The organism is Escherichia sp. KTE114 (assembly GCF_000407765.1).
Lineage (GTDB): Bacteria > Pseudomonadota > Gammaproteobacteria > Enterobacterales > Enterobacteriaceae > Escherichia > Escherichia ruysiae.
On the sequence record NZ_KE136626.1, the window covers coordinates 1704655 to 1762325 of the forward strand.

A 57671-nucleotide genomic window follows, 5' to 3' on the forward strand; every position below is an offset into this window, starting at 1 on the left:
GTAGCGCGGTGGTCCCACCTGACCCCATGCCGAACTCAGAAGTGAAACGCCGTAGCGCCGATGGTAGTGTGGGGTCTCCCCATGCGAGAGTAGGGAACTGCCAGACATCAAATCAAGCGAAAGGCCATCCGAAAGGATGGCCTTTTTGCATTGTGCGAAAAAAGTTGGATTCACCTTTACAGTCCAGGAAACGCAACTTAATGGATTACCTGCGATAAAAATGCCCTGGTACGCTCTGATTTAGGATGCGCAAAAAACTCATCTGGTGCAGCTTGTTCCACTATCTCTCCGCGATCCATAAAAATCACCCGGTCAGCGACGGTTCGCGCAAATCCCATCTCATGCGTTACGCACAACATCGTCATACCCGATTGCGCCAGCCCAATCATCGTATCCAGCACTTCTTTCACCATCTCCGGATCGAGCGCCGATGTAGGTTCATCAAACAGCATAATCTTAGGCTTCATACAAAGTGAACGTGCTATAGCAACGCGTTGCTGCTGACCACCGGAGATCTGTCCGGGAAACTTCTGTGCATGTTCTGCAATTCTCACCCGCTCAAGGTAATGCATCGCCAGAGCTTCAGCCTCTTTCTTTGGCATCTTGCGTACCCAAATCGGTGCCAGGGTACAGTTCTGTAAAACGGTCAGATGTGGGAAAAGATTAAAATGCTGAAAGACCATTCCCACTTCCTGTCTGACACGCTCAATATTGCGGATATCTTCGTTAAGTTCGATGCCATCCACCACGATCCGTCCCTGTTGATGTTCTTCCAGATGATTAATACAACGAATGGTTGTCGATTTACCGGAACCTGAAGGGCCACACAGAACGATCCGTTCGCCCAGTTGCACGGTTAAATTTATATTTTTCAAAACATGGAATTGTCCAAACCATTTATTGACGTTTTCCAGCGTAATCATCGCGTTAGCAGGTTGCAGTAAACTTTGGCTCATAGTGTCCTCAATGCGGTGTACGCCCGGTGTTAAAACGTTTTTCCAGATGCTGGCTATAGCGCGACATGCTGAAACAGAAGATCCAGTAGATCAGTGCGGCGAAAACATACCCTTCGGTCGACATGCCCAACCAGGCGGGATCGACGGTGGCTTGCTGGACGCTACTGAAAAGATCGAACAACCCGATAATGATCACCAGGCTGGTATCTTTGAAGAGTGCGATGATGGTATTGACCAGCCCAGGAATTACCAGCTTCAACGCCTGTGGCAGAATAACCAGTCCCTGGGTTTTCCAGTAACCCAACGCCAGCGATTCCGCCGCTTCATATTGCCCCTTTGGCAGCGCCTGTAATCCGCCTCGCACGACTTCTGCAACATAGGCTGACTGAAACAGGATCACGCCAACCAGCGCGCGGATCAGTTTGTCGATACTGGTGCCTTCTGCCATAAACAACGGCAGCATGACCGAAGACATAAACAACACGGTGATCAGCGGCACGCCACGCCAGAACTCGATAAAAATGACCGATAAGATACGCACAATCGGCATATGGGAGCGGCGACCTAATGCCAGCAAGATCCCCCACGGTAGCGCCCCCGCGATCCCAACTGATGCAATAATCAAAGTCAGCGTCAGCCCGCCCCATTGCCGGGTTTCAACCCGCGCCAGACCGAGAAAACCGCCATACATTAGCCACCAGACGATGAGTGGGTAGATAACCGCCCATACTGCAATATAGCGCCCGCGATGAGGGAGTATTTTCCAGAACATCGGCGCAATCGAAACCAGGCCAATCAGTAATGCCAGATTAATTCGCCAGCGTTGGTCGTGTGGGTAAAGCCCATACATAAACTGACCAAATCGTTCGTGGATGAAAACCCAACAGGCACCGGCTTTTGTGCAGTCGGCACGCGTTGAGCCAACCCAGTTAGCCTGCAAAAATGCCCAGTTCAGCAACGGCGGAATCAATTCCCACATCAACCACAAGCAGCCAATAGTCAGCAGGCTATTGCCCCAGCTGGAGAACAGGTTTTTGCGCACCCACACCATAGCGCGGCTTGAGTTATGGCTCGCCGGGCGCGGGGGATGAGACAGCAATACTTTTGTCATCATGACTCCTTAGCGTTCAACGATCGCGATACGGCGGTTATAGATATTCATCAGCAGCGAGATAGTCAGACTGATAATCAGATAGACCGACATGGTCATGGCTATAGTCTCGATAGCTTGCCCCGTCTGGTTCAGTACGGTGCCAGCAAACAGCGAAACCATATCCGGGTAGCCAATAGCGGCGGCAAGAGAGGAGTTTTTGACGATATTGAGATACTGGCTGGTTAACGGCGGAATAATCACTCGCAGCGCCTGGGGAATAATGACCTGGCGTAACGTAACCGGGTTGGGTAACCCCAGCGAGCGGGCAGCTTCATGTTGACCATAAGGCACCGCCTGGATCCCGGCGCGGATAATCTCGGCGATAAATGCAGAGGTATAAACGGAAAGCGCCAACGTTAAGGCTGCCAGTTCGGGTATGAGAACCATACCGCCACGGAAGTTAAACCCTTGTAGCGCCGGAATATTCCAGTGCACTGCTGCACCAAAAAGCCAGTGTGCCAGTAAAGGCAAACCAATGATCAACCCAACGGTGACAGGCCATGTACGACGCAGTTGACCGGTCTTTATCTGGTGCGTTTTATTGAAACGGAATAACCCAACAGAAATGGCTATAGCAATAACAACAGCCACTATGAACGCGAGAAATCCATCTCCCAGTTGCGGTGAAGGAATGTAAAGTCCACGATTGCTCAAAAAGATCAGATCTAACGCGCTCACCGCCTGGCGTGGTCCGGGCAAATTGCGCAACACGGCAAAGTACCAGAAGAAGATTTGCAGCAATGGCGGAATATTACGGAAGATCTCAATATAAATTGTGGAAAGCTTTCGTAGCAGCCAGTTATCCGAAAGTCTCGCCAGACCGATAAAGAAGCCCAGAACAGAAGCGAATACAATACACAATGCTGAAACCAGTAGCGTATTGAGTAAGCCGACAATAAAAACGCGTCCGTAAGTATCGCCCTGCTGGTAATCGATCAAATGCTGGACGATACCGAAGCCAGCTCCGCGATCCAGAAAGGCAAACCCCGATGTAATGCCGCGATTGCTTAGATTCGTTACGGTGTTATGGAAGAGCCAGCCTACAATGCCGACGACGGCGACAACGGCAAGGATCTGGAAAAGCCAGGCGCGAACCGTAGGATTGGCAAATGAAAGTGAACCTTTAACGGTTGTGCGGCGATGGGACATAGGAACCTCGGAAACCATAACGCTAAAGAGAGCGCCGCTGTAGCGACGCTCATTACCTCACACCGACTTAACGCACGGGCGGTGCGTACTGGATGCCACCGTTATTCCAGAGATTATTTTGACCACGTTTAATTTTCAGTGGGCTTTCGGAGCCGACGTTGCGCTCAAAAATTTCCGAGTAGTTACCCACCTTTTTGATGATGTTGTATGCCCATTGGTTATCCAGCTTCAGATCTTTGCCGTAATCGCCCTCTTTACCCAGTAGATGCGCCATATCAGGCGTTGCCGGATTCGCCGCTTTCTCATCGACGTTCTGGGAATTGATGCCCATCTCTTCAGCATTCAGCATGGCAAAAAGCGTCCAGCGCACAATAGAGAACCATTCGTCATCGCCACGGCGGACTACCGGACCAAGCGGTTCTTTAGAGATAACTTCTGGCAGCACGATCCACTCGGCTGGGTTGCTTAATTTGATTCGCAATGCATACAGTTGTGATTGATCCGAGGCCAGCGTATCGCAGCGACCAGATTCCAGAGCCTTCGCGGATTCGTCAGAGCGATCGAAGGTCACGGGCGTGTACTTCATATTGTTTGCCTTGAAGTAATCGGCAACGTTGAGTTCGGTGTCTGTTCCTGCCTGAATACAGACCGTTGCGCCGTCCAGCTCTTTCGCGCTTTTTAGCCCCGCTTTATCGTGCGTCAGGAAACCAATGCCATCGTAATAAGTGACACCAGTAAATGCCATTCCCATGCCTGCGTCACGAGATGAAGTCCAGGTTGTATTACGAGAGAGTAAATCCACTTCGCCAGATTGCAATGCAGTGAAACGCTCTTTTGCGGTGAGCGGGGTGTATTTCACTTTTGTGTCATCGCCAAATACAGCGGCGGCGACGCCACGACAAACATCAACATCAATACCAGAAAACTTGCCATCTGCATCGGCATAAGAGAATCCAGGCAATCCGTCACTGATCCCGCATTGCACAAAACCTTTTTTCTTTACAGCATCGAGCGTCGCGCCAGCATGTGCCTGATTTGCAACGGCAAGCAGCACGCTGGCGGCAGCCAGTGTGGCTATCATCATCTTTTTCATAATGCTTCCTGTGAGGCGAAAATTATCGTTATAGGACGTTTGGGAAACGCCTTTTACCTGTCTGTGGCCATCCTCTTATAAGCAAAAGTAGTGCCAGCTTTTGCGCACGATTTCGCGTCGCAATAAGCTGAGTGTAGACAGGAAATAATAAAAACAGCGCCCCGCAATGGTGCGAAAATGAAACATGCGCCACATTTTGGCGCAAAAGATTTACTCGTATTTTGCTAAGCAGAATAATGATTATTGGCGTGAGTATCGGTGGGGAGGATGTGATTAAAAAATAAATTAATGCGTTATTTCGATATTGAGGTAATGCTGCGAGATAAAATGCTTAATTAAAAGGGGATTAGCCAGCGAAATATAGCGGTGTTTAACGTATAGAAAGATTCTGTATCGTTAAACAGAGCGCGGAAGTCCGCGCTCTGTTCAGTTATTTTGACAGAGCAATGATCCCCATCGTAAGGCCAGCGACAGCCGCCGCCCCGCCAGCAATAGCTCCGGCAGTTTCCCAGTTATCCTGTGTTGTACCTTTCATACAGGTATTGGTGTGAACCAGGCGTCCCTGATCGTCATAAACTGGAACGCAGGGGGAATCGTGAGCACAGCCCGCCAGCAATGCGGTGAGCAATGCCACAGGAATTAATCTTTTCATGGTGTTACCTCAGTAATAACGCTATCGCTTAATAAGTTAACTCTCTTATTAGCGAGCTGAATGCCATTTTATCACTGGAGGTTATAAATCTTGCGGAATGAATAATGACAAATTATGTGAATTGTAAAAATAGTGAAGGGAGCATGGGCTATAGAAAGTTATTAAAGAGTGAGTGGAAGATTATCTTATTAATTTTTATGGTGTTCAGTGGAATTAATAAAGGCGCCCGAAAGCGCCTTTATGTTTCTGATTTATCCTTTAAAGCAACGGCGGATCACGACAAAGAACACCGGTACGAAGAAAATCGCCAGCAATGTTGCAGAGACCATTCCGCCCATTACACCGATACCCACTGCGTTCTGCGCGCCACTGCCGGCACCGTTACTGATAGCCAGCGGCAATACGCCGAGAATAAAGGCGAGAGAGGTCATCAGGATAGGACGCAGACGCATACGTACTGCCATCAGCGTCGCTTCGACAACACCTTTCCCCTCTTTCTCCATCAGATCTTTAGCGAACTCAACAATCAATATGGCGTTTTTGGCTGACAAGCCAATTGTCGTTAACAAGCCCACCATAAAGTAAACGTCATTTTTTTGATTAAAGATTGTCGCGGCCAGCAGCACGCCAACAATCCCTAACGGCACGACCAACATAACCGAGACAGGTATTGACCAGCTTTCATAGAGCGCAGCAAGGCACAGGAAAACCACTACGAAGGAGATTGCCACCAAAGCAGGAGCCTGGTTACCCGATAAGCGTTCCTGGTACGACATACCTGTCCAGTCATAACCAATGCCTGCCGGTAATTTTGACGCAAGGTTTTCCATCAACGCCATGGCATCGCCGGAACTGGTTCCTGGCGCGGCTTCCCCCTGAATTTCCATTGACGGCAGACCGTTGTAGCGTTCCAGTCGCGGAGAACCATACACCCAATGTGAAGTGGTAAAGGAAGAGAATGGCACCATTTCGCCGTTGGCGCTGCGAACATAAAGTTTATCGACATCTTCTGGCAGCATACGGAATTTGGCATCCGCCTGAACATAAACTTTTTTCACGCGACCACGATCGATGAAGTCGTTAACGTAAGTCCCGCCCAACGCCGTAGAAATGGTCTGATTGATGTCAGAAAGCGATACGCCTAATGCTTGCGCCTTTTCCTGGTCAACTTCAAGTTTGAATTGCGCGGTATCTTCCAGGCCATTAGGGCGCACACTGACTAAGCTGCCAGGATGTTGCGCCGCCATGCCAAGCAGCTGGTTGCGGGCCTGGGTTAGGGCATCGTGACCCAGCCCTGCCTGATCAATTAACTCAAAGTCGAAACCCGTTGCCGTGCCCAGTTCAACAATAGCAGGCATATTAAACGGAATGACAAAACCGTCGCGGATCTTACCCAATTCCATTTTGGCGCGATGGATAACCGCTTCCGCGCTGTTTTCGTCGCCACTACGCTCTTCCCACGGTTTCAGGCTGACGAAGGCCATCCCGGCGTTTTGCGCCTGGCCGCTGAAGCTAAACCCGTTAACCGTAAAGACACTTTCAACGTTTGCTTTTTCATTGTGCAGATAGTAATCCGTCACCTGATCCAACACTTTTTGCGTCCGCTCTTGCGTCGCGCCAGCGGGTAGCTGAATCATAGTCAGAAAGACACCCTGGTCTTCTTCCGGCAAGAACGAAGAGGGGAGACGTAAAAACAACACCACCATTCCGGCAACTATCAACGCATAGATCAGTAAATATCGTCCTGTGGAACCGAGGATTTTGCCGACGCTGTTGGTGTAGTGATTAACGCTATGATCGAAAGTGGTATTAAACCAGCCGAAGAAACCACCCTTATTTTCGTGATGCTCAGCAGAGACGGGTTTGAGCAGCGTTGCACATAACGCAGGAGTAAGGATCAATGCCACCAGTACGGAAAGCGCCATTGCTGAAACGATGGTGATAGAGAACTGGCGATAAATTGCCCCTGTGGAACCGCCGAAGAATGCCATCGGAATAAATACCGCTGACAGCACCATCGCGATACCCACCAGTGCGCCCTGAATTTGCGACATCGATTTTTCCGTCGCTTCTTTTGGCGGGAGCTTATCCTCCATCATCACGCGCTCGACGTTCTCCACCACCACTATCGCATCATCGACGAGCAGCCCAATGGCAAGCACCATCCCGAACATCGTTAGTGTGTTGATGGAGTAACCAAAAGCGGCGAGGATGGCAAACGTCCCTAACAACACCACGGGCACCGCAATGGTGGGGATCAGCGTTGCTCGCATATTCTGCAAGAACAGATACATCACCAGGAACACCAGCATAATGGCTTCGAACAGCGTTTTTACCACTTCGTGAATAGAAAGCTGGACGAATGGCGTGGTGTCATAAGGGTAGAGAACTTTCATTCCCTGCGGGAAGAATGGCTGTAATTCCGCTAGTTTTTCCTTAATGGCTTTCGCGGTATCGAGAGCGTTCGCACCGGTTGCCAGCTTAATACCCAGACCCGCCGCCGGTTTACCGTTGATGCGAGCGATAACGTTATAGTTTTCACCGCCTAGTTCAACCCGTGCGACATCTTTCAGGCGCACAACCGAACCATCGCTGTTCACACGCAGGGTAACTTTGCCGAACTCTTCCGGATTTTTTAATCGCGTCTGAGCAATAATCGAGGCGTTCAACTGTTGCCCTGGTAACGCTGGCGTTCCGCCCAACTGTCCGGCAGCAATCTGATCGTTTTGCACTTTCAACTGGTTAATTACATCAACCGGTGTCAGCTTATATTTGTTCAGCAGATCGGCGTCCAGCCAGATACGCATCGCATACTGTGCGCCAAAGAGTTGCACGTCACCAACGCCATTCAGGCGGCTAAGCGTATCTTTAACGTTAGAGGCCACATAGTCCGAGATATCGTCCTGTGTGGTGCCTGGGTTATCAGAGACGAAACCCGCCACCATTAAATAGCTGCTACTGGACTTTTCAACGCTGATCCCCTGCTGTTGAACTTCCTGCGGCAGCAACGGCGTGGCGAGCTGGAGTTTGTTCTGCACCTGCACTTGCGCGATATCTGGATCGGTTCCGGACTGGAAGGTGAGGGTAATTGTCACGCTACCGGCGGAATCGCTGGTGGAGGACATATACATCAGGTTATCGATACCATTCATATTCTGTTCGATAACCTGCGTCACCGTATCCTGCACGGTCTGCGCATCAGCGCCCGGATAGTTTGCCGAAACAGAAACCGCAGGCGGCGCAATGGTTGGGTACTGGGCGACGGGCAATTGTAAGATCGCCAGTACGCCCGCCATCATCAGAATAATGGCCAGCACCCATGCAAATATCGGTCGTCGAATAAAAAAGTTTGCCATGTCAGATTGCCTTACTTCGATGCAGTATCTGCGGGGGTATCGGTAGTGGCTTTAACCTGTTCTCCCGGACGCGCTTTTTGCAGGCCGCTGACAATGACTTGATCGCCAGATTTCAGCCCTTCGCTAATCAACCATTTATCGCCAATCGCCTGGCTGGCAACGACAGGGCGCGCTTCAACCTGGCTTTTATCGTTCACAATCAGCACGGTTGCGTCACCACGTGGTGTGCGGCTAACGCCTTGTTGCGGGATAAGAATGGCATCAGGTTGTACGCCTTCATCAATCCGTGCGCGCACAAACATACCCGGCAAAAGCGTATGTTGCGGGTTAGGGAAGACCGCGCGTAGGGTTATGGAGCCGGTGCTTTCATCAACGGTCACATCGGAGAATTGCAGCGTGCCTTTCAGGGGATAGGTTTGACCGTTTTCCATGACCAGTTCTACGTTGCTGGTAGCGTTTTCCTTATGCAAATTCCCTTGCTCTACGGACTGCTTCAGCCTCATGAAATCGTTGCTGGATTGAGTAACGTCGACGTAGATAGGATCAAGTTGCTGGACAGTCGCCAGTTCAGTTGTTTGCCCGTTAGTGACAAGAGCACCTTCGGTCACAGTAGATTTGCCGATACGTCCGCTAATGGGCGCAGTCACTTTGGTATAAGCGAGATTGATGCGGGCGCTTTCGACCGTGGCTTTTGCGGCAATTACGGCGGCATCGGCCTGGCGAGCATCAGCAATGGCCTGGTCGTACTCCTGCTGACTGATGTATTTCGTACCCACGAGCGGAACGTAACGTTTTACCGTCAAATGCGCGATGGAGGCGGCGGCTTCACTTTTCGCCAGTTCGCCTTTCGCGCTGTCATAACTTGCCTGATAGGTCGCTGGATCGATCTGGTACAGGGACTGGCCTGCCTGCACATCGCTGCCTTCAGTGAAATTACGATTCAGTACGATCCCACTAACCTGTGGGCGAACTTCGGCAATACGAAAAGCATTGGTGCGCCCTGGTAATTCAGTTTTTACTTCTAACGGGGCCGTTTTCACAACATGAACGGTAACCTGCGGTTCACCGACGTGAGCTTTCTCTTCTCCCTTATCGTTACAACCCGCGATTAAAGCAGCGGAGATCAGAATAAAGGAGGGCAGGAGGAAAAACCTGGCATGTTTCGTCATTACTATTCCTCAAAAAAACCAAAAGCGCGTTATTTACCCAAAAAGGCAACGCGTTAACTCGCAGAAAGAAAAAATACAGTTCGCTATCCTACAAATTATCATTCGTCGATGTAAGGAATAGTTATGAATACTGGCGTCTCAAGGCACATAAACACAAAAAAAGATTAATATTCTGATGTTTTGTTTTGATGCGAATTGAATGAGGTGGAATTAAATTCACGCAAATGGAAATATATATTGATTGAGTGAATGAATTTTAGATAAACAATACATATGATTTATTTGACGATTTATGGCAACTCAATATTAGCCTCTCGTATAAATACACATCAGGTGATAGATTAACCTGCGCTATTTTCTCACCCTGTGTCTAATATATTTATTTTCTGAATAATTAACTATGGCCAAAAGAACTAAAGCCGAAGCCCTGAAGACCCGGCAAGAACTGATTGAAACCGCCATCGCCCAGTTTGCACTACATGGCGTAAGCAAAACGACGCTCAATGACATCGCCGACGCCGCTAACGTCACGCGTGGCGCTATCTACTGGCACTTCGAAAACAAGACCCAGTTGTTTAATGAAATGTGGCTGCAACAGCCACCATTGCGGGAGTTAATCCAGGAGCGTCTGGCGGCAGGGTCAGACCATAACCCGTACCAGCAATTGCGTGAAAAACTGATTGTTGGCTTGCAATATATTGCCGAAACTCCCCGCCAACAGGCATTACTGCAAATCTTATATCACAAATGTGAATTTAATGATGAGATGCTGGCAGAGGCAGTAATACGCGAGAAGATGGGCTTTAATCCGCAGACTCTCCACGAAGTATTGCAATCATGTCAGCAACAAGGTTGTGTGGCAAATAACCTCGATTTAGATGTCGTGATGATTATTATTGATGGCGCCTTCAGCGGTATTGTTCAAAACTGGTTAATGAATATGGCGGGTTACGATCTTTATAAACAAGCACCCGCATTAGTCGATAACGTATTAAGAATGTTCATGCCAGATGAAAACATAACGAAATTAATTCATCAAACAAATGAATTAAGTGTCATGTAAATTTACATTCTGTCCTGAAAATTCAGCTCATCACAGTTAACCAGTTTAAGTGGATTAACCGAGTTCATATTGCGGCATTTGTCTGTTTCTGTTGCCAGCAGTTCAATCCATTGCATCAGTAAAGTATCAAACAGAAAAACGGAGATAGCGAAAACGACGAGCCACCAATACTTGCGAATCATTACCTGAACCTGTGCATGTTTAACCTGGTCTGGCAGGAAATATACACGAAATGAATAATCTGAAAACCAGGCTTACACTTCCTTTACTTTGCAATGGGATCGGGGTCAACTTCGCTTAACCGGCTTCGTTTTGACAGGTTGCAGGTCTTTCTTTTTTTCACTTTCGCCAGATCTTCCACGGAGTAATGTGACACGACATCCAGCCGTCGAAGTCCCATCTTGATGTACTCGATGTTAATCTCAATACCAATGAATTTTCGCCCGCTGGCGACGGCTACGGCACCGGTAGTAAAGCTACCGGCAAACGGGTCAAGAACGACATCTCCAGGGTTGGAAGAGGCGAGAATAATGCGCTTCAGTAATGCTTCCGGTTTTTGCGTCGGATGGTTTTCATATTCATCCATCAAATAACGCACGCGCGGAAAATCCCAGACATTACCCGGTACTTTTTGATGATTGTAAGGCTGTGGAGGATTTTTACGATAATCGATCAACGCGCGCTGCGATCCGGTTTTAGCTTCTACCAGAATAGCATCACCGTTGAACGTGTAGTTCTTTGCATCTTTCACCATCATCAGGATGGGTTCGTACATGGAGCCGTAGTGTTTCTTTGCCTGCACCCCAGAACTGTCATATGACCAGACGATGCGACTTTTGATGGTAAAGAACTTGCGGCACTGGATATCGATAAAGGGCATGTTTTCCGTGCTGTTCATGATGTACATGCTGCCCTGCTTTTTCAGAACGCGGTGGCACTCTGCAATCACTTCAAACAGCCAGTCGATAAACAACTCTTCTTTCCAGGCTTCGATCAGACCATCAAAATTTTTACCGATGTTATAAGGTGGGTCGGCAAAGATCAGATCGACGCTTTCGGTGGGTAGTTTTTTAAGCTCGGCAAGTGCATCACCGTGAATAATGGTCTTAGCTTCATTACCAAACCGGGTCGGTTCACATCCTGTTCTCATGGTCACTCCCTTTGTGACACCTATAAAAAAGGCGCTTCCCCATGCCGAGTAGCGCCTTTTTAATCAAGCATTTAGCTAACCTGAATTAGTTCATGCCGTACTTTTTCAATTTTTTACGCAGCGTACCACGGTTGATGCCCATCATCAGCGCAGCACGGGTCTGGTTACCACGGGTGTATTGCATCACCATGTCCAACAGGGGCTGTTCTACTTCAGCCAGTACCAGCTCATAGAGGTCATTCACATCCTGACCATTCAGTTGAGCAAAATAGTTCTTCAGTGCCTGTTTAACCGAGTCACGCAGGGGTTTTTGGGTTACCTGATCCTGAGAGTTAACGGTAGAAACGGTCAGTACGTCAGAATTTACGCGTTGTTCGAACATAGTTCTGTCAGCTCTTTATTTCTGTTTACGCAAAATTTTCGAAGTATGCCTCCAACGCCTCCAGCTGTTCGCTGGCATCCTCAATGGCGTTGAATGTGCGCCGAAACTGGTCATTTGGAGCGTGTTCCTGGAGATACCAGGAAACGTGTTTACGTGCAATTCGGTATCCTTTTGCCGGACCATAAAAGTCATGCAGTTCCCGAACGTGCGCGCAAAGCAAGCGCTTAACCTCTGCCAAAGGCAGCGGGGGCAGCAACTCCCCAGTGTCCAGATAATGCTGGATTTCCCGAAAGATCCAGGGTCTTCCCTGAGCTGCACGGCCTATCATCAGAGCATCCGCCCCTGTATAGTCGAGCACAGCTCTGGCTTTAAGCGGGTCAGTAATGTCGCCATTCGCGATAACCGGAATGGAAACTTTCTGCTTAACTGCCCGAATACTGTCGTACTCAGCTTCTCCATTGAACAAACAGGCGCGTGTACGGCCATGAATGGTCAGAGCCTGAATGCCACAGTCTTCAGCCAGTTGGGCAATCTCTTCACAGTTACGGTGTTCCGGCGCCCAGCCGGTGCGAATCTTCAGGGTAACAGGAACGTCCACTGCATTGACGACCTCGGTAAGGATCGATTTAACGACATCCGGGTACTGCAAGAGGGCTGAACCTGCGAGCTTGCGATTCACTTTTTTAGCCGGGCAACCCATATTGATATCAATAATCTGGGCACCGCTTTCCACGTTAATACGTGCTGCATCTGCCATTTCTTTCGGATCGCTACCAGCAATTTGCACGGTGCGAATACCGGGTTCATCAATGTGCACCATCCGTAAACGAGATTTGTCGCTTTCCCAAACCTGAGGGTTAGAAGACATCATCTCGGATACTGTCAATCCGGCTCCCATCTCGTAGCACAACGTCCGAAAAGGTCTGTCTGTAATGCCAGCCATGGGCGCTGCGATCAGGCGATTTCTGAGCTGATATTGTCCGATGCGCATGAGTTAAGAAATGACCATACTGTGACTGCAAGGCGGCGTATATTACGCATTTTTTGCACGAGATGAAAGGCCAAACTTTGACCAATCCTCTGAGATGGATCAAAGAATTGCATTTAAAATGAGCGTAGCGCGATAATTAATCATAAAAATCATCATATTAGAAAATAGTGACTAAAATTTACACTCAAAGAAATTTGAGTAAGTTCTCAATTTTTCTTTATGAATGAAAATTTTGGCACGCAAAATTGCGTAAATAATCAGCAAATTTACGTGCCTTTTGTGACCTTGCTCGCACTTCGCCCTGCATCACCATGTGGTGATGCGAAGGTTAATTCTTACGACCAGTAATGCGACACCACTCTTCTTTTTCCACAACCGGGTCCAGAGCGAAGCTGTCGACATAAGCTTCGCAAACGCTCTCCGCCTGGCTTGCCAGAATACCGGAAAGGCCCAGCAAACCGCCTGAAACCGGCAGGACGCTGATTAACGGTGCCAGTTCACGTAATGGGCCTGCGAGGATATTAGCGACCACCACGTCGGCTTTCATTTCTTCTGGCTGATCTTTCGGGAGATAGAGTTCCAGACGCTCGGAAACGCCATTGCGTTCAGCGTTGTCACGGCTTGCCTGAATAGCCTGCGGGTCGATATCAATACCAATAGCTTTTGCTGCACCAAGTTTCAGCGCCGCGATAGCCAGAATGCCGGAGCCACAACCAAAGTCGATGACCGTTTTACCGGTTAAATCGAGGCTGTCGAGCCATTGCAGGCACAGAGAGGTAGTTGGATGAGTCCCTGTACCAAACGCCAGGCCAGGGTCTAACATCACGTTGACGGCGTTTTCGTCCGGCACATCACGCCAGCTTGGGCAGATCCACAGACGTTCACCAAAGCGCATTGGGTGGAAATTATCCATCCATTCGCGCTCCCAGTCTTTATCTTCCAGTTGTTCGATTTTATGCGCGAAGCCCGCGCCGAGCAGCGGATGGTTTTCCAGAATCGCCACAACTTCATGCATGTCAGCTTCAGCGTCGAACAGACCTATCACATCGGTATCGCCCCACAGGCGAGTTTCGCCAGGCAGCGGCTCAAACACCGGTGTATCGTGGGTGTCCTGAAAAGTGATAGAAACGGCACCCGCTTCCATCAGCGCATCGCTAAGATCTTCTGCGTTCGCGCCGGTGGTGTTCAGTTTCAGTTGGATCCAAGGCATGGCAAAACTCTTTATTTATCAGTAGTCAAAACGGTAGCTTGCGGGACGGATGTACCGAAACGGTTTCCGACCAGGAAAGCCAGCAAACTTAGCAGTAACGAGGGCACGATAGGGTGGAAGCCCAGGTACTGAATATTCAGCGTCGCAAGTACGGCATACAGCACGCCGCCGACGATCATGGCACTTAGCGCGCCTTTGGCGTTGGCGCGTTCCCAGTAAAGACCCAGCACCAGCGGCCACAGGAAAACGGCTTCCAGCCCTCCGAAGGCCAGCAAATTCAGCCAGATGATCATTTCTGGCGGCTTCCAGGCGGCAAGCAGCAGCAACGCGCCGAGAACTAACGTAATTACTGCCGACATCCGCTTCAGACGCGTCTCATTTTGCATTTGATCCGGACGAATATTCAGATAGAGATCTTTAATGATCGTAGCGGAACTTTGCAGCAATTGAGCGTTGATTGTCGACATGATCGCAGCCATTGGTGCAGCAAGGAAGATCCCGGCAGCAAATGGCGGCAGCACTTTTACCATCAACGTTGGGATCACCAGATCCGGTACGGTGAGATCGGGGATCACTGCCCGACCTAACGCTCCGGCAAGGTGCATACCAAACATCAGGATCGCCACCACAACCGTACCGATGATGATCCCACGATGTACTGCTTTACTGTCTTTATAAGAGATGCAGCGCACAGCGGTATGCGGCAGACCAATCACGCCAAAACACACCAGCACCCAGAACGACGTCATAAAGGCTGGCGACAAAATATCGTCAGCACCTTGCGGCGTAACCAGCTGCGGATCGATGGTTTGCAGCGTCTCTACTGCGTTGCTTAAGCCGCCAGCAGCATGGACCACGCCGACCAGCAGCACAATGGTGCCAATCAGCATCACCAGCCCTTGCATAGTGTCGTTCAGCACGCTGGCGCGGAAGCCGCCAAAGGCGGTATACAACGCAATGCTGATACCGAAAATCAGCAAGCCGGTTTCATAAGGAATACCTGCAGCGGTTTCCAGCAGACGCGCACCGCCGATAAACTGCACGGTCATCGCACCAACGAACGCAACCAGCAAACTCAAACTTGCCAGCCATACCAGAAGACGGCTCTGGTAGCGGGCAAACAGCATATCGTTCAGCGTTACTGCATTGTAACGGCGCGCGAGAATCGCGAACTTTTTGCCAAGAATACCGAGTGAAAGCCATACTGCAGGCAACTGGATCATCGCCAGCAACACCCAGCCCAGCCCGTATTTATAAGCAGCACCTGGCCCGCCGATAAACGAACTGGCGCTGATATAGGTTGCGGTGAGCGTCATCGCCAGCACAATACCGCCCATAGAACGGCTGCCGAGGAAATACTCATTAAGGAACGTGCCCGCGCTCCGTTTACGCATCGCGTAGACAGAGATCCCGAACACCACCACCAGATAGGCGACCAGCGGTAGAATTACTTCAAGCTGCATCGTCATCCTCCAGCGGGATATCGCGATAGATAAATTTCACCATCGCCCAGCACAGTCCAATAAACAGCAGCGGCGTCAGGATGCAGGCCATCTCAAACCAGCGTGGAAAGCCGGTAAAACCGGGGGCAACGCCAGGTAAGTAAGCGGCTACTAACCATACAGCCAGATACAAAAGGGTCAGCCCCAGCGCCCAGCGCGCCTCTTTATGGGCCTGAACAAAACGAGTGTCCATTTTTTGTCCCTGATGGGTGAAGAAAGCGGGGATTGTACCTTATGGGGCTTGTCGATCCCCAGAAATAAAACAGGCCGGAAAATCCGGCCTTTTGACGTTTTTGCAGTTTTATTTTTCCTGAAGACCGAGTTTTTTCTCCAGATAGTGGATGTTAGTGCCACCATGCTGGAAGTTCTCGTCGTTCATGATGCGGATCTGCAGATCAACGTTGGTTTTGATACCGTCGATGATCAGCTCCTGCAGCGCATTCTTCATGCGTGCAATCGCCACGTCACGGTTTTCACCGTAGCAAATCAGTTTGCCGATCATTGAGTCATAGTACGGCGGCACGGTGTAGCCAGCGTAGATATGAGACTCCCAACGCACGCCAAAACCGCCAGGTGCGTGGAAACGGGTGATTTTGCCCGGGCTTGGCAGGAAGGTGTTCGGATCTTCGGCGTTGATACGGCATTCCACCGCATGGCCGCGAACGTGAACTTCTTCTTGCTTGATCGACAGCGGTTGACCTGCCGCGATACGCAGCTGTTCTTTGATCAGGTCAACGCCGGTGATCATTTCAGTAACCGGGTGTTCTACCTGAATACGGGTGTTCATTTCGATGAAATAGAACTCGCCGTTTTCGAACAGGAACTCGAAAGTACCTGCACCGCGATAGCCGATATCAACACACGCTTTAGCGCAACGTTCGCCGATGTAACGACGCAGTTCCGGGGTAATGCCCGGTGCTGGCGCTTCTTCGACGACTTTCTGGTGACGACGCTGCATGGAGCAGTCACGTTCTGCCAGATAGATTGCGTTGCCCTGACCGTCCGCCAGTACCTGGATCTCGACGTGGCGAGGATTTTCCAGGTACTTCTCCATATAAACCATATCATTGCTAAAAGCAGCTTTCGCTTCCGCACGGGTCATGGAGATAGACTGCGCCAGTTCAGCGTCGCTGCGCACAACGCGCATACCGCGACCGCCGCCGCCGCCGGAGGCTTTGATAATCACCGGATAACCAATGCGTTTTGCAATGGCGCGGTTTTTATCCATATCGTCGCCCAGCGGGCCGTCAGAACCCGGAACGCAAGGAACGCCAGCTTTTTTCATCGCTGCAATTGCAGACACTTTGTCGCCCATCAGGCGAATAGTGTCTGCTTTCGGGCCGATGAAGATAAAGCCAGAGCGTTCAACCTGCTCGGCAAAATTAGCGTTTTCGGAAAGGAAGCCGTAACCCGGATGGATTGCTACTGCGCCGGTGATTTCAGCGGCGCTGATGATAGCCGGGATGTTCAGATAACTTTTTACTGACGGAGCCGGGCCAATACAGACCGTTTCATCTGCCAGTAATACGTGTTTTAAATCGCGATCCGCGCTGGAGTGCACAGCGACAGTCTTAATGCCCAGTTCTTTACAGGCACGAAGAATACGCAATGCAATCTCGCCACGGTTGGCAATAACAATTTTATCCAGCATGTTCGCCTCGTTACTCGATGACGACCAGCGGCTCGTCAAATTCTACCGGTTGTCCACTTTCGACCAGAATTGCTTTCACAGTACCGGATTTGTCTGCTTCGATCTGGTTCATCATTTTCATGGCTTCAACGATGCACAGGGTATCGCCCACGTTCACTTTCTGACCCACTTCGATGAACGCTTTCGCGTCCGGGCTTGGGGTGCGATAGAAAGTACCAACCATTGGGGAACGTACGATGTGACCACTGATTTCCGCTGCTGCTGGCGCTTCCATGGAAGGAACGGTCGCCGGAGCGGCTGCGTTAGATTGAGCTGGCTGCTGCATCATCGGTGCAGCGTAAGCTTGTTGCATCATCGGGAAACTAGCGGCAGGTGCTGCACGGCTGATGCGTACTGACTCTTCGCCTTCAGAAATTTCCAGTTCAGAGATGCCTGATTCTTCAACCAGCTCGATCAGTTTTTTAATCTTACGAATATCCATGAGTGGGTTCCGTACTCTTTGTTTAGTGTGATTGTGACAGGCGTTTCACCGCCGTCTGTAAAGCGTATGCCCCGACAGCTGTATGCATAGCGATAAATTCCAGCTGACCGGGACGCCGGTCTATTTTGCCCCAGAGCGTCAATGTGAGACTTGACGGACATTGTGCAGCGATCTGCTGCTATCCTCCGGCAAAAAACAAAATATACCTTCGTTGCGCCATTGTCACCTTTTCCGCAGCTTAAAAACCGCGTTAGGGAGAACGAAGTCGCACATTATAACGATTTCGTAGCAATTGGCAGCTAAATACTGGTCTTATCAGGGAAGATAATCAACAGCTAACATGTAAATAACTTTCAACGCCGTGCATTTTGCAACAAGCCGCACAGTTCATGAAATTAGCGCCACCATTGACGGAACTTCTTAAAACGTAAGGCTAAAAGCAGTAAAGCCAGCCCGGCGTAGATAACCGGCTGTGGTGAGATAATCTTCACTGACCACAGATAATGTATGGGAGCCAGGATCGCGACCAGATAGACGAAGTTATGCAACTGTTGCCAGCGTTTACCTAAGTTTCGCTGCATCGCCTGCGTGGAAGTGAATGCTAAAGCCAGTAAAATCAGCCAACTGACAATGCCGAGCGTTAAATAAGGTCTGGTGATTAATTCCTGACCGAATAACGTCAGGTTATTCACGCCCAGTTCCAGTAAGGCATAACTGGTTAAGTGCAGCGTTGCCCAGGCGAAACACCATAAACCTAGCAGGCGGCGGGTGCGTATCAATAAGGGCTGTTTAGCATAGCGCGCTAGTGGCGTAATTAATAAGGTCGCCAGCAAGAATTTCAGCGCAGTCCGACCAGTAAAATGCTGAATATCTTTCACCGGATCGGCGCTTAATCCGCCATGATTGATTGCCCATACCAGCCAGACAAACGGTAAAAATCCGGCAAGATGCAGGCAAACTTTCAGCCATGTCACTTGTTTTGCTGTCAGTCGCACTTAAAAATTCTCCCGTAAATCCAGGCCACGATAAAGCGACGCTACTTGATCGGCATATCCGTTAAACAGCAACGTAGGCTGGCGTTGTACATCCAGAATGCCGCCTGAACCAATAAAACGTTCGGTGGCCTGCGACCAACGGGGATGATCAACATGCGGATTGACGTTGGCGTAAAAGCCATATTCATTGGGCGCAGCCAGATTCCAGGTGGTTGGCGGACGTTCGCGGGTCAGCTTAATGCTGACAATCGATTTAATCCCTTTAAAGCCATATTTCCACGGCACAATCAGCCGCACAGGTGCGCCATTTTGTGGTGGTAGCGCCTTGCCATAGACACCGACGGTCATCAGCGTGAGTGGATGCATCGCTTCGTCGAGACGTAATCCTTCTATATAAGGATATTTCAGGCCGCCGCCAATAAACCGGTCCTGCTGGCCTGGCATCTGTTCCGGCGCATAAATGGTTTCGAAGGCGACGTATTTTGCGTTACTGGTTGGTTCCGCCAGTGCCAGTAATTTGTGCAGCGGGAAACCAATCCACGGTACGACCATCGACCATGCTTCCACGCAGCGCATACGGTAAATCCGCTCTTCCAGCGGGAAACGATGGGTTAAGGCGTCGTGGTCGAGCGTTAATGGTTTGGCGACTTCACCACTGATTTTCAACGTCCACGGATCGGTTTTCAGGCTGCCGGCATTTGCCGCTGGGTCCGCTTTATCCAGCCCGAACTCATAGTAGTTGTTATAGCCGGAAACTTTATCTTCCGGCGTGAGCGGCAGATTATTTTGCCAGGCGGCAGGTTTACTAAACTCCAGCGGCTTCCCGGCAGGTGCGGGCGGGCGATCGTTGCCCTTAAACCAGTTAAGCAGGTCGGCATGTGTAGTGGTTGGCAGAGAAAGTGCAGCTGCGCTGATGCCTAATGTTTTCAGAATCTGCCGACGTTGCATAAAAAAAGCCGATTCGGCAGTGACATCGGCTTCTGTAAATTGACGAATTTTTTTCATAACAGACTCCCGGTATGCTCCTGATTACTATGGCAGGGAGAATGTCAAAGTGCTGCTAAAATTCGTTAGTTATATGTAAATTATTTTGTACGAAATCTTAACTTATTTTTACCAGTGTGCGCCCCTGCACTTGGTTATTAATAATGGCTTCGGCAAACTTCGGTGCCTCTGTCAGTGAGATTTCTTTTGCTGCCTGTGAATAGAATGATTCCGGTAGATCAGCGACCAGACGCTGCCAGGCCTGCGCCCGACGAGCTGGTGGCGTCATGACTGAATCCACTCCTTGCAGACGGACGTTGCGCAGAATAAACGGCATTACCGTGGTTGGCAGAGCAAAGCCACCCGCCAGACCACAAGCCGCCACGCAGCCGCCGTAGTTCATTTGTGCCAGTACTTTCGCCAGTACTTTGTCACCAACGGTGTCAATTGCGCCTGCCCAGAGTTGTTTTTCCAGGGGACGGGATTCAGCAAACTCATCGCGCGGCAGAATACGGCTGGCGCCTAAACTTTTCAGATACTCATGGGTACTTTCGCGACCAGATACAGCAACGACCTGATAACCTAACTTATGCAACAGCGCCACGGCTGTACTGCCGACGCCGCCGCTGGCACCCGTCACCACAATCTCGCCATCCTGCGGACGAATACCGGCATCTTCCAGTGCCATTACGCACAGCATGGCGGTAAACCCGGCAGTACCGATAATCATCGCTTTACGCGCGTCCAGACCTTGCGGCATCGCAACAAGCCAGTCACCTTTTACGCGCGCCTGTTGTGCCAGCCCGCCCCAGTGGTTTTCACCGACGCCCCAACCCGTCAGTAACACTTCCTGACCGGCATGAAAACGAGGATCTTCACTGGCGCGTACCGTTCCGGCGAAGTCAATGCCAGGAATCATCGGAAAATTACGGATGATTTTTCCTTTACCGGTAATCGCCAGTGCATCTTTATAATTCAGACTCGACCACTGGACATTGACCGTCACATCGCCTTCCGGCAGGCGACTTGCGTCCAGAGTCTGTACAGATGCGAGGGTTTTACCGTCCTGCTGTTCTAAAAGTAACGCCTGCATAAGAGATCCTCATGTGCATGATGGATTGGAAAATAATTTCTGAAGACTATACTCGCTAATGGAAAAGCAAAGCCGATGAAGCGCAATAAATTGCGAGATAAATCTGATTTGCTAGTATGCCCGCGTCCTCACTATCGGAGTTAACACAAGGATGAGATTAACGACGAAATTTTCGGCCTTTGTCACGCTGCTCACCGGGTTAACAATTTTTGTGACTCTGTTGGGCTGCTCGCTTAGTTTCTACAACGCCATTCAGTATAAGTTTAGTCATCGTGTTCAGGCAGTGGCGACGGCGATCGATACCCACCTTGTGTCGAATGACTTCAGCACATTGAGGCCACAAATCAGCGAACTGATGATGTCTGCGGATATCGTTCGCGTGGATCTTTTGCACGATAAAAAACAGGTTTATACCCAGTCCCGCAATGGTAGTTACCGTCCGGTGGGAACCAGCGATCTGTTTCGCGAACTGACTGTACCGTTGATTAAACATCCGGGGATGTCGCTGCGTTTGGTTTATCAGGACCCGATGGGCAACTATTTCCACTCGTTGATGACCACCGCACCGCTCACCGGTGCGATTGGATTTATCATTATTATGCTCTTCCTGGCAGTACGCTGGTTACAGCGGCAACTTGCCGGGCAAGAACTGCTGGAAACCCGCGCCACACGTATTTTAAATGGTGAGCGAGGCTCGAATGTGTTGGGAACCATCTATGAATGGCCGCCCAGAACCAGCAGTGCGCTGGATACGCTGCTTTGTGAAATTCAGAACGCACGCGAACAGCACAGTCGTCTTGATACGCTGATCCGCTCCTATGCTGCTCAGGACATCAAAACCGGCCTTAATAACCGACTCTTTTTCGATAATCAGTTAGCAACGTTACTGGAAGATCAGGAGAAAGTGGGGACTCACGGGATCGTGATGATGATCCGCCTGCCGGATTTCAATATGTTGAGCGATACCTGGGGACACAGCCAGGTTGAAGAACAACTCTTCACCCTGACAAATCTGTTATCGACATTTATGATGCGTTATCCCGGGGCGCTATTGGCGCGTTATCACCGTAGCGATTTCGCCGTGCTGTTGCCACATCGGACATTAAAAGAGGCGGAGAGCATTGCCGGGCAATTGATCAAGGCGGTCGATACCTTACCGACGAATAAAATGCTGGATCGTGATGATATGATTCACATCGGCATCTGTGCCTGGCGTAGCGGGCAGGATACCGAGCAGGTGATGGAACATGCGGAATCTGCCACGCGCAATGCGGGATTACAGGGCGGCAATAGCTGGGCTATTTACGATGACTCGCTACCTGAAAAAGGGCGCGGTAACGTTCGTTGGCGTACGCTCATCGAGCAAATGCTGAGTCGCGGCGGCCCGCGTCTTTATCAGAAACCGGCGGTTACCCGTGAAGGGCAGGTTCATCACCGCGAACTGATGTGTCGTATCTTTGATGGTAACGAAGAGGTCAGTTCGGCGGAATATATGCCGATGGTGTTGCAGTTTGGCTTATCGGAAGAGTATGACCGTCTGCAAGTCAGTCGCCTCATCCCGCTGTTACGCTATTGGCCGCAAGAAAATCTGGCGATTCAGGTCACCGTTGAGTCGTTGATTCGCCCGCGTTTCCAGCGTTGGCTACGCGATACACTGATGCAGTGTGAAAAATCACAGCGAAAACGCATAATTATTGAACTTGCAGAGGCTGATGTTGGTCAACATATCGGTCGCTTGCAACCTGTCATTCGTTTGGTGAATGCTTTAGGCGTTCGGGTCGCCGTCAACCAGGCTGGTTTGACGCTGGTAAGTACCCGTTGGATCAAAGAACTTAATGTCGAATTACTCAAGCTCCATCCGGGGCTGGTAAGAAACATTGAGAAGCGAACAGAGAATCAATTGTTGGTGCAGAGCATGGTAGAAGCGTGTTCCGGGACCAACACCCAGGTTTACGCTACTGGCGTACGTTCGCGAAGCGAGTGGCAGACCCTGATTCAGCGTGGGGTTTTGGGTGGGCAGGGGGATTTTTTTGCGTCCTCACAGCCACTTGATACTAACGTGAAAAAATATTCACAAAGATACTCGGTTTAACCTGCCGTTTGATCCGTTTTCACGTAGAATAACGCGCGCTGCGTTTCACGGGAGCGTGCTTGTCTGTTCGCCAGATTGTTGCAGCACATATGCAGATTAATGACCTTACGCAGTTGCAAACAGGCGAGGAATGCATGCTGATGCATTTAGCCTCTCTGGACTCAGGTAGAGATTTGTAACAAAGGAAACAAACTGCACTAATTTTCACCGTAGCAGATGATTTTTGCGCCTTGTCGCTGCTGCGTGTGGTTGGTAAAGTAAGCGGATTTTCTTTTCCGCCCCAGCTTTCAGGATTATCCCTTAGTATGTTGAAAAAATTTCGTGGCATGTTTTCCAATGACTTGTCCATTGACCTGGGTACTGCGAATACCCTCATTTATGTAAAAGGACAAGGCATCGTATTGAATGAGCCTTCTGTGGTGGCTATTCGTCAGGATCGTGCCGGTTCACCGAAAAGCGTAGCTGCAGTAGGTCATGACGCGAAGCAGATGCTGGGCCGTACGCCGGGCAATATTGCTGCCATTCGCCCAATGAAAGATGGCGTTATCGCTGATTTCTTCGTGACTGAAAAGATGCTCCAGCACTTTATCAAACAAGTGCACAGCAACAGCTTTATGCGTCCAAGCCCGCGAGTTCTGGTTTGTGTGCCGGTTGGCGCTACCCAGGTTGAGCGCCGTGCTATTCGTGAATCCGCGCAGGGCGCAGGCGCCCGCGAAGTATTCCTGATTGAAGAGCCGATGGCCGCAGCAATCGGTGCCGGCTTGCCGGTATCTGAAGCAACCGGTTCCATGGTGGTTGATATCGGTGGTGGTACTACTGAAGTTGCCGTTATCTCTCTGAACGGTGTGGTTTACTCCTCTTCTGTACGTATCGGCGGTGACCGCTTCGACGAAGCGATCATCAACTACGTTCGTCGTAACTACGGTTCTCTGATCGGTGAAGCGACTGCAGAACGTATCAAACACGAAATCGGTTCTGCTTATCCGGGCGATGAAGTCCGTGAAATTGAAGTTCGTGGCCGTAACCTGGCAGAAGGCGTGCCACGCGGCTTTACATTGAATTCCAACGAAATCCTCGAAGCGCTGCAAGAGCCGCTGACCGGCATCGTTAGCGCGGTGATGGTTGCGCTGGAGCAGTGCCCGCCGGAACTCGCTTCCGACATTTCCGAGCGCGGAATGGTGCTCACTGGCGGTGGTGCGCTGCTGCGTAACCTTGACCGTTTGTTAATGGAAGAAACCGGCATTCCTGTTGTTGTTGCTGAAGACCCGCTGACCTGTGTGGCGCGCGGTGGCGGCAAAGCACTGGAAATGATCGACATGCACGGCGGCGACCTGTTCAGCGAAGAGTAATCGGATGCAGGCAGGGGAAGCATCTGTTTGCCCTGCCTGGTCTGATACGAGAATACGCATAACTTATGAAGCCAATTTTTAGCCGTGGCCCGTCGCTACAGATTCGCCTTATTCTGGCGGTGCTGGTGGCGCTCGGCGTTATTATTGCCGACAGTCGCCTGGGGATGTTTAGTCAAATCCGTACCTATATGGATACCGCCGTCAGTCCTTTCTACTTTGTTTCCAATGCTCCTCGAGAATTGCTGGATGGCGTATCGCAGACGCTGGCCTCGCGTGATCAACTAGAACTTGAAAACCGGGCGTTACGTCAGGAATTGCTGTTGAAAAACAGCGAACTGCTGATGCTTGGACAATACAAACAGGAGAACGCGCGCCTGCGCGAGCTGCTGGGTTCTCCGTTGCGCCAGGATGAGCAGAAGATGGTGACCCAGGTTATCTCTACGGTTAACGATCCGTATAGCGATCAAGTCGTTATCGACAAAGGCAGCGTTAACGGAGTTTATGAAGGCCAGCCGGTCATCAGCGACAAAGGTGTTGTTGGCCAAGTAGTGGCGGTCGCCAAACTGACCAGCCGCGTGCTGCTAATTTGCGACGCGACCCATGCACTGCCGATTCAGGTACTCCGTAATGATATCCGCGTAATTGCTGCGGGTAACGGTTGTACTGATGATTTACAACTTGAGCACCTGCCAGCGAATACTGATATTCGTGTTGGTGATGTATTGGTGACATCTGGTCTTGGTGGACGCTTCCCGGAAGGTTATCCGGTGGCGGTCGTCTCTTCTGTGAAACTCGATACCCAGCGCGCTTATACCGTGATCCAGGCGCGTCCGACTGCGGGGCTGCAACGTTTGCGTTATCTGCTGCTGCTGTGGGGCGCAGATCGTAACGGTGCTAATCCCATGACGCCGGAAGAGGTGCATCGCGTTGCTAATGAACGTTTGATGCAGATGATGCCGCAGGTATTGCCTTCGCCAGACGCAATGGGACCAAAACTTCCGGAACCGGCAACGGGAATTACCCAGCCAGACCCGCAGCAACCTGCAACAGGTACTGCCACTAACCGCTCTCCACAAAGGGCTACGCCGCCGCAAAGTGGTGCTCAACCGCCTGCACGTGCGCCGGGAGGGCAATAGTGGCGAGATATCGTAGCCAGGGGCGCTGGGTTATCTGGCTCTCTTTCCTCATCGCCTTGTTACTACAAATTATGCCCTGGCCGGATAATCTCATCGTTTTCCGGCCAAACTGGGTATTGCTCATCTTATTGTATTGGATCCTGGCCTTGCCTCATCGCGTAAATGTGGGCACAGGTTTTGTGATGGGTGCCATACTGGATCTGATCAGTGGCTCTACGCTCGGTGTCCGGGCGTTGTCGATGAGTATCATTGCTTATCTGGTAGCACTGAAATTCCAGCTTTTCCGCAACCTGGCATTATGGCAGCAGGCGCTGGTCGTCATGTTGCTTTCGCTGGTAGTGGATATTATTGTTTTCTGGGCAGAGTTTTTAGTGATCAACGTCTCTTTCAGACCCGAAGTGTTCTGGAGTAGTGTAGTCAATGGTGTGCTCTGGCCGTGGATTTTCTTGCTGATGCGCAAAATCCGTCAGCAGTTTGCAGTGCAATAAAGGTTTCTATGACTTCTCTGTATTTAGCTTCCGGTTCTCCGCGTCGTCAGGAGTTACTTGCGCAACTTGGCGTGACCTTTGAACGTATTGTTACGGGCATTGAGGAACAGCGCCATCCGCAGGAGAGCGCGCAGCAGTATGTTATGCGTCTGGCGCGTGAGAAAGCGCAAGCAGGTGTTGCTCATACTGCGCAGGATCTCCCGGTGCTGGGAGCGGATACCATTGTTGTCCTGAATGGGGAAGTGTTAGAGAAACCGCGCGATGCAGAACATGCGGCGCAGATGTTGCGCAAATTATCGGGACAGACTCATCAGGTAATGACGGCGGTGGCGCTGGCAGACAGCCAGTACATTCTCGATTGTCTGGTGGTCACCGATGTGACGTTCAGAACGTTAACAGACGAAGACATCGCGGGCTATGTTGCCAGCGGTGAACCGTTAGATAAAGCAGGTGCATACGGTATTCAGGGGCTGGGTGGTTGTTTTGTCAGGAAGATAAATGGCAGCTATCACGCCGTAGTCGGCTTACCGCTGGTTGAAACGTATGAATTATTAAGTAATTTTAACGCACTGCGTGACAAAAGGGATAAACATGACGGCTGAATTGTTGGTAAACGTAACGCCTTCGGAAACACGAGTGGCGTATATTGATGGCGGTATTCTGCAGGAAATTCATATTGAACGTGAGGCGCGACGCGGAATAGTAGGCAATATCTACAAGGGTCGTGTAAGTCGTGTACTTCCGGGTATGCAGGCGGCTTTTGTAGATATTGGGCTGGATAAAGCCGCGTTTCTTCATGCATCCGACATCATGCCGCACACCGAATGTGTGGCGGGTGAAGAACAAAAGCAGTTCACGGTGCGCGATATTTCAGAGCTGGTGCGTCAGGGACAAGATCTGATGGTGCAGGTGGTGAAAGACCCGCTTGGCACTAAAGGTGCGCGCCTGACCACAGATATCACGCTGCCATCTCGCTATCTGGTGTTTATGCCGGGTGCATCTCACGTTGGGGTTTCCCAACGCATTGAAAGTGAATCTGAACGTGAACGCCTGAAAAAAGTGGTCGCAGAGTATTGCGACGAGCAGGGCGGATTTATCATCCGTACTGCGGCGGAAGGGGTTGGCGAAGCGGAGCTGGCCTCCGATGCAGCCTACCTGAAACGTGTCTGGACCAAAGTGATGGAGCGTAAAAAGCGTCCACAGACCCGTTATCAACTGTACGGCGAACTGGCGCTGGCGCAGCGTGTTCTGCGTGATTTCGCCGACGCTGAGCTGGATCGTATTCGCGTTGACTCGCGCCTGACTTACGAAGCATTGCTTGAGTTCACCTCGGAATATATTCCTGAGATGACCAGCAAGCTGGAGCATTACACTGGACGCCAGCCAATTTTCGATCTCTTTGATGTCGAAAACGAAATCCAGCGGGCGCTGGAACGCAAAGTAGAACTGAAATCCGGCGGCTATCTGATTATCGACCAGACCGAAGCGATGACCACTGTGGACATCAATACCGGGGCGTTTGTCGGTCATCGCAATCTGGACGACACCATCTTCAATACCAATATTGAAGCGACGCAGGCTATCGCTCGCCAGTTACGGTTGCGTAACCTGGGCGGGATTATCATTATTGATTTCATCGACATGAATAATGAAGATCACCGTCGCCGCGTATTGCATTCGCTGGAACAGGCGTTGAGTAAAGACCGGGTGAAAACCAGCGTTAACGGTTTTTCTGCTCTGGGGTTGGTGGAAATGACGCGTAAACGCACCCGCGAAAGCATTGAGCACGTACTGTGTAATGAATGCCCTACCTGCCACGGTCGCGGAACGGTAAAAACCGTGGAAACGGTATGCTATGAAATCATGCGCGAGATCGTTCGCGTGCACCATGCTTACGACTCTGACCGTTTCCTGGTCTATGCTTCTCCGGCAGTAGCGGAAGCCTTGAAAGGCGAAGAATCTCACTCGCTGGCGGAAGTGGAAATTTTCGTAGGCAAGCAGGTTAAAGTACAAATCGAACCGCTCTACAACCAGGAGCAGTTTGACGTCGTAATGATGTAAACAGATGCTGGGCCGCCATCCGGCAAAGGGTTTTTGAGTCACATTTTTAGCAGACAAGGAGTGACGGGTGAGGCGATTGCCGGGGATTTTACTGCTTACTGGAGCCGCGCTCGTTGTGATCGCTGCGCTGCTGGTCAGCGGCCTGCGTATTGCTTTACCGCACCTCGACGCCTGGCGCCCGGAAATCCTTAACAAAATTGAATCCGCGACGGGTATGCCGGTGGCAGCCAGTCAGCTCTCCGCCAGTTGGCAAAATTTTGGCCCAACACTTGAAGCACACGACATCCGCGCTGAGTTGAAAGATGGCGGTGAGTTTTCGGTTAAACGTGTCACCCTGGCGCTGGATGTCTGGCAGAGCCTGCTGCATATGCGCTGGCAGTTTCGCGACCTCACTTTCTGGCAACTGCGCTTTCGCACCAATACTCCCATCACCAGTGGTGGTAGTAATGATAGCCTGGAAGCCAGCCACATCAGCGATCTGTTTCTTCGTCAGTTCGATCACTTCGATCTCCGCGATAGCGAAATCAGCTTCCTGACACCATCCGGTCAGCGCGCTGAACTGGCGATCCCGCAACTCACCTGGCTTAACGATCCACGTAGACACCGCGCGGAAGGTCAGGTAAGTCTCTCCAGTCTGACCGGACAACACGGCGTGATGCAGGTGCGCATGGATCTGCGTGATGATGAGGGACTGTTAAGCAATGGTCGCGTCTGGCTCCAGGCTAATGACATTGACCTGAAGCCGTGGCTCGGTAAATGGATGCAGGACAATATTGCGCTGGAAACGGCACAGTTCTCCCTTGAAGGCTGGATGACGATCGACAAAGGCGATGTGATCGGCGGCGATGTCTGGCTGAAACAGGGCGGTGCAAGCTGGCTGGGCGAGAAAAAAACGCATTCGCTGTCGGTGGATAATCTGACCGCGCACATAACGCGCGAACATTCGGGCTGGCAGTTTTCCATTCCTGATACGCGGATCACCATGGACGGCAAACCCTGGCCGAGTGGAGCTTTGACGCTGGCCTGGATACCGGAACAAGACGTTGGCGGCAAAAACAATAAACGCAGTGACGAACTACGGGTTCGCGCCAGCAATCTGGAGCTGGCGGGGCTGGAAGGCATACGCCCATTAGCAGCGAAACTTTCACCTGCGCTGGGTGATATCTGGCGTTCAACCCAGCCGAGCGGCAAGATCAACACGCTGGCGCTGGATATCCCGCTTCAGGCGGCAGAGAAGACCCGCTTTCAGGCATCGTGGAGCGATCTGGCCTGGAAACAATGGAAATTATTGCCAGGCGCGGAACATTTCTCCGGGACGCTTTCAGGAAGCGTAGAAAATGGTTTGCTGACGGCTTCCATGAAGCAGGCGAAAATGCCTTACGAAACGGTATTTCGCGCACCGCTGGAAATTGCCGACGGTCAGGCAACTATAAGCTGGTTGAATAATGACAAAGGTTTCCAGCTGGATGGTCGTAATATCGACGTCAAAGCTAAAGCCGTCCATGCGCGCGGCGGTTTTCGTTACCTGCAACCTGCTAACGATGAACCCTGGCTGGGGATTCTGGCTGGCATTAGTACCGATGATGGTTCACAAGCCTGGCGCTATTTCCCGGAAAACCTGATGGGGAAAGAGTTAGTCGATTATCTAAGTGGCGCAATTCAGGGCGGTGAAGCGGATAACGCGACCCTGGTTTATGGCGGCAATCCACATCTTTTCCCTTACAAACACAACGAAGGTCAGTTTGAAGTGCTGGTGCCGCTGCGTAACGCGAAGTTTGCTTTCCAGCCAGATTGGCCAGCGTTGACTAATCTCGATATTGAACTGGACTTTATTAACGACGGTTTATGGATGAAAACCGATGGTGTTAATCTGGGCGGTGTGCGCGCCAGTAACCTCACTGCGGTGATCCCTGACTACTCGAAAGAAAAGTTGCTGATTGACGCTGACATTAAAGGTCCGGGTAAAGCCGTTGGTCCTTACTTTGATGAGACGCCGCTGAAGGATTCGCTGGGAGCGACCCTGCAAGAACTCCAGCTCGACGGTGATGTGAATGCTCGCTTACATCTCGATATCCCGCTGAACGGCGAACTGGTTACAGCGAAAGGTGAAGTGACGCTGCGCAACAATAGTCTGTTTATCAAACCCCTCGACAGCACTCTGAAAAATTTGAGCGGAAAATTCAGCTTTATCAATGGTGATCTGCAAAGTGAACCACTGACAGCAAGCTGGTTTAACCAGCCACTGAACGTGGATTTTTCCACCAAAGAAGGGGCGAAAGCCTACCAGGTTGCGGTGAATCTCAACGGCAACTGGCAACCGGCGAAAACCGGCGTTCTGCCTGAAGCGGTGAACGAAGCGTTAAGCGGCAGCGTGGCGTGGGATGGAAAAGTGGGTATTGAGCTGCCTTATCATGCTGGCGCGACCTATAACGTAGAGCTGAACGGCGATCTGAAGAATGTGAGTAGTCACTTACCCTCACCGTTAGCCAAACCTGCGGGCGAACAGCTACCGGTTAACATTAAGGTTGATGGCAATCTCAACAGCTTTGAATTAACCGGACAGGCTGGCACGAATAACCATTTCAATAGCCGCTGGTTGCTCGGTCAAAAGCTGACGCTTGAGCGCGCTATCTGGGCGGCAGACAGTAAAACGCTTCCCCCGTTGCCGGAACAGAGTGGTGTTGAGTTAAATATGCCGCCAATGGACGGCGCCGAGTGGCTGGCGCTATTCCAGAAAGGCGCGACGGAAAAAGTTGGCAGCGCGGCGAGTTTCCCTCAGCACATTACGTTGCGTACACCGGCGTTGTCATTGGGGAATCAGCAGTGGAATAACCTGAGCATCGTCTCGCAGCCGATGGCAAACGGTACGCAGGTTGAGGCGCAAGGGCGTGAAATCAACGCTACGCTGGCGATGCGTAATAACGCGCCGTGGCTGGCGAATATTAAATATCTCTATTACAACCCGAGCGTAGCGAAAACCGCTGGTAAATCAACGAGTTCATCACCTTTCCCGACCACGGAGCGCATCAGCTTCCGTGGCTGGCCGGACGCGCAAATACGTTGCGCAGAGTGCTGGTTCTGGGGGCAAAAATTCGGTCGCATCGACAGCGATATCACCATTTCCGGCGATACGTTAACGCTGACCAATGGACTGATTGATACCGGTTTCTCGCGACTCACTGCCGATGGTGAATGGGTTAACAATCCGGGGAATGAACGCACCTCGCTGAAAGGAAAACTGCGCGGACAGAAAATTGATGCCGCCGCAGAATTTTTTGGTGTCACGACGCCAATACGCCAGTCGTCATTTAATGTGGATTACGATTTACACTGGCGTAAAGCACCGTGGCAGCCAGATGAAGCGACATTGAATGGCATCATTCATACTCAACTGGGCAAAGGCGAAATTACCGAAATTAGCACCGGACATGCCGGGCAATTGCTGCGCTTATTGAGCGTTGATGCCCTGATGCGTAAGCTGCGTTTTGATTTCAGGGATACCTTTGGCGAAGGGTTCTATTTTGACTCCATTCGCAGCACCGCGTGGATTAAAGACGGCGTTATGCACACTGACGATACGCTGGTGGATGGCCTGGAAGCGGATATCGCCATGAAAGGGTCGGTAAATCTGGTACGTCGCGATCTGAATATGGAAGCGGTTGTCGCACCAGAGATTTCTGCGACGGTGGGCGTGGCTGCAGCTTTTGCGGTTAACCCCATTGTCGGCGCGGCAGTGTTTGCCGCCAGTAAAGTGCTGGGGCCGCTGTGGAGCAAAGTTTCCATTTTGCGCTATCACATTTCGGGTCCGCTGGACGATCCGCAAATCAACGAAGTGTTGCGCCAACCGCGTAAAGAAAAAGCGCAATGATTTGACGAGGGCGCGTAATTGCCCCAATCTCATAAGATAATCGTTGCCATACGGCCAACGAGCCGGAACATAACCGTAGGCCGGATAAGGCGTTCACGCCGCATCCGGCAGCCGTAAAAAATCCTCTACCGCAGTAACTAACGAGTAGCAAAAACGATGAGTCTGAACCTGGTAAGTGAACAATTGCTAGCGGCGAACGGCCTGAAACATCAGGACTTGTTCGCGATCCTCGGTCAACTGACCGAACGTCGCCTTGATTATGGCGATCTCTATTTTCAGTCGAGCTATCACGAATCCTGGGTTTTAGAAGACCGCATTATTAAAGATGGTTCTTACAACATCGATCAGGGCGTTGGCGTGCGTGCAATCAGCGGTGAAAAAACCGGATTTGCTTACGCTGACCAAATCAGCCTGCTGGCGCTGGAACAGAGTGCGCAAGCGGCACGTACCATTGTGCGTGACAACGGCGATGGCAAAGTACAGACGCTGGGCGCGGTAGAGCATAGCCCGCTGTATACCTCGGTCGACCCGCTGCAAAGCATGAGCCGTGAAGAGAAGCTGGATATCCTGCGTCGTGTCGATAAGGTTGCTCGCGAAGCGGACAAACGCGTACAGGAAGTGACTGCCAGCCTCAGTGGCGTCTATGAATTAATTCTGGTTGCGGCGACTGACGGCACCCTGGCGGCAGATGTGCGCCCTCTGGTGCGTCTTTCTGTGAGCGTTCTGGTCGAAGAAGGTGGTAAACGCGAACGCGGCGCCAGTGGCGGCGGTGGTCGTTTTGGTTATGAGTTCTTCCTTGCCGATCTTGACGGCGAAGTTCGTGCGGATGCATGGGCAAAAGAAGCCGTGCGTATGGCGCTGGTCAATCTTTCTGCTGTTGCCGCACCTGCGGGCACCATGCCGGTGGTTCTCGGCGCTGGCTGGCCTGGCGTGCTGTTGCATGAAGCGGTCGGTCACGGCCTGGAAGGCGACTTCAACCGCCGTGGTACTTCGGTCTTTAGTGGACAGGTCGGGGAGCTGGTGGCTTCTGAACTGTGTACCGTGGTTGATGACGGCACGATGGTCGATCGTCGTGGTTCGGTAGCGATTGATGACGAAGGTACACCAGGCCAGTACAACGTGCTGATTGAGAACGGCATCCTGAAAGGTTACATGCAGGATAAACTCAACGCGCGCTTAATGGGCATGAAGCCGACCGGCAATGGTCGCCGTGAATCCTACGCTCACCTGCCAATGCCGCGTATGACCAATACCTACATGCTGCCGGGTAAATCGACCCCGCAGGAAATTATTGAATCCGTTGAGTATGGCATCTATGCGCCGAACTTCGGTGGCGGTCAGGTGGATATTACCTCCGGTAAATTTGTCTTCTCCACCTCAGAAGCGTATCTGATTGAAAACGGTAAAGTAACGAAGCCGGTGAAAGGCGCAACGTTGATTGGTTCCGGAATCGAAACCATGCAGCAGATTTCGATGGTGGGCAACGACCTGAAACTGGATAACGGCGTGGGTGTCTGCGGTAAAGAAGGGCAGAGTTTGCCGGTTGGCGTGGGTCAGCCGACGCTTAAAGTCGATAATCTGACCGTTGGCGGTACAGCGTAATAATCCCAGTATTTTCAGAAGGATAACTAATCCTTCCACGTACACGAACGGTTCCCTCGCCCTTTTGAGGAGAGGGTTAGGGTGAGGGGAACCCGTTGGCACAGGTTTGAACAACGTGACAGTACAATATGAATTACTTCTCTTTCCCGCGCCCGTGCATCTCCTGAAACAGCTTACCGACCTCAACAAAATAATCCGTCAGTGAGTTGATCACGACCTGCACCTTCAGTGGCAGCTTATCTTTTTCGGTATACAACGCATAAACCGGGCGTGGATCTGACTGGTAACGCGGCAGCAAGATCTCCAGTTCCCCGCGATTGATCTCGTTGATCACCCACATCAGCGGCACGTAGGCGATGCCGGCGCCTGCCGTCAGCCAGCGCACCAGCGTCATTGGATCATTTGTGACAAATCGCCCTTGAGGGATCAGCCGTGTCGAGATCCCTTCCGGGGCGATCAGTTCAAATTCATTGTCCGGGCGCACGCTGTATTCCAGCCATGAATGGCTACTTAAATCGGCGGGTTTTTCCGGTATGCCGTATTGTGTGAGATAGCTTTTAGCGGCGCACACCACCATTGGCATCGCGCCCAGACGGCGGGAAAACAGGCTGGAATCCTGCAAAGCGCCGACGCGGATCACCACATCCAGACCATCAGCGATCAGGTCGGGCGCAGGTATACCTGTGACCAGATTCACGCTCAGGCCTGGGTACTCTTTCAGCATTTTTGCTGTCAGCCCGGCGAGAACATTTTGTGCCATAGTTGAAGAACAGCCAATGCGCAGCGTCCCGATGGGCGTGTTATTGAAGGCATACAGTTGTTCGTGGACATCCTGCACTTCATGGAGCATCCGACGGCAGCCCTGGTAGTAAATTCTACCGGCCTCGGTCAGACCAATGCTGCGTGTGCTGCGGTTTAGCAGCTTTACCTGCAACTCATCTTCCAGTTTTGACACCGTCTGACTGATGGACGAAACGCTCATCTGTAGCTGTCTGGCGGCGGCGGTAAAAGAGCCAAATTCGACTACTTTGGCAAACACCGACATGCGTTTTAGTCGTTCCATTATTCACTCTGACTTAAAAGTGATTTAGATCACATAATATAGATAACAGCATAACAGTTACGCTAATATATTAAATATCAATCTACAGCAATGTTGCTCTCGCCCGGCTTTCCATGCCCTTCTCTGCGGCGACAGATGCTGAAAATAATAACGCCTGCTCTCTCTATACAACCAAGGTCAACATGAGTCTGTTTCCCGTTATCGTGGTGTTTGGGCTGTCCTTCCCACCGATATTTTTCGAATTGCTTTTATCACTGGCGATTTTCTGGCTGGTGCGCCGGGTACTTGTGCCAACAGGTATCTACGACTTTGTCTGGCATCCGGCGTTGTTCAACACCGCGCTCTATTGCTGCTTGTTTTATTTGATATCGCGACTGTTCGTTTGAGGTTGAAGTGAAAACACTAATAAGAAAATTCTCCCGTACGGCCATCACGGTCGTATTAGTCATTCTGGCCTTCATCGCAATTTTTAATGCCTGGGTCTATTACACCGAATCCCCGTGGACGCGTGACGCGCGCTTTAGCGCCGACGTCGTTGCGATCGCGCCGGACGTATCCGGACTCATTACTCAGGTGAATGTTCATGATAACCAGCTGGTGAAAAAAGGACAGGTACTGTTCACCATCGATCAGCCGCGCTATCAAAAGGCGCTCGAGGAAGCGCAAGCCGATGTTGCTTATTATCAGGTGCTGGCACAGGAGAAACGCCAGGAGGCCGGACGTCGTAACCGTCTCGGCATACAGGCGATGTCTCGCGAAGAGATAGACCAGGCCAACAACGTACTACAAACGGTTCTGCATCAATTAGCGAAAGCGCAGGCGACCCGCGATCTGGCAAAACTGGATCTTGAACGCACGGTGATCCGCGCGCCAGCAGATGGTTGGGTGACCAATCTCAACGTCTATACCGGTGAGTTTATTACCCGTGGCTCAACGGCGGTTGCGCTGGTGAAACAGAACTCCTTCTATGTGCTGGCCTATATGGAAGAAACCAAGCTGGAAGGCGTACGCCCTGGGTATCGCGCAGAGATCACGCCGCTTGGCAGCAACAAAGTTCTGAAAGGTACGGTTGATAGCGTCGCTGCCGGGGTCACCAACGCCAGCAGTACGCGCGATGACAAAGGAATGGCGACTATCGACTCTAACCTGGAGTGGGTGCGTCTGGCGCAACGTGTTCCGGTACGTATTCGTCTCGACAACCAGCAAGAGAACATCTGGCCTGCGGGCACCACCGCTACGGTGGTGGTCACTGGCAAACAGGATCGTGACGAAAGCCAGGATTCGTTCTTCCGTAAAATGGCTCATCGCCTGCGTGAGTTTGGTTAATCACGATGGGTATTTTCTCCATTGCTAACCAACATATTCGCTTCGCGGTAAAACTGGCGACTGCCATTGTGCTGGCGCTGTTTGTTGGCTTTCACTTTCAGCTGGAAACGCCACGTTGGGCGGTACTGACAGCGGCGATTGTTGCCGCCGGCCCGGCCTTTGCTGCCGGTGGCGAACCGTATTCTGGTGCTATTCGCTATCGTGGCTTTTTACGTATCATCGGCACATTTATTGGTTGTATTGCCGGGCTGGTGATCATTATTGCGATGATCCGCGCCCCCTTGCTGATGATTCTGGTGTGCTGTATCTGGGCTGGTTTTTGTACCTGGATTTCTTCACTGGTACGAATAGAAAACTCCTATGCGTGGGGACTGGCTGGTTATACCGCGCTGATCATTGTGATCACTATTCAGCCGGAACCGCTGCTTACGCCGCAGTTTGCCGTCGAACGTTGTAGTGAGATCGTTATTGGTATTGTGTGTGCGATTATGGCGGATCTGCTCTTTTCTCCGCGATCGATCAAACAAGAAGTGGATCGAGAGCTGGAAAGTTTGCTGGTCGCGCAATATCAATTAATGCAACTCTGTATCAAGCATGGCGATGGTGAAGTTGTCGATAAGGCCTGGGGCGACCTGGTTCGACGCACCACGGCGCTACAAGGTATGCGCAGCAACCTGAATATGGAATCTTCCCGCTGGGCGCGAGCCAATCGACGTTTAAAAGCGATCAATACGCTATCGCTGACGCTGATTACCCAGTCCTGCGAAACCTATTTGATTCAGAATTCGCGCCCGGAATTGATCACTGATACTTTCCGCGAATTTTTTGACACGCCGGTAGAAACCGCGCAGGACGTTCACAAGCAGTTAAAACGCCTGCGGAGAGTTATTGCCTGGACCGGGGAACGTGAAACACCTGTCACCATTTATAGCTGGGTCGCGGCAGCAACACGTTATCAATTGCTCAAACGCGGCGTTATCAGTAACACAAAAATCAACACGACCGAAGAAGAGATCCTGCAAGGCGAGCCGGAAGTAAAAGTAGAGTCAGCCGAACGTCATCATGCGATGGTAAACTTCTGGCGAACCACAATTTCCTGCATTCTTGGCACGCTTTTCTGGCTGTGGACGGGGTGGACTTCCGGCAGTGGCGCAATGGTGATGATTGCGGTAGTGACGTCACTGGCAATGCGTTTGCCGAATCCACGTATGGTGGCGATCGACTTTATCTACGGGACGCTGGCGGCGCTGCCGTTAGGGCTGCTCTACTTTTTGGTGATTATCCCTAATACCCAACAGAGTATGTTGCTGCTGTGTATTAGCCTTGCAGTGCTGGGATTCTTCCTCGGCATTGAGGTACAGAAACGGCGACTAGGCTCAATGGGGGCGCTGGCCAGCACCATCAATATTATCGTGCTGGATAACCCGATGACGTTCCATTTCAGCCAGTTTCTCGACAGCGCATTAGGGCAAATCGTCGGCTGTGTGCTCGCGTTCATCGTTATTTTGCTGGTGCGGGATAAATCGCGCGACAGAACCGGACGCGTATTGCTTAATCAATTTGTTTCTGCTGCCGTTTCCGCGATGACCACCAATGTCGCGCGACGTAAAGAGAACCATCTTCCGGCACTTTATCAGCAGTTGTTTTTGCTGATGAATAAATTTCCCGGAGATTTGCCGAAATTTCGCCTGGCGCTGACGATGATTATCGCACACCAGCGCCTGCGTGATGCGCCGATCCCGGTTAACGAGGATTTATCGGCGTTTCACCGACAAATGCGTCGCACAGCAGACCATGTGATATCTGCCCGTAGCGATGATAAACGTCGTCGGTACTTTGGGCAGTTGCTGGAAGAACTGGAAATCTATCAGGAAAAGCTACGCATCTGGCAAGCGCCACCGCAGGTGACGGAACCGGTGCATCGGCTTACTGGTATGCTCCATAAGTATCAACATGCGCTGACCGATAGTTAAGTTAAAACCGACGCCAAAAGCGTCGGTTTTTTCATGTCTATACTTAGCGATGAACGGCAGAACTCGCCGCGAAACGTGACGGTGGCAACAGATGAATATCTATACCTTTGATTTTGATGAGATTGAGAGTCAGGAGGATTTTTATCGCGACTTTAGCCAAACCTTTGGCCTGGCGAAAGATAAGGTACGCGATCTCGACTCTTTATGGGATGTGTTAATGAACGATGTCCTGCCGCTACCGCTGGAGATCGAATTTGTTCATCTGGGAGAGAAAACGCGTCGCCGTTTTGGCGCGTTAATATTGCTGTTTGATGAGGCAGAGGAAGAGCTGGAAGGGCATTTGCGTTTTAATGTTCGTCATTAGCGCAAAAAAAGCCCCCGAACCGGGGGCAATATCGTCGGACAAGACGATGAGGGTTTATTTGTACAGTTCAGCCGTAGCGTGCCAGGTGTCACCGCTACGAGCTTCAGTAATCTGGTAGGCCGTTGCGCCTTTTTCTTCCGCTTTTTTATTCAGCATTTCACGCATATCCATCGGTGAAGACGCCACCCCACTGACGGATACTGTACCGATAGCTTCACGGTTTTGCGCTTGTGCAGCATTAATGGAATCGGCAGCGAACGCACCGAAAGAGAGAACAGAAAGTACGCTTAATGCAGCAACAGTGGTTTTGATTTTCATGATTTTTACCTCGACATAATCTTTTAACTGGGTCTTTGTTTCGTGACCCATATCACAAAATCAAGTATACACTAATTATCTAGCTAATTAATACCACGCTAACCGTTTGTATTGGGTTTAAAGTGTTAAAAATATTAATTTTTATAACAAAGTGGAATTAAAAACATAGTGCACCATGATAAATATCATTAATTTCAATATGATATAGCATTTTGCATAATGTGCGATTATTACCCTATGTATTCAAGATGTGAATGTTTTGTCGCAGTAAAGCGCACTATTCGTTAAGTAGATGGCAGGGGAAAGCAGGGAGATGAGAGGAGAATGCAGCATTTTTCCCGCCGCCAGAAGCGGCGGGGTAGAGATTAAAGCTCCTGGTCGAACAGCTCTAAAATCGCTTCGTACAGGTCTTTGACGGTAAAACCTTTGGCAGGGGTGGTAAAGATGGTGTCATCACCGGCAATAGTGCCAAGAATACCTTCTGCTTTGCCCAGAGAGTCCAGCAGACGCGCAATTAATTGTGCCGCGCCAGGGCTGGTATGAATCACCACAACAGCATCGTTGTAGTCGATATCCAGCACCAGATTTTTCAGCGGACTGGAGGTGGTTGGTACGCCCAGTTCAGCTGGCAGGCAGTAAACCATTTCCATCTTGGCATTGCGGGTTCGTACAGCCCCAAACTTGGTTAACATCCGCGAGACTTTAGACTGGTTAATATTGTCAAAGCCTTGCTCCTGCAATGCGGCGACGATTTCGCCCTGGGAGCTAAATTTCTCTTCTTTAAGTAACGCTTTAAACGCTTTAACTAATTCTTCTTGCTTAGCCGAGCTTCGCATAAGTCACCCGATATGGTGGTTGATACAACATTATTGTGCATACAGATGAATTTTTATGCAAACAGTCTGCCCTGGAGAAGGCTGAAATAATGTTATGAAAGAGCGGGATTTTATCAAATTTCGTTATTGAGAAACATGCCTGCGTCACGGCATGTAAATTTCGCTTAAAAGTAAATTAATTGTTATCAAAATGATGTTGTTTTGGCTGAACGGTAGGGTATATTGTCACCACCTGTTGGAATGTTGCTCTAACGCATAAGCGACTGTTAATTACGTAAGTTAGCTCCCTGATTACGTCAATTAAATGCATAAACGCCAAATTTGCGTGACTACACATTCTTGAGAAGTGGTCATTGTAAACAGGGAATTTGTGGATTAAGGTCGCGGCAGCGGAGCAACATATCTTAGTTTATCAATATAATAAGGAGTTTAGGATGAAAGTCGCAGTCCTCGGCGCTGCTGGTGGTATCGGCCAGGCGCTTGCACTACTGTTAAAAACCCAACTGCCTTCAGGTTCAGAACTCTCCCTGTATGATATCGCTCCAGTCACTCCCGGTGTGGCCGTCGACCTGAGCCATATCCCTACTGCTGTGAAAATCAAAGGTTTTTCTGGTGAAGATGCGACCCCTGCTCTGGAAGGCGCAGATGTCGTTCTTATTTCTGCAGGTGTTGCGCGTAAACCGGGTATGGATCGTTCCGACCTGTTTAACGTTAACGCCGGTATCGTGAAAAACCTGGTACAGCAAGTTGCGAAAACCTGCCCGAAAGCGTGCATTGGTATTATCACTAACCCAGTGAACACCACTGTGGCTATCGCTGCAGAAGTGCTGAAAAAAGCCGGTGTTTATGACAAAAACAAACTGTTCGGCGTTACCACGCTGGATATCATTCGTTCCAACACCTTTGTTGCGGAACTGAAAGGCAAACAGCCGGGCGAAGTTGAAGTGCCGGTTATTGGCGGTCACTCTGGTGTTACCATTCTGCCGCTGCTGTCACAGGTTCCTGGCGTCAGCTTCACCGAACAAGAAGTGGCTGATTTGACCAAACGTATCCAGAACGCGGGTACTGAAGTGGTTGAAGCGAAAGCCGGTGGCGGGTCTGCAACCTTGTCTATGGGTCAGGCAGCTGCACGTTTTGGTCTGTCTCTGGTTCGCGCACTGCAGGGTGAACAAGGCGTTGTAGAATGTGCCTACGTTGAAGGCGACGGTCAGTACGCACGTTTCTTCTCTCAACCGCTGCTGCTGGGTAAAAATGGTGTGGAAGAGCGTAAATCTATCGGCACCCTGAGCGCATTTGAACAGAACGCGCTGGAAGGTATGCTGGATACGCTGAAGAAAGATATCGCCCTGGGCGAAGAGTTCGTTAATAAGTAATTGATTAGCGGATAATAAAAAAAACCGGAGCAACGTCTCCGGTTTTTTGTCTTTCACGCTGGCCTTAATTGGTCGCCGGATATTCCTGAATGGTGACCTGCAACGTTAACTGTTTATCATCACGCATCACTACAACCGGGATCACCGAGCCTGGTCGGATTTCCGCCACCTGATCCATCGTCTCCAGAGCAGAGATGGCCGGTTTGTTATCCACTGAAATAATCAAATCGTTGACCTGAATACCCGCATTCGCCGCCGGGCCGTCAGGTGACACTTCATTAACCACGATCCCTTGCAGTTGATCGATGCCGCCGCCCTGCGCGTGCAAAGGTGCGATCTCTCGTCCACCAATGCCAATGTAGCCACGGATCACGCGACCATCGCGGATCAGCTTATCCATAATTTTGGTTGCTAACTGGAAAGGAATCGCAAAGCCGATACCTTCCGGCGTTTCGCCATCGTTACTCTTATCAAACGACAGCGTGTTAATGCCCATAAGCTCACCTAGCGAGTTAACCAGCGCGCCACCAGAGTTACCATGGTTAATGGAAGCATCGGTTTGCAGGAAGTTTTGCCGCCCGGTCGGGTTCAGGCCGATTCGACCCGTGGCACTGATAATGCCTTGGGTAATGGTCTGCCCGAGGTTGTATGGGTTACCGATCGCCAGCACCACATCGCCAATGTGCGGTACGCGTCGTGAATTGATTGGAATAGTGGGTAAACCGCCAGTGGCATTAATTTTAAGCACTGCCAGATCGGTTAGAGAGTCAGATCCCACCAGTAATGCTTCAAAAACACGACCATCCTGTAAGGCGACGATGATCTGATCGGCGTCGTTGATCACGTGTTTATTGGTGATGATATAACCGCGTTGATCCATGATCACGCCAGATCCCAGTGTACGGATCTCAAGCTGGTTGTGTGAGGAGGTGTTCAAACCACGGTTATAAACGTTGACTACCGCTGGCGCGGCGCGGCGAACCGCCAGATTATAGCTGGCAGGCGTCTCATCGGTACTGTCGAATTGCGGTGTGGAAAGCGGGTTAATGCTGCGCAGCGAAGGCATGGCAACCAGCAGAATAGCGCCGACAATTAATCCAATCGCAACGGAACGTAAGAGCTTCACAAACATGATGGAGGCGTCATTAAAAAAGGGAACGGCAGCAGCATACCACGAGTTAACCGGACATCACACGTCAGCCTGATGCCCGGTTTACGACATTAACGCATTAGCAGGTAAATGCTCTCATTGCCACGTACGATCTGCAGGGCGATGATGGACGGTTTTGTCGCCAGCACTTTGCGCATTTCAGCGATCGAATTCACCCGATCGCGGTTGACGCCAATGATCACATCGTCTTTTTGCAAGCCAGCCTGAGCGGCGGGGCTTCCTTTGACAACCTCATCGATCTTAATACCTTTGCCGCCATCTTTTAGCTGACCATCGCTCAACGTTGCGCCTTCCAGCGCAGGTGTGATCATCTCGGCACTGGCTGACGATGAGGTGCTGGTATCGAGTGTCACTTCTACTTCCAGTGGTTTGCCGTTACGCAGCAGGCCAAGTTTCACTTTCGTGCCCGGCTCGGTGGTCGCGATACGAGAACGCAACTCAGCAAAGCTATTGAGTGGTTTACCGTTGAGACTGGTAATAATATCGCCCGCTTTCACGCCTGCTTTCGCCGAGCCAGAACCTGGCAGCACTTCGCTGACAAACGCGCCGCGCTGAACGTCCAAATTAAATGCTTTGGCGATATCGGCACTCATTTCGGTGCCTTTAATGCCTAACAGGCCGCGTTTGATTTCACCAAAATCAATAAGTTGCTGCGCCAGAGTTCGCGCCATATTACTCGGAATGGCAAAACCAATCCCTACGCTACCGCCGCCCGGGGCAAGGATTGCGGTGTTGATGCCAATTAATTCACCGTTAAGGTTTAACAGCGCACCGCCAGAGTTACCACGGTTAATAGAGGCATCGGTCTGAATAAAGTTTTCCAGACCTTCGAGATTTAACCCACTGCGGCCTAATGCGGAAACAATCCCGGAGGTGGCGGTTTGCCCAAGACCAAACGGGTTGCCGACAGCGACGGCAAAATCACCGACGCGCAGTTTATCGGAGTCGGCAATGGCAATTTGCGTTAATTTGCCTGGATTCTGAATTTGCAACAGGGCGATATCGCTCTGGTCATCACCGCCAATCAGCTTTGCATCAAACTCACGCCCGTCATTGAGTTGAATACTGATTTTCTGTGCCTGATTAATGACGTGATTGTTGGTCAGCACATAACCTTTATTGGCATTGATTATGACGCCGGAACCTAAACCTTCGAAAGGTTGCGCAGGCTGATCCGGTAAATCATCACCAAAAAACTTTTTGAATTCTTCCGGAATTTTCTGCTCCTGGCTGGCTGTTCCTTCGACTCGAACACTGACCACTGCGGGAAGCACTTTTTCCAGCATCGGCGCCAGACTGGGCAGAGGCGCTTGACCGGCAACCTGGCCGGGAATCGATGCGATGGCCTGAAACGGCGCCGAGAGAGTTAACCCGACACTTAACGCTAATGCACTCAACAGCTGGGTTTGCTTTTTCATTATTCCTGCTCTCGTACCTGAATGATAAGAAAAAGAGATTCAAAACAGTTTGATGTTATTGAATTTTCAGATGGCAAACAATGAGACACCAGATTAAATGATAGTCGGGGGAAGAAGAGAAGAGGAGGGCGCAATGGCTGCGCCCGAAAAATAAATTAGTCGCGCTTCGCGCCAGTACGTAACAGGCCGGATGCGCCTTCAGAATAGTCACGCGGCATCTGCACCGGAGCCTGATCGTTGCTGGCTTCAGATTCTGCCAGACGATTGCGGAACGGGTTGGCTTCAGCAGACAGTTCCGGCAGCAGGCTGCTAGAGCTTTTCGCCATGTGTTGATACAGCTGGCGATAGTCGTGCGCCATGGTATCCAGTAATTCCGCGCTGCGGGCAAAGTGGTTAACCAGCTCTTCGCGATACTCGTCCAGTTCAGCTTTATTTTTTTCAAGTTCGTACTGCAACGCCTGTTGCTGGCGCAGTTTACGATTACCAAAACGCATGGCCACAGCACCAATAATGATGCCGACGACTAACCCAATTAGCGCATATTCCCAGGTCATGAACATCTCCCGTTGTCTTTTGTTTCCGTAGGGTGTTGGCTTCAGGCTCCATGCCTGCGGCTGATTATGCCACTATAACCGTTAATTCCACAGAAGTGGAATCCCGACTGCATATCGCGTAGTGTAGAACGGCCTTTTTTTCGTCAACCGTGAACAACGGCACACCGATTATTCAAGGAATAACAAGAACATCATGCAAAGCGTTACCCCGACATCGCAATACCTGAAGGCGCTCAATGAAGGTAGCCATCAATCCGACGACGTACAAAAAGAGGCCGTCAGTCGGCTGGAGATTATCTATCAGGAATTAATCAACAGCACGCCGCCAGTCCCCAGGGCTAGCGGGCTAATGGCACGGGTCGGGAAACTGTGGGGGAAGCGCGAAGATGCAAGCAACGCGCCGGTGCGTGGCTTATATATGTGGGGCGGTGTAGGGCGCGGGAAAACCTGGCTGATGGATCTTTTCTATCAAAGTTTGCCGGGAGAGCGAAAACAGCGGCTGCATTTTCACCGTTTTATGCTGCGGGTGCATGAAGAATTAACCGCATTGCAAGGGCAGAGCGATCCGCTGGAAATTATTGCCGATCGTTTCAAAGCCGAAACTGACGTGCTCTGTTTTGATGAATTTTTTGTTTCTGATATTACCGATGCCATGCTGCTGGGTGGCCTGATGAAAGCATTGTTTGCTCGCGGCATAACGCTGGTAGCAACGTCAAATATTCCGCCGGATGAGCTTTATCGAAATGGCCTGCAACGTGCGCGTTTTCTGCCTGCAATCGATGCCATTAAACAGCATTGTGATGTAATGAACGTGGACGCCGGTGTTGATTATCGACTGCGTACCCTTACTCAGGCGCATCTGTGGCTGTCGCCGCTTAATGATGAAACGCGTGAGCAGATGGATAAGCTGTGGCTGGCGCTGGCAGGTGCAAAACGAGAACAAGCCCCTACGCTGGAAATCAATCATCGACCGCTGGCGACAATGGGCGTAGAAAACCAGACGCTGGCGGTGTCATTTACCACGCTGTGCGTCGATGCCCGCAGCCAGCATGACTATATTGCGCTCTCACGTCTGTTTCACACGGTGATGTTGTTTGATGTGCCTGTCATGACGCGGTTGATGGAGAGTGAAGCGCGGCGTTTCATTGCGCTGGTGGATGAATTTTACGAGCGCCATGTCAAGCTAGTGGTGAGCGCGGAAGTACCTTTGTATGAAATTTATCAGGGCGAGCGGCTGAAGTTTGAGTTCCAGCGTTGCCTGTCACGTCTGCAAGAGATGCAAAGCGAAGAGTATTTGAAGCGCGAGCATTTGGCGGGTTAAAACCTGTCACAAATCACAAAAAGGGGTCGATCTTTGACCCCGACTTCTCTATAATCTTGCGACCCCACGTTACAAGAAAGTTTTTTTCCCAAAACTTTTTGTGTGCTGGCATAGGCTATTCGAAGGGGTAGGTTTGCCGGACTTTGTCGTGTGAACCTCAACAATTGAAGACGTTTGGGTGTTCACCAACGTGTAACTATTTATTGGGTAAGCTTTTAATGAAAACTTTTACAGCTAAACCAGAAACCGTAAAACGCGACTGGTATGTTGTTGACGCGACCGGTAAAACTCTGGGCCGTCTGGCTTCCGAACTGGCTCTGCGCCTGCGCGGTAAGCATAAAGCGGAATACACTCCGCACGTAGATACTGGTGATTACATCATCGTTCTGAACGCTGACAAAGTTGCTGTAACCGGCAACAAGCGTACTGACAAAGTGTACTATCATCACACCGGTCACATCGGTGGTATCAAACAAGCGACCTTTGAAGAGATGATTGCTCGCCGTCCTGAGCGTGTGATTGAAATCGCGGTTAAAGGCATGTTGCCAAAAGGCCCGCTGGGTCGTGCTATGTTCCGTAAACTGAAAGTTTACGCGGGTAACGAGCACAACCACGCGGCACAGCAACCGCAAGTTCTTGACATCTAATCGGGATTATAGGCAATGGCTGAAAATCAATACTACGGCACTGGTCGCCGCAAAAGTTCCGCAGCTCGCGTTTTCATCAAACCGGGCAACGGTAAAATCGTTATCAACCAACGTTCTCTGGAACAGTACTTCGGTCGTGAAACTGCCCGCATGGTAGTTCGTCAGCCGCTGGAACTGGTCGACATGGTTGAGAAACTGGATCTGTACATCACCGTTAAAGGTGGTGGTATCTCTGGTCAGGCTGGTGCGATCCGTCACGGTATCACCCGCGCTCTGATGGAGTACGACGAGTCCCTGCGTTCTGAACTGCGTAAAGCTGGCTTCGTTACTCGTGACGCTCGTCAGGTTGAACGTAAGAAAGTCGGTCTGCGTAAAGCACGTCGTCGTCCGCAGTTCTCCAAACGTTAATTGCTTTCTGCTCTGGCAGAATACAATTTGCGAAAAAACCCGCTTCGGCGGGTTTTTTTATGGATAAAATCTGACAGCGTAAGAATGGAAAGATGCTTTTTGCTACCGTCTGACAGGCAGGTAAAGCAAAAACAACATCGCCGATAAGGGATTAAGTCAACCATTTCAGACTAAAGCGCATCTCTTTTTCCCCATTTCCGGTATCGACTTACCACAAAGGTCGCAAAATCTGGTAAACTATCATCCAATTTTCTGCCCAAATGTCGGGTATTGCTCATTTTTTGTTTGATTTTCGAACAAAGAGAGTCGTTCCTAACTGGGTAACATAACTTCTGACTGGCCACCTGGTGGCTGGTAGCAGTAAAAATTCTGACTATACCTGGAGGTTTTCATGGCTGTCGCTGCCAACAAACGTTCGGTAATGACGCTGTTTTCCGGTCCTACTGACATCTATAGCCATCAGGTCCGCATTGTGCTGGCTGAGAAAGGTGTAAGTTTCGAGATCGAACACGTGGAAAAGGACAATCCGCCTCAGGATCTGATTGACCTCAACCCGAATCAGAGCGTTCCGACCCTGGTGGATCGTGAGCTGACCCTGTGGGAATCTCGCATCATTATGGAATATCTGGATGAGCGTTTCCCGCATCCGCCACTGATGCCTGTTTACCCAGTAGCTCGCGGTGAAAGCCGTCTGTACATGCACCGTATCGAAAAAGACTGGTACACGCTGATGAACACCATCATCAACGGTTCAGCTTCTGAAGCAGATGCCGCACGTAAGCAACTGCGCGAAGAACTGCTGGCGATTGCGCCGGTCTTCGGTCAGAAGCCGTACTTCCTGAGCGATGAGTTCAGCCTGGTTGATTGCTACCTTGCTCCACTGCTGTGGCGTCTGCCGCAACTGGGCATCGAGTTTAGCGGCCCGGGTGCGAAAGAGCTGAAAGGCTATATGACCCGCGTCTTTGAGCGTGACTCTTTCCTTGCTTCCTTAACAGAAGCAGAACGTGAAATGCGTCTGGGCCGGAGTTAATCTGTATGGATTTGTCACAGCTAACACCACGTCGTCCCTATCTGCTGCGTGCATTCTATGAGTGGTTGCTGGATAACCAGCTTACGCCGCACCTGGTGGTGGATGTGACGCTCCCTGGCGTGCAGGTTCCTATGGAATATGCGCGTGACGGGCAAATCGTACTCAACATTGCGCCGCGTGCGGTTGGCAATCTGGAACTGGCGAATGATGAAGTGCGTTTTAACGCGCGCTTTGGTGGCATTCCGCGTCAGGTTTCAGTGCCGCTGGCTGCCGTGCTGGCTATCTACGCCCGCGAAAATGGCGCAGGAACGATGTTCGAGCCTGAAGCTGCCTACGACGAAGATGCCAGTATCATGAATGATGATGAAGCGTCGGCAGATAATGAAACCGTTATGTCGGTCATTGACGGCGATAAGCCCGATCACGGTGATGACCATCATCCTGACGATGAACCGCCACAGCCTCCACGCGGTGGACGCCCGGCATTGCGGGTTGTGAAATAAATGATAAACAGGCCCATGTGGCCTGTTTTGCTATCTACCTTCTTTTCGCCTGATTTTAATACTGTGTTACGATAACTTCGCTATTATCCGTCAACGTATTTTCCCAGAAAGAGCTCTATGAACGCATTTGATCCGCAAGCAGAAGATTCTCCGGCTACTATCGGTCGTAACTTGCGTCGTCGTCCACTGGCGCGCAAAAAACTCTCCGAAATGGTGGAGGAAGAGCTGGAGCAGATGATCCGCCGTCGTGAATTTGGCGAAGGTGAGCAACTGCCGTCTGAACGCGAACTTATGGCGTTCTTTAACGTTGGGCGTCCTTCGGTACGTGAGGCGTTGGCGGCGTTAAAGCGCAAAGGTCTGGTACAAATTAATAATGGTGAACGCGCTCGTGTCTCGCGTCCTTCTGCGGACACCATCATCGGCGAGCTTTCCGGCATGGCAAAAGATTTTCTTTCCCATCCTGGCGGGATAGCCCATTTCGAACAGTTACGCCTGTTCTTTGAGTCCAGCCTGGTGCGCTATGCGGCTGAACATGCCACCGATGAGCAAATTGATTTGCTGGCAAAAGCTCTGGAAATCAACAGTCAGTCGCTGGATAACAACGCCGCGTTTATTCGTTCAGACGTTGATTTCCACCGTGTGCTGGCAGAGATCCCGGGGAACCCGATCTTTATGGCGATCCACGTTGCTCTGCTCGACTGGCTGATCGCCGCCCGTCCGACAGTCGCCGATCAGGCGCTGCACGAGCATAATAACGTTAGTTATCAGCAGCATATTGCGATCGTTGATGCGATCCGTCGTCACGATCCCGATGAAGCCGATCGCGCATTGCAATCGCATCTCAACAGCGTTTCTGCCACCTGGCACGCCTTCGGTCAGACCACCAACAAAAAGAAATAATGCCACTTTAGTGAAGCAGATCGCATTATAAGCGTTCTGTATGATGTGTTGCTTATTTGATCTGGTATAACAGGTATAAAGGTATATCGTTTCTAACAGGCAAGCATCACTTCAGAGGTATTTATGGCAACAAATTTACGTGGCGTAATGGCCGCACTCCTGACTCCTTTTGACCAACAACAAGCACTGGATAAAGCGAGTCTGCGCCGCCTGGTTCAGTTCAATATTCAGCAGGGCATCGACGGCTTATACGTAGGTGGTTCAACCGGCGAAGCCTTTGTACAGAGCCTTTCCGAGCGTGAACAGGTACTGGAAATCGTCGCCGAAGAGGCGAAAGGTAAGATTAAATTAATCGCTCACGTAGGTTGCGTCAGCACTGCTGAAAGCCAACAACTTGCGGCATCCGCTAAACGTTATGGCTTCGATGCCGTCTCTGCCGTTACGCCGTTCTACTATCCTTTCAGCTTTGAAGAACACTGCGATCACTACCGGGCAATCATTGATTCAGCGGATGGTTTACCGATGGTGGTGTACAACATTCCGGCGTTAAGCGGCGTTAAACTGAGCCTGGATCAGATCAACACTCTGGTTACGTTGCCAGGTGTCGGCGCGCTGAAACAGACCTCTGGTGATCTCTATCAGATGGAGCAGATCCGTCGTGAACATCCGGATCTGGTGCTCTACAACGGTTACGACGAAATCTTTGCTTCCGGCCTGCTGGCGGGCGCTGATGGTGGTATCGGTAGTACCTACAACATCATGGGCTGGCGTTATCAGGGCATCGTTAAGGCGTTAAAAGAAGGTGATATCCAGACCGCGCAGAAACTGCAAACCGAGTGCAACAAAGTCATTGATTTGCTGATTAAAACTGGCGTATTCCGTGGCCTGAAAACAGTTCTGCACTATATGGATGTGGTGTCCGTTCCGCTGTGCCGCAAACCGTTTGGTCCGGTAGATGAAAAATATCTGCCAGAACTGAAGGCGCTGGCTCAGCAGTTGATGCAAGAGCGCGGGTGAGTTTTTCCCCTCACTCGCCCCTACCGGGTGAGGGGAAATAAACGCATCTGTACCCTACAACTTTCATACCAAAGCGTGTGGGCAACGCCCATCGCGGGAGACTCACAATGAGTACTACAACCCAGAATATCCCGTGGTATCGCCATCTCAACCGCGCACAATGGCGAGCATTTTCCGCTGCCTGGTTGGGATATCTACTTGATGGTTTTGATTTCGTTTTAATTGCCCTTGTACTCACCGAAGTACAAGGTGAATTTGGGCTGACGACGGTGCAGGCGGCAAGTCTGATCTCCGCAGCCTTTATCTCACGCTGGTTCGGCGGCTTGATGCTTGGGGCTATGGGGGATCGTTACGGGCGTCGTCTGGCAATGGTCACCAGTATCGTTCTCTTCTCGGTCGGGACGCTGGCTTGTGGCTTCGCGCCAGGCTACATCACCATGTTTATCGCTCGTCTGGTGATCGGCATGGGGATGGCAGGAGAATACGGTTCCAGCGCCACCTATGTCATTGAAAGCTGGCCAAAACACCTGCGTAACAAAGCCAGTGGTTTTCTGATTTCCGGCTTCTCTGTAGGTGCCGTCGTTGCAGCTCAGGTCTACAGCCTGGTGGTTCCGATCTGGGGCTGGCGTGCGCTGTTCTTTATCGGCATCTTACCGATCATCTTTGCTCTCTGGCTGCGGAAAAACATCCCGGAAGCAGAAGACTGGAAAGAGAAACACGGAGGTAAAGCACCGGTACGTACAATGGTGGATATTCTTTACCGTGGTGAACATCGCATCGCCAATATCGTGATGACGCTGGCGGCAGCTACTGCGCTGTGGTTCTGCTTCGCCGGCAACCTGCAAAATGCCGCAATCGTCGCTGTTCTTGGGCTGTTATGCGCCGCAATCTTTATCAGCTTTATGGTGCAAAGTACGGGTAAACGCTGGCCAACGGGCGTAATGCTGATGGTGGTTGTGTTGTTTGCCTTCCTCTACTCATGGCCGATTCAGGCGCTGTTGCCGACGTATCTGAAAACTGAGCTGGCTTATAACCCGCATACGGTCGCCAATGTGCTGTTCTTTAGTGGTTTTGGTGCGGCGGTGGGTTGCTGCGTCGGTGGCTTCCTCGGTGACTGGCTGGGAACCCGCAAAGCCTACGTATATAGCCTGTTAGCTTCACAATTGCTGATTATTCCGGTATTTGCGATTGGCGGCGCAAACGTCTGGGTACTCGGTCTGTTACTGTTCTTCCAGCAAATGCTTGGTCAGGGCATCTCCGGGATCTTACCGAAACTGATCGGCGGTTATTTCGATACCGACCAGCGTGCGGCGGGGCTGGGCTTTACCTACAACGTCGGCGCACTTGGCGGCGCACTGGCTCCAATCCTCGGCGCGTTGATCGCTCAACGTCTGGATCTGGGCACTGCGCTGGGATCGCTCTCGTTCAGTCTGACGTTCGTGGTGATCTTGCTGATTGGTCTGGATATGCCATCCCGCGTTCAGCGTTGGCTGCGCCCGGAAGCGTTACGTACTCATGACGCTATCGACGGCAAACCATTTAGCGGTGCCGTGCCGTTTGGCAGCGCCAAAAACGATTTAGTCAAAACCAAAAGTTAATCCTGTAGCCCGGTCTCTGCACCGGGCCTTTCGCTAAGGGAAGAAGTATGTCGTTACTTGCACAACTGGATCAAAAAATCGCTACCAATGGTGGCTTGATTGTCTCCTGCCAGCCGGTTCCGGACAGCCCGCTCGATAAACCCGAAATCGTTGCTGCCATGGCATTAGCGGCAGAGCAGGCGGGTGCGGTCGCTATTCGCATAGAGGGTGTGGCAAACCTGAAAGCCACGCGTGCGGTGGTGAGCGTGCCGATTATCGGGATTGTGAAACGCGATCTGGAGGATTCTCCGGTACGTATCACGGCCTATATTGAAGATGTTGATGCACTGGCGCAGGCGGGCGCGGATATTATCGCGATTGATGGCACCGATCGCCCACGTCCGGTGCCTGTTGAAACGCTGCTTGCGCGTATTCACCACCACGGTTTACTGGCGATGACCGACTGCTCAACGCCGGAAGACGGTCTGGCTTGCCAAAAGCTGGGAGCCGAAATTATTGGTACTACGCTTTCTGGCTATACCACACCTGAAACGCCAGAAGAGCCCGATCTGGCGCTGGTGAAAACGTTGAGTGACGCAGGATGTCGCGTGATTGCCGAAGGGCGATACAACACGCCAGCGCAGGCGGCAGATGCGATGCGCCACGGCGCATGGGCAGTGACGGTCGGTTCTGCCATTACGCGACTTGAGCACATTTGCCAGTGGTACAACACAGCGATGAAAAAGGCGGTGCTATGACCACACTGGCGATTGATATCGGCGGTACTAAACTTGCCGCCGCGCTGATTGGCGCTGACGGGCAGATCCGCGATCGTCGTGAACTTCCTACGCCAGCCAGCCAGACACCAGAAGCCTTGCGTGATGCCTTATCCGCATTAGTCTCTCCGTTGCAAGCTCATGCGCAGCGGGTTGCCATCGCTTCGACCGGAATTATTCGCGACGGCAGTTTGCTGGCGCTTAATCCGCATAATCTTGGTGGATTGCTACACTTTCCGTTAGTCAAAACGCTGGAGCAACTTACCGATTTGCCGACCATTGCCATTAATGACGCGCAGGCCGCAGCATGGGCAGAGTATCAGGCGCTGGAAGGCGATATAACCGATATGGTGTTTATCACCGTTTCCACCGGTGTTGGCGGCGGCGTGGTCAGCGGCGGCAAACTGCTTACCGGCCCTGGCGGTCTGGCGGGGCACATCGGGCATACGCTTGCCGATCCGCACGGCCCAGTCTGCGGCTGTGGACGCACAGGTTGCGTGGAAGCGATTGCTTCTGGTCGCGGCATTGCAGCGGCAGCGCAGGGGGAGTTGGCTGGTGCGGATGCGAAAACTATTTTCACGCGCGCCGGGCAGGGCGACGAGCAGGCACAGCAACTGATTCATCGCTCCGCACATGCGCTGGCAAGACTGATTGCCGATGTTAAAGCCACAACTGATTGCCAGTGTGTGGTGCTCGGCGGCAGTGTCGGGCTGGCGGAAGGGTATCTGGCGCTGGTGGAAACGTATCTGGCTCAGGAGCCAGCGGCATTTCATGTTGAGTTACTGGCGGCGCACTACCGCCATGATGCAGGTTTACTTGGAGCTGCGTTGCTGGCTCAGGGAGAAAAATTATGATGATGGGTGAAGTACAGTCGTTACCATCTGCCGGTTTACATCCAGCACTACTGGACGCGTTAACGCTGGCATTAGCCGCCAGGCCGCAGGAAAAAGCGCCGGGTCGTTACGAATTGCAGGGCGACAATATCTTTATGAATGTCATGACTTTTAACACTCAATCGCCCGTTGAGAAAAAAGCCGAATTGCACGAGCAATATATTGATATCCAGTTATTGTTAAGCGGCGAGGAGCGGATTCTGTTTGGCATGGCAGGCACTGCGCGTGAGTGTGAAGAATTTCACCATGAGGATGATTACCAGCTTTGCAGCGCCATTGAGAACGAGCAAGCTATCATCCTGAAGCCGGGGATGTTCGCCGTGTTTATGCCGGGAGAACCGCATAAACCGGGATGTGTTGTTAGCGAGCCAGGAGAGATTAAAAAGGTGGTAGTGAAGGTTAAGGCCGAGTTAATGGCTTAAAACTTGGTTCGTTTTAAAGATTCTGCAGACACCGTCTGCAGAATTCGAAACCGCTGAAATTAACGGCGTCTATAACCTTCCTCTGGCGCCGCCTGTGTTCGAACGAGTTCATCCGCGAGTCGTTTTTTATCAGGTAACAAGCATAATTTGGCAGACATTGTCTGCACGAATTTCAATTCGTTGAAAAAATATAAAAATTTTTAAACTGCCATAAATTCCTGGTGGAAAAACCACGCTTATACCTAAGACTTAAATCCTTTGATAGCCGCTTGATTAGCTGTGCGCCATACGCAGCCTTGTTCAAATTCGACAATTCGTCGGCCAATTACCCAGTATGTGGCGGTCATTAAGACTACGTATCGTTTCCGTCGGGCACTATCGGCCAGGTGAATAATGCCGTCGTGGATTTGCTGATAGCCTGCTGTGGTTCTCTCTGAGAGAGATTCCATTATCTGTGCCTTTATACGGCGCTGTGTTGAATAATGGAGTCAGCTATATGCCTGGGATGAGCACTGAACAATTAAGAACGGCGTATTACATTCACTTTCCCTAAGATAGGTGAACAGTTTCCAGCAATATTATCAGAGCGTATAAAACGAATGCCAGATAGTACTCCTGCCCGGCATTGTTATTACAAGTAAACCACGCTTATCACTGCTTGACCATCCAGTTCGATTTTCTCTGAGCTGCCTAAATCATTCGCAATAGATGCGCTCACCTGTAGTGGTATAACGGCGTTAGTCACAGGAATGGGGGAAATTTCCCCTGCTTTTACAAAGGTGTAGTAATAACTTTGGTCGACAGCAAGCGGATAAGCGGTGAGCGTTTGCCATGCTCTTTTTTGCCCAGTTATGACCGCATCTGCACCTGCAACTGATGCCGCCAACGTCTGGCTACCATTGCTGGCGCTAATGTTTTGGCTATCAATTAACACAGCATAACTGCCGATATTCTTATTATCTTTTGTTTTTCCTAAGCCGAATAAGCGTGTTGCCTGGTTAATATAACCGCCGCCATTCACGGTATATTTTACACCGCTCTGACCTTCACCATCTTTTCCGGTGATCACGCTGTCCATCCGCGTATCCCGGGCAGTAATCGCGATTCCGGTTGCTGATTCACAAGTGATGGTCAGAGTAATATTACGTGTGCCAATCTGAGTGTAATGCTGCGTTGAAAGTGCATTGATTGAATGGCTGCCGAAGTTCACTACACCGCCGTTGCTTAACAGCGGTGTACAGGCTGCAGCTTCCAAAGACACCTTGACGCCAATGGTGGCTCTGTCAGCGGCTTGTACTGACAAAGTAATAAAGGCGCTGGCGACAATCAGCAATTTTGTGTTGTTCATTTTGCCTCCACCAGGACAGTAAGATTGCCCGTAATATCCGTCATGTCGGTGAGCTCTCCTTCATCCTTAAAAGAAGGCGCCATGGTCAGTGTGAGGCTGATACTTTTACCGCTATCAATTACTGCTTCCTGACCATTTTGCATAAATACCAGCCAATTATTAGGCGAAGGGCTTACAGATGCTGTTCCTGCACTGCCTGCATTGTCACTTTTGCTGTTAGCTAACGCCAAATCAAAGCTGTCACTACCGGAAATTGCATCGCTGGCGACCAGATTTAATGCACCGTCCGGGCCAAAACCAAATCTGTTATTTGTAATATGCGTGGTACTTAACTGAACGCGGACATGACCAGTCTGGTCGCATTGAATAACCAGCGTGGTTGTTTTGTCCGCTAACTGCGTTGTCTTACCTCGGTCGGCCTGGCGCATAGCGGCACTGCGTTTGCCATAGTCGACATTTTGTGTGCTGCTGGTGAGATTACACTCTGCCAGAACGGGCATGGCGCACGTCAATAGCAGGCATACTGCGATTATCCGTTTCATTGGCAGACTCCTGTTGCTGTTTCGTAGAAGATATCGTCAGGTGCTTCTGCGGGTAAGGAGAGCGAGATCCGACAGGAGCGATTGCCATCTACTGCGATGATTGTCATCTCTGGCTTCACGTTGTTGAGGAACACCGTACCCTCGTCAACGGACGTAGTCAGGTAGTTGCCGTCACTGTCCTGGATCGCCATTCCTCGCGGCAGTTTTTTACCATCGGGATAAGCAATAGTGAGCAGTGCCCGCCGTTGTGTGAGGGTGTTAAAGCCCACTTTACCCACAGCCCCACGGCTCTGTTTCAGCATTTTTGTGCCATTACCGACGTCGACATTTTTTGGCAAACTGGTGGTATCAATTTCTATTGTTGCTTTACGCCACGGCTGAAGTGAGGGGATCACCGCCTTGCCGCCGATATCCGTCCAGACTGAGCCTGTTGGGGTTGATATTTTGACCCCTGATACGGCGTTATCGAGTCTGGCAATGGCGTAAGTATCATCAATTGCCCACGGAGAGAGCGTGACACCCTGGCTGTGCAGAGCAATACCGCCAGAAAGCATACCGTTATAGGAACGATTATCTGTGTTGTTCGCACTTGCAGCCAGGCTGAGCTGGGTATAGTGAAGATTGGTATTCAGGCTGCCATTAATCGTGTTCTGCTGTTCGTCCTGGTTACGCTCGGCACTGACATAGTAAGATGTTTCATCTGAGATAACACCAGAGACTCCCCCGCCGTAGTATGTGCGATGGTCATCGTGGCGTGTATACAATGTTGCGCTGCTGGAACGACCAAACGGAATACTGATATTCACGTAGAAAAGGTCGCCATCGTCTTCATTATCTTCAGAGGCATCCAATTGATGCTGCCAGTTAACGGAAACCGTGGCGTGTTTAAAGCTTTTGTTCCAGTTGACGCTGAGGTTAGTCGAATCACTTCTGCCATCGTAACTTTGCGTTTTATAGCCACTGACGTTAACACCGCCAAGTGTCGGATCTGACCAGCTAATTCCCAGCGAAAGGGTGCTTTTTGTCCAGTCGCTTTCACCATCGTTATCGGTGGATTCGGACAGGGTACGATAGTCACGATCCTGGTAGCTGATACTACTGTTTACTCCTAATGCGTAGGGTAAGTTGTAGTTTACATCCAGTTGATATTTTTGCCCGTGCAGCGAATGGTTGTTATCCCAAGCCGAGCTTATTTGGCTTCCCAGCGACAGGTCAGGCAAGGGGATGATATCTGTACGCGCGGCAATAGCCTGGTAGCTATCTGCCACAATTGCTCCTCCGCCGAAATTACTCCAGGTTGTGAGATTCCAGCTATCAGATGCGCTTAATACCCAAGGAGAGTCGTCATAACTACTGTCAACGCGACCCAGTGAAATGCGATAGCCCTGACCGTTAACCATTTGGTTATTAAACAACGTCGCAGGAACGGAGAAGGTGTGTTCCCCTCCGGTAGTTTCAATCACGTTGACCTGAAGGTCGCTGTTCATCGTGCGAACGGGAACATCCGAAATGGTAAACGCACCCGCCGGAACCAGAGTCGAGAGTAGCAGAACGCCCTGTTGGCGTATTTCCACTCGCGCCTGAAATGTATTCGCGATTCCGGTTACTTGTACGCCGCTGCCGGTATGCTGTAAGGCGCTATCTGGCGATAATTCAATACCATAAATTCTTGCACCTTCAAGCAACGTGTTATTCACGTTAACTTCACCCGCACGCATTAACATCTTGCTCCCCACGAATGTGTGCTCAAGGTAGGTCGTGGAGTTCTGGTTGCTGAAGTTACCGTCAGATTGCGTAATAAATTGATGGCTTCTTAACATCCAGTCATTGATGTTGATACCGCCTTCCAGCACCGCCTGGGAAAAATCAGAGCTGTCATTGCCAAACTCAGAACGGCTGGAGAGAAGCGAATAATTTAACAATGCGCCATGTCCACCGGTGGTAGCCGATGTCACATCCTGGCCTAGAGGAATACGCGCCTGTGGAGGCACTGTTATCTGCAACTTATCCTGGTTGGTCAACGGGGTAATTTTCGTACTGGGGTAACTTTGGGGATAGTCATAGCAGCCATTCTCATCGCTACTGGCGGGGATTTTTAACCCGGCAAATTCCAGCACATTTTTATCAAGACAGGCATCGCCGTTGTTATCAATGCGTACGATGATGTTGCCAATTTCGTCCCCATTAACGTTGAGCATGAGCGAATACTCACCCGGCATAAAGCGTGCAGAACGAGAAAAATAGTGCGAAACAGCCGGATCAATC

Annotated in this window: 54 protein-coding genes, 1 rRNA gene and 1 pseudogene (1 of these 56 running past the window's edge); 26 read left to right on the forward strand and 30 right to left on the reverse strand. The window is 50.9% G+C overall.

The features are described from left to right. Position 1 precedes the first annotated feature (1 nt). A 5S ribosomal RNA gene (rrf, locus tag WC5_RS12720) occupies positions 2-96 on the forward strand. 101 nt (positions 97-197) lie between these two features. Here rrf and WC5_RS12715 read toward each other — a convergent pair. From WC5_RS12715 to acrE, 7 genes are all read right to left on the reverse strand, one after another. Next, entirely contained in the window at positions 198-956 is a 759-nt protein-coding gene (locus tag WC5_RS12715; protein WP_000083513.1) for an amino acid ABC transporter ATP-binding protein, read from the reverse strand. 7 nt (positions 957-963) lie between these two features. After that, entirely contained in the window at positions 964-2067 is a 1104-nt protein-coding gene (locus tag WC5_RS12710) for an amino acid ABC transporter permease (protein WP_010349805.1), read from the reverse strand. Between the two features lie 9 nt (positions 2068-2076). Further along, positions 2077-3258 (reverse strand): amino acid ABC transporter permease, encoded by a 1182-nt coding sequence (locus tag WC5_RS12705; protein ID WP_010349802.1) that lies wholly within the window; start codon positions 3256-3258, stop codon positions 2077-2079. Positions 3259-3325: 67 nt separating this feature from the next. Continuing rightward, entirely contained in the window at positions 3326-4351 is a 1026-nt protein-coding gene (locus WC5_RS12700; protein WP_000738561.1) for an amino acid ABC transporter substrate-binding protein, read from the reverse strand. A 430-nt stretch (positions 4352-4781) separates the two neighbouring features. After that, the gene (locus WC5_RS12695; protein WP_000825639.1) at positions 4782-5003 is read right to left on the reverse strand and encodes a putative periplasmic lipoprotein; all 222 of its coding nucleotides are present in this window, start codon (positions 5001-5003) and stop codon (positions 4782-4784) included. Between the two features lie 251 nt (positions 5004-5254). Further along, the gene (gene acrF / locus WC5_RS12690) at positions 5255-8359 is read right to left on the reverse strand and encodes a multidrug efflux RND transporter permease subunit AcrF (RefSeq protein WP_001273311.1); all 3105 of its coding nucleotides are present in this window, start codon (positions 8357-8359) and stop codon (positions 5255-5257) included. A gap of 11 nt (positions 8360-8370) precedes the next feature. Next, positions 8371-9528, reverse strand: a complete 1158-nt coding sequence (gene acrE, locus WC5_RS12685) for a multidrug efflux RND transporter periplasmic adaptor subunit AcrE (protein ID WP_000160371.1) — start codon at positions 9526-9528, stop codon at positions 8371-8373. Positions 9529-9928: 400 nt separating this feature from the next. Here acrE and acrS point away from each other — a divergent pair, with 400 nt between their 5' ends. After that, positions 9929-10591, forward strand: a complete 663-nt coding sequence (gene acrS / locus WC5_RS12680; protein WP_001129493.1) for a multidrug efflux transporter transcriptional repressor AcrS — start codon at positions 9929-9931, stop codon at positions 10589-10591. Positions 10592-10593: 2 nt separating this feature from the next. Here acrS and WC5_RS12675 read toward each other — a convergent pair whose 3' ends face one another. From WC5_RS12675 to acuI, 12 genes are all read right to left on the reverse strand, one after another. Next, complete coding sequence (locus WC5_RS12675; RefSeq protein ID WP_000620011.1) at positions 10594-10773, reverse strand: DUF2556 family protein; 180 nt, start codon at positions 10771-10773, stop codon at positions 10594-10596. Between the two features lie 83 nt (positions 10774-10856). After that, the gene (gene yhdJ, locus WC5_RS12670; protein WP_001258931.1) at positions 10857-11741 is read right to left on the reverse strand and encodes an adenine-specific DNA-methyltransferase; all 885 of its coding nucleotides are present in this window, start codon (positions 11739-11741) and stop codon (positions 10857-10859) included. Positions 11742-11826: 85 nt separating this feature from the next. Then, positions 11827-12123: a DNA-binding transcriptional regulator Fis gene (fis, locus tag WC5_RS12665; RefSeq protein WP_000462905.1), complete on the reverse strand. Its 297-nt coding sequence runs from the start codon at positions 12121-12123 to the stop codon at positions 11827-11829. A gap of 25 nt (positions 12124-12148) precedes the next feature. Beyond that, positions 12149-13114, reverse strand: coding sequence for a tRNA dihydrouridine synthase DusB (gene dusB / locus WC5_RS12660; protein WP_001219652.1), 966 nt, complete (start codon positions 13112-13114; stop codon positions 12149-12151). A gap of 328 nt (positions 13115-13442) precedes the next feature. Further along, entirely contained in the window at positions 13443-14324 is an 882-nt protein-coding gene (gene prmA / locus WC5_RS12655) for a 50S ribosomal protein L11 methyltransferase (protein WP_001145811.1), read from the reverse strand. A gap of 11 nt (positions 14325-14335) precedes the next feature. After that, entirely contained in the window at positions 14336-15787 is a 1452-nt protein-coding gene (gene panF, locus WC5_RS12650) for a sodium/pantothenate symporter (protein WP_001175701.1), read from the reverse strand. Continuing rightward, complete coding sequence (locus WC5_RS12645; protein ID WP_000381170.1) at positions 15777-16019, reverse strand: YhdT family protein; 243 nt, start codon at positions 16017-16019, stop codon at positions 15777-15779. Before WC5_RS12645 ends, panF begins: the two co-directional genes overlap by 11 nt. 108 nt (positions 16020-16127) lie before the next feature. Then, complete coding sequence (gene accC / locus WC5_RS12640; RefSeq protein WP_000884623.1) at positions 16128-17477, reverse strand: acetyl-CoA carboxylase biotin carboxylase subunit; 1350 nt, start codon at positions 17475-17477, stop codon at positions 16128-16130. Between the two features lie 10 nt (positions 17478-17487). Then, positions 17488-17958, reverse strand: a complete 471-nt coding sequence (gene accB, locus WC5_RS12635) for an acetyl-CoA carboxylase biotin carboxyl carrier protein (protein WP_000354618.1) — start codon at positions 17956-17958, stop codon at positions 17488-17490. Positions 17959-18353: 395 nt separating this feature from the next. Next, positions 18354-18953 carry a protein-methionine-sulfoxide reductase heme-binding subunit MsrQ gene (gene msrQ, locus WC5_RS12630; protein ID WP_001240071.1) on the reverse strand — a complete coding sequence of 200 codons (600 nt, stop codon included), beginning with the start codon at positions 18951-18953 and terminating at the stop codon, positions 18354-18356. After that, entirely contained in the window at positions 18954-19958 is a 1005-nt protein-coding gene (gene msrP / locus WC5_RS12625; RefSeq protein ID WP_000723880.1) for a protein-methionine-sulfoxide reductase catalytic subunit MsrP, read from the reverse strand. Positions 19959-20055: 97 nt separating this feature from the next. After that, on the reverse strand, positions 20056-21030 hold the full coding sequence (gene acuI / locus WC5_RS12620) for an acrylyl-CoA reductase (NADPH) (protein ID WP_001148449.1): 975 nt from the start codon (positions 21028-21030) through the stop codon (positions 20056-20058). A gap of 151 nt (positions 21031-21181) precedes the next feature. Between acuI and csrD the strand changes: the two genes are divergently transcribed. Next, complete coding sequence (gene csrD, locus WC5_RS12615) at positions 21182-23122, forward strand: RNase E specificity factor CsrD (RefSeq protein ID WP_016159495.1); 1941 nt, start codon at positions 21182-21184, stop codon at positions 23120-23122. Here csrD and WC5_RS25545 read toward each other — a convergent pair. Then, a complete protein-coding gene (locus WC5_RS25545) occupies positions 23119-23268 on the reverse strand; it encodes a hypothetical protein (protein ID WP_016159494.1) in 150 nt (49 codons plus the stop codon). The two genes, csrD and WC5_RS25545, sit on opposite strands and share 4 nt — an antisense overlap. Positions 23269-23427: 159 nt before the next feature. Between WC5_RS25545 and mreB the strand changes: the two genes are divergently transcribed. The 7 genes from mreB to tldD all read left to right on the forward strand — a co-directional run bounded on the left by mreB (position 23428) and on the right by tldD (position 33626). Next, the gene (mreB, locus tag WC5_RS12610) at positions 23428-24471 is read left to right on the forward strand and encodes a rod shape-determining protein MreB (protein ID WP_000913396.1); all 1044 of its coding nucleotides are present in this window, start codon (positions 23428-23430) and stop codon (positions 24469-24471) included. A gap of 65 nt (positions 24472-24536) precedes the next feature. Next, positions 24537-25607, forward strand: coding sequence for a rod shape-determining protein MreC (mreC, locus tag WC5_RS12605; RefSeq protein ID WP_000802527.1), 1071 nt, complete (start codon positions 24537-24539; stop codon positions 25605-25607). Further along, positions 25607-26095: a rod shape-determining protein MreD gene (gene mreD, locus WC5_RS12600; RefSeq protein WP_000135265.1), complete on the forward strand. Its 489-nt coding sequence runs from the start codon at positions 25607-25609 to the stop codon at positions 26093-26095. The genes mreC and mreD overlap by 1 nt, the downstream gene beginning before the upstream one ends. Before the next feature lie 8 nt (positions 26096-26103). Next, positions 26104-26697, forward strand: a complete 594-nt coding sequence (yhdE, locus tag WC5_RS12595) for a nucleoside triphosphate pyrophosphatase YhdE (RefSeq protein WP_000203083.1) — start codon at positions 26104-26106, stop codon at positions 26695-26697. Next, positions 26687-28156 (forward strand): ribonuclease G, encoded by a 1470-nt coding sequence (rng, locus tag WC5_RS12590; RefSeq protein ID WP_000123197.1) that lies wholly within the window; start codon positions 26687-26689, stop codon positions 28154-28156. The genes yhdE and rng overlap by 11 nt, the downstream gene beginning before the upstream one ends. Positions 28157-28223: 67 nt before the next feature. Beyond that, on the forward strand, positions 28224-32024 hold the full coding sequence (gene yhdP, locus WC5_RS12585; protein WP_001253524.1) for an AsmA2 domain-containing protein YhdP: 3801 nt from the start codon (positions 28224-28226) through the stop codon (positions 32022-32024). A 156-nt stretch (positions 32025-32180) separates the two neighbouring features. Beyond that, positions 32181-33626: a metalloprotease TldD gene (tldD, locus tag WC5_RS12580; RefSeq protein ID WP_000055926.1), complete on the forward strand. Its 1446-nt coding sequence runs from the start codon at positions 32181-32183 to the stop codon at positions 33624-33626. A 133-nt stretch (positions 33627-33759) separates the two neighbouring features. Here the strand turns inward: tldD and aaeR are convergent, their stop codons facing one another. After that, positions 33760-34689 carry an HTH-type transcriptional activator AaeR gene (gene aaeR, locus WC5_RS12575; RefSeq protein ID WP_000440317.1) on the reverse strand — a complete coding sequence of 310 codons (930 nt, stop codon included), beginning with the start codon at positions 34687-34689 and terminating at the stop codon, positions 33760-33762. Positions 34690-34871: 182 nt separating this feature from the next. Here aaeR and aaeX point away from each other — a divergent pair, with 182 nt between their 5' ends. From aaeX to WC5_RS12555, 4 genes are all read left to right on the forward strand, one after another. After that, positions 34872-35075 carry a p-hydroxybenzoic acid efflux pump operon protein AaeX gene (aaeX, locus tag WC5_RS12570; RefSeq protein WP_000051841.1) on the forward strand — a complete coding sequence of 68 codons (204 nt, stop codon included), beginning with the start codon at positions 34872-34874 and terminating at the stop codon, positions 35073-35075. A 7-nt stretch (positions 35076-35082) separates the two neighbouring features. Continuing rightward, positions 35083-36015 (forward strand): p-hydroxybenzoic acid efflux pump subunit AaeA, encoded by a 933-nt coding sequence (gene aaeA, locus WC5_RS12565; protein ID WP_000854026.1) that lies wholly within the window; start codon positions 35083-35085, stop codon positions 36013-36015. Positions 36016-36020: 5 nt separating this feature from the next. Beyond that, on the forward strand, positions 36021-37988 hold the full coding sequence (gene aaeB / locus WC5_RS12560) for a p-hydroxybenzoic acid efflux pump subunit AaeB (RefSeq protein WP_000510935.1): 1968 nt from the start codon (positions 36021-36023) through the stop codon (positions 37986-37988). 91 nt (positions 37989-38079) lie between these two features. Continuing rightward, entirely contained in the window at positions 38080-38352 is a 273-nt protein-coding gene (locus WC5_RS12555; RefSeq protein ID WP_001029013.1) for a barstar family protein, read from the forward strand. Positions 38353-38406: 54 nt separating this feature from the next. On the opposite strand, the gene yhcN is transcribed toward WC5_RS12555, so the two are convergent. Both yhcN and argR read right to left on the reverse strand, forming a co-directional pair. Then, positions 38407-38670 (reverse strand): peroxide/acid stress response protein YhcN, encoded by a 264-nt coding sequence (yhcN, locus tag WC5_RS12550; protein WP_016159490.1) that lies wholly within the window; start codon positions 38668-38670, stop codon positions 38407-38409. Positions 38671-39035: 365 nt separating this feature from the next. After that, on the reverse strand, positions 39036-39506 hold the full coding sequence (gene argR / locus WC5_RS12545; protein ID WP_001257843.1) for a transcriptional regulator ArgR: 471 nt from the start codon (positions 39504-39506) through the stop codon (positions 39036-39038). Between the two features lie 434 nt (positions 39507-39940). Here argR and mdh point away from each other — a divergent pair, with 434 nt between their 5' ends. After that, on the forward strand, positions 39941-40879 hold the full coding sequence (gene mdh, locus WC5_RS12540) for a malate dehydrogenase (protein ID WP_001295272.1): 939 nt from the start codon (positions 39941-39943) through the stop codon (positions 40877-40879). Positions 40880-40943: 64 nt separating this feature from the next. Here the strand turns inward: mdh and degS are convergent, their stop codons facing one another. The 3 genes from degS to zapG form a co-directional block, all read right to left on the reverse strand. Further along, positions 40944-42011 carry an outer membrane-stress sensor serine endopeptidase DegS gene (gene degS / locus WC5_RS12535; protein ID WP_000497717.1) on the reverse strand — a complete coding sequence of 356 codons (1068 nt, stop codon included), beginning with the start codon at positions 42009-42011 and terminating at the stop codon, positions 40944-40946. Positions 42012-42100: 89 nt separating this feature from the next. Next, complete coding sequence (gene degQ, locus WC5_RS12530) at positions 42101-43468, reverse strand: serine endoprotease DegQ (protein WP_000745038.1); 1368 nt, start codon at positions 43466-43468, stop codon at positions 42101-42103. A gap of 155 nt (positions 43469-43623) precedes the next feature. After that, complete coding sequence (zapG, locus tag WC5_RS12525) at positions 43624-44022, reverse strand: Z-ring associated protein ZapG (RefSeq protein ID WP_010345273.1); 399 nt, start codon at positions 44020-44022, stop codon at positions 43624-43626. Positions 44023-44215: 193 nt separating this feature from the next. Here zapG and zapE point away from each other — a divergent pair, with 193 nt between their 5' ends. The 11 genes from zapE to nanQ all read left to right on the forward strand — a co-directional run bounded on the left by zapE (position 44216) and on the right by nanQ (position 53516). Next, entirely contained in the window at positions 44216-45343 is a 1128-nt protein-coding gene (gene zapE / locus WC5_RS12520; RefSeq protein ID WP_001192364.1) for a cell division protein ZapE, read from the forward strand. 218 nt (positions 45344-45561) lie between these two features. Further along, positions 45562-45990, forward strand: coding sequence for a 50S ribosomal protein L13 (gene rplM, locus WC5_RS12515; protein ID WP_001517180.1), 429 nt, complete (start codon positions 45562-45564; stop codon positions 45988-45990). A gap of 15 nt (positions 45991-46005) precedes the next feature. Beyond that, entirely contained in the window at positions 46006-46398 is a 393-nt protein-coding gene (rpsI, locus tag WC5_RS12510; protein ID WP_000829818.1) for a 30S ribosomal protein S9, read from the forward strand. 391 nt (positions 46399-46789) lie between these two features. Continuing rightward, positions 46790-47428 (forward strand): stringent starvation protein SspA, encoded by a 639-nt coding sequence (sspA, locus tag WC5_RS12505; protein ID WP_000257293.1) that lies wholly within the window; start codon positions 46790-46792, stop codon positions 47426-47428. Positions 47429-47433: 5 nt separating this feature from the next. After that, positions 47434-47931 (forward strand): ClpXP protease specificity-enhancing factor, encoded by a 498-nt coding sequence (gene sspB, locus WC5_RS12500; protein ID WP_000366124.1) that lies wholly within the window; start codon positions 47434-47436, stop codon positions 47929-47931. 117 nt (positions 47932-48048) lie between these two features. Then, a complete protein-coding gene (gene nanR, locus WC5_RS12495; protein ID WP_000990910.1) occupies positions 48049-48831 on the forward strand; it encodes a transcriptional regulator NanR in 783 nt (260 codons plus the stop codon). Positions 48832-48954: 123 nt separating this feature from the next. Next, positions 48955-49848, forward strand: coding sequence for an N-acetylneuraminate lyase (gene nanA, locus WC5_RS12490; RefSeq protein ID WP_000224706.1), 894 nt, complete (start codon positions 48955-48957; stop codon positions 49846-49848). A 107-nt stretch (positions 49849-49955) separates the two neighbouring features. Continuing rightward, positions 49956-51446 carry a sialic acid transporter NanT gene (gene nanT, locus WC5_RS12485; protein WP_000108484.1) on the forward strand — a complete coding sequence of 497 codons (1491 nt, stop codon included), beginning with the start codon at positions 49956-49958 and terminating at the stop codon, positions 51444-51446. Between the two features lie 47 nt (positions 51447-51493). Beyond that, on the forward strand, positions 51494-52183 hold the full coding sequence (locus WC5_RS12480) for an N-acetylmannosamine-6-phosphate 2-epimerase (protein ID WP_000054240.1): 690 nt from the start codon (positions 51494-51496) through the stop codon (positions 52181-52183). After that, positions 52180-53055 (forward strand): N-acetylmannosamine kinase, encoded by an 876-nt coding sequence (nanK, locus tag WC5_RS12475; RefSeq protein WP_000208997.1) that lies wholly within the window; start codon positions 52180-52182, stop codon positions 53053-53055. The genes WC5_RS12480 and nanK overlap by 4 nt, the downstream gene beginning before the upstream one ends. Continuing rightward, positions 53052-53516, forward strand: a complete 465-nt coding sequence (gene nanQ / locus WC5_RS12470; protein ID WP_000979864.1) for an N-acetylneuraminate anomerase — start codon at positions 53052-53054, stop codon at positions 53514-53516. The genes nanK and nanQ overlap by 4 nt, the downstream gene beginning before the upstream one ends. Positions 53517-53659: 143 nt before the next feature. Here the strand turns inward: nanQ and WC5_RS12465 are convergent. The 4 genes and pseudogenes from WC5_RS12465 to WC5_RS12450 all read right to left on the reverse strand — a co-directional run. Next, positions 53660-53965 (reverse strand): annotated as a pseudogene (locus WC5_RS12465) (DUF1016 N-terminal domain-containing protein); the annotation flags it as partial. Positions 53966-54147: 182 nt separating this feature from the next. After that, on the reverse strand, positions 54148-54864 hold the full coding sequence (locus WC5_RS12460) for a DUF1120 domain-containing protein (RefSeq protein WP_001066374.1): 717 nt from the start codon (positions 54862-54864) through the stop codon (positions 54148-54150). Beyond that, on the reverse strand, positions 54861-55406 hold the full coding sequence (locus tag WC5_RS12455) for a YhcE family protein (protein WP_000821201.1): 546 nt from the start codon (positions 55404-55406) through the stop codon (positions 54861-54863). The genes WC5_RS12460 and WC5_RS12455 overlap by 4 nt, the downstream gene beginning before the upstream one ends. Next, a protein-coding gene (locus tag WC5_RS12450) for a fimbrial biogenesis usher protein (RefSeq protein ID WP_000914830.1) crosses the window boundary here: on the reverse strand, positions 55403-57671 show its 3' portion. Its footprint extends 119 nt past the window's final position; 2269 of the gene's 2388 nt are visible here — the last part of the coding sequence; its start codon lies off the right edge, out of view; it ends in the stop codon at positions 55403-55405. Before WC5_RS12450 ends, WC5_RS12455 begins: the two co-directional genes overlap by 4 nt.

Coding starts and splice junctions, on each gene's coding strand:
- sspA (WP_000257293.1), top strand. CDS start 46,790: ATGGCTGTCGCTGCCAACAAACGTTCGGTAATGACGCTGTTTTCCGGT.
- nanQ (WP_000979864.1), top strand. CDS start 53,052: ATGATGATGGGTGAAGTACAGTCGTTACCATCTGCCGGTTTACATCCA.
- WC5_RS12645 (WP_000381170.1), bottom strand. CDS start 16,019: ATGGACACTCGTTTTGTTCAGGCCCATAAAGAGGCGCGCTGGGCGCTG.
- acrE (WP_000160371.1), bottom strand. CDS start 9,528: ATGACGAAACATGCCAGGTTTTTCCTCCTGCCCTCCTTTATTCTGATC.
- acrS (WP_001129493.1), top strand. CDS start 9,929: ATGGCCAAAAGAACTAAAGCCGAAGCCCTGAAGACCCGGCAAGAACTG.
- acrF (WP_001273311.1), bottom strand. CDS start 8,359: ATGGCAAACTTTTTTATTCGACGACCGATATTTGCATGGGTGCTGGCC.
- tldD (WP_000055926.1), top strand. CDS start 32,181: ATGAGTCTGAACCTGGTAAGTGAACAATTGCTAGCGGCGAACGGCCTG.
- nanT (WP_000108484.1), top strand. CDS start 49,956: ATGAGTACTACAACCCAGAATATCCCGTGGTATCGCCATCTCAACCGC.
- rpsI (WP_000829818.1), top strand. CDS start 46,006: ATGGCTGAAAATCAATACTACGGCACTGGTCGCCGCAAAAGTTCCGCA.
- WC5_RS12455 (WP_000821201.1), bottom strand. CDS start 55,406: ATGAAACGGATAATCGCAGTATGCCTGCTATTGACGTGCGCCATGCCC.
- nanR (WP_000990910.1), top strand. CDS start 48,049: ATGAACGCATTTGATCCGCAAGCAGAAGATTCTCCGGCTACTATCGGT.
- mdh (WP_001295272.1), top strand. CDS start 39,941: ATGAAAGTCGCAGTCCTCGGCGCTGCTGGTGGTATCGGCCAGGCGCTT.
- accC (WP_000884623.1), bottom strand. CDS start 17,477: ATGCTGGATAAAATTGTTATTGCCAACCGTGGCGAGATTGCATTGCGT.
- WC5_RS25545 (WP_016159494.1), bottom strand. CDS start 23,268: ATGCATCAGCATGCATTCCTCGCCTGTTTGCAACTGCGTAAGGTCATT.
- argR (WP_001257843.1), bottom strand. CDS start 39,506: ATGCGAAGCTCGGCTAAGCAAGAAGAATTAGTTAAAGCGTTTAAAGCG.
- WC5_RS12555 (WP_001029013.1), top strand. CDS start 38,080: ATGAATATCTATACCTTTGATTTTGATGAGATTGAGAGTCAGGAGGAT.
- dusB (WP_001219652.1), bottom strand. CDS start 13,114: ATGCGCATCGGACAATATCAGCTCAGAAATCGCCTGATCGCAGCGCCC.
- mreB (WP_000913396.1), top strand. CDS start 23,428: ATGTTGAAAAAATTTCGTGGCATGTTTTCCAATGACTTGTCCATTGAC.
- WC5_RS12460 (WP_001066374.1), bottom strand. CDS start 54,864: ATGAACAACACAAAATTGCTGATTGTCGCCAGCGCCTTTATTACTTTG.
- aaeR (WP_000440317.1), bottom strand. CDS start 34,689: ATGGAACGACTAAAACGCATGTCGGTGTTTGCCAAAGTAGTCGAATTT.
- rplM (WP_001517180.1), top strand. CDS start 45,562: ATGAAAACTTTTACAGCTAAACCAGAAACCGTAAAACGCGACTGGTAT.
- aaeX (WP_000051841.1), top strand. CDS start 34,872: ATGAGTCTGTTTCCCGTTATCGTGGTGTTTGGGCTGTCCTTCCCACCG.
- WC5_RS12705 (WP_010349802.1), bottom strand. CDS start 3,258: ATGTCCCATCGCCGCACAACCGTTAAAGGTTCACTTTCATTTGCCAAT.
- msrP (WP_000723880.1), bottom strand. CDS start 19,958: ATGAAAAAAATTCGTCAATTTACAGAAGCCGATGTCACTGCCGAATCG.
- panF (WP_001175701.1), bottom strand. CDS start 15,787: ATGCAGCTTGAAGTAATTCTACCGCTGGTCGCCTATCTGGTGGTGGTG.
- yhdJ (WP_001258931.1), bottom strand. CDS start 11,741: ATGAGAACAGGATGTGAACCGACCCGGTTTGGTAATGAAGCTAAGACC.
- nanK (WP_000208997.1), top strand. CDS start 52,180: ATGACCACACTGGCGATTGATATCGGCGGTACTAAACTTGCCGCCGCG.
- zapE (WP_001192364.1), top strand. CDS start 44,216: ATGCAAAGCGTTACCCCGACATCGCAATACCTGAAGGCGCTCAATGAA.
- nanA (WP_000224706.1), top strand. CDS start 48,955: ATGGCAACAAATTTACGTGGCGTAATGGCCGCACTCCTGACTCCTTTT.
- fis (WP_000462905.1), bottom strand. CDS start 12,123: ATGTTCGAACAACGCGTAAATTCTGACGTACTGACCGTTTCTACCGTT.
- WC5_RS12695 (WP_000825639.1), bottom strand. CDS start 5,003: ATGAAAAGATTAATTCCTGTGGCATTGCTCACCGCATTGCTGGCGGGC.
- WC5_RS12715 (WP_000083513.1), bottom strand. CDS start 956: ATGAGCCAAAGTTTACTGCAACCTGCTAACGCGATGATTACGCTGGAA.
- degS (WP_000497717.1), bottom strand. CDS start 42,011: ATGTTTGTGAAGCTCTTACGTTCCGTTGCGATTGGATTAATTGTCGGC.
- acuI (WP_001148449.1), bottom strand. CDS start 21,030: ATGCAGGCGTTACTTTTAGAACAGCAGGACGGTAAAACCCTCGCATCT.
- sspB (WP_000366124.1), top strand. CDS start 47,434: ATGGATTTGTCACAGCTAACACCACGTCGTCCCTATCTGCTGCGTGCA.
- prmA (WP_001145811.1), bottom strand. CDS start 14,324: ATGCCTTGGATCCAACTGAAACTGAACACCACCGGCGCGAACGCAGAA.
- WC5_RS12710 (WP_010349805.1), bottom strand. CDS start 2,067: ATGACAAAAGTATTGCTGTCTCATCCCCCGCGCCCGGCGAGCCATAAC.
- mreC (WP_000802527.1), top strand. CDS start 24,537: ATGAAGCCAATTTTTAGCCGTGGCCCGTCGCTACAGATTCGCCTTATT.
- rng (WP_000123197.1), top strand. CDS start 26,687: ATGACGGCTGAATTGTTGGTAAACGTAACGCCTTCGGAAACACGAGTG.
- zapG (WP_010345273.1), bottom strand. CDS start 44,022: ATGACCTGGGAATATGCGCTAATTGGGTTAGTCGTCGGCATCATTATT.
- yhcN (WP_016159490.1), bottom strand. CDS start 38,670: ATGAAAATCAAAACCACTGTTGCTGCATTAAGCGTACTTTCTGTTCTC.
- degQ (WP_000745038.1), bottom strand. CDS start 43,468: ATGAAAAAGCAAACCCAGCTGTTGAGTGCATTAGCGTTAAGTGTCGGG.
- WC5_RS12675 (WP_000620011.1), bottom strand. CDS start 10,773: ATGATTCGCAAGTATTGGTGGCTCGTCGTTTTCGCTATCTCCGTTTTT.
- WC5_RS12480 (WP_000054240.1), top strand. CDS start 51,494: ATGTCGTTACTTGCACAACTGGATCAAAAAATCGCTACCAATGGTGGC.
- csrD (WP_016159495.1), top strand. CDS start 21,182: ATGAGATTAACGACGAAATTTTCGGCCTTTGTCACGCTGCTCACCGGG.
- WC5_RS12700 (WP_000738561.1), bottom strand. CDS start 4,351: ATGAAAAAGATGATGATAGCCACACTGGCTGCCGCCAGCGTGCTGCTT.
- yhdE (WP_000203083.1), top strand. CDS start 26,104: ATGACTTCTCTGTATTTAGCTTCCGGTTCTCCGCGTCGTCAGGAGTTA.
- aaeB (WP_000510935.1), top strand. CDS start 36,021: ATGGGTATTTTCTCCATTGCTAACCAACATATTCGCTTCGCGGTAAAA.
- accB (WP_000354618.1), bottom strand. CDS start 17,958: ATGGATATTCGTAAGATTAAAAAACTGATCGAGCTGGTTGAAGAATCA.